General features: G+C 69.0%; 56 protein-coding genes and 1 rRNA gene (1 of these 57 running past the window's edge). 39 read left to right on the forward strand and 18 right to left on the reverse strand.

All coding sequences use genetic code 11. The annotated features are described in order from the left end of the window. From rrf to der, 20 genes are all read left to right on the forward strand, one after another. Positions 1-86, forward strand: a 5S ribosomal RNA gene (gene rrf / locus DEU36_RS11615); the annotation flags it as partial. A gap of 169 nt (positions 87-255) precedes the next feature. After that, entirely contained in the window at positions 256-765 is a 510-nt protein-coding gene (locus DEU36_RS16215) for a hypothetical protein (RefSeq protein ID WP_220700928.1), read from the forward strand. A 47-nt stretch (positions 766-812) separates the two neighbouring features. Further along, positions 813-1,427 carry a hypothetical protein gene (locus DEU36_RS16220; protein WP_259455362.1) on the forward strand — a complete coding sequence of 205 codons (615 nt, stop codon included), beginning with the start codon at positions 813-815 and terminating at the stop codon, positions 1,425-1,427. Further along, positions 1,427-2,467 carry an HAD-IIA family hydrolase gene (locus tag DEU36_RS11625; RefSeq protein ID WP_120264518.1) on the forward strand — a complete coding sequence of 347 codons (1,041 nt, stop codon included), beginning with the start codon at positions 1,427-1,429 and terminating at the stop codon, positions 2,465-2,467. Before DEU36_RS16220 ends, DEU36_RS11625 begins: the two co-directional genes overlap by 1 nt. A 20-nt stretch (positions 2,468-2,487) precedes the next feature. After that, positions 2,488-2,697 (forward strand): hypothetical protein, encoded by a 210-nt coding sequence (locus DEU36_RS11630; protein ID WP_120264519.1) that lies wholly within the window; start codon positions 2,488-2,490, stop codon positions 2,695-2,697. Further along, the gene (locus DEU36_RS11635) at positions 2,694-3,500 is read left to right on the forward strand and encodes a TlyA family RNA methyltransferase (protein ID WP_120264520.1); all 807 of its coding nucleotides are present in this window, start codon (positions 2,694-2,696) and stop codon (positions 3,498-3,500) included. Before DEU36_RS11630 ends, DEU36_RS11635 begins: the two co-directional genes overlap by 4 nt. Next, the gene (locus DEU36_RS11640) at positions 3,497-4,432 is read left to right on the forward strand and encodes an NAD kinase (protein WP_120264521.1); all 936 of its coding nucleotides are present in this window, start codon (positions 3,497-3,499) and stop codon (positions 4,430-4,432) included. The genes DEU36_RS11635 and DEU36_RS11640 overlap by 4 nt, the downstream gene beginning before the upstream one ends. Continuing rightward, positions 4,429-6,120: a DNA repair protein RecN gene (gene recN / locus DEU36_RS11645; RefSeq protein WP_120264522.1), complete on the forward strand. Its 1,692-nt coding sequence runs from the start codon at positions 4,429-4,431 to the stop codon at positions 6,118-6,120. The genes DEU36_RS11640 and recN overlap by 4 nt, the downstream gene beginning before the upstream one ends. Positions 6,121-6,138: 18 nt before the next feature. Continuing rightward, the gene (locus DEU36_RS11650; RefSeq protein ID WP_120264523.1) at positions 6,139-7,833 is read left to right on the forward strand and encodes a CTP synthase; all 1,695 of its coding nucleotides are present in this window, start codon (positions 6,139-6,141) and stop codon (positions 7,831-7,833) included. Further along, positions 7,826-8,392 carry an NUDIX hydrolase gene (locus DEU36_RS11655; protein ID WP_120264524.1) on the forward strand — a complete coding sequence of 189 codons (567 nt, stop codon included), beginning with the start codon at positions 7,826-7,828 and terminating at the stop codon, positions 8,390-8,392. The genes DEU36_RS11650 and DEU36_RS11655 overlap by 8 nt, the downstream gene beginning before the upstream one ends. Positions 8,393-8,397: 5 nt before the next feature. Beyond that, positions 8,398-9,321, forward strand: coding sequence for a site-specific tyrosine recombinase XerD (xerD, locus tag DEU36_RS11660; RefSeq protein ID WP_120264525.1), 924 nt, complete (start codon positions 8,398-8,400; stop codon positions 9,319-9,321). A 50-nt stretch (positions 9,322-9,371) separates the two neighbouring features. Beyond that, on the forward strand, positions 9,372-10,448 hold the full coding sequence (locus tag DEU36_RS11665; protein WP_120264526.1) for a hypothetical protein: 1,077 nt from the start codon (positions 9,372-9,374) through the stop codon (positions 10,446-10,448). Positions 10,449-10,540: 92 nt separating this feature from the next. After that, complete coding sequence (locus DEU36_RS11670) at positions 10,541-11,182, forward strand: vitamin K epoxide reductase family protein (protein ID WP_120264527.1); 642 nt, start codon at positions 10,541-10,543, stop codon at positions 11,180-11,182. Positions 11,183-11,342: 160 nt separating this feature from the next. Further along, the gene (locus DEU36_RS11675) at positions 11,343-12,227 is read left to right on the forward strand and encodes a ParA family protein (RefSeq protein WP_120264528.1); all 885 of its coding nucleotides are present in this window, start codon (positions 11,343-11,345) and stop codon (positions 12,225-12,227) included. Next, a complete protein-coding gene (locus DEU36_RS11680) occupies positions 12,211-13,059 on the forward strand; it encodes a ScpA family protein (protein ID WP_120264529.1) in 849 nt (282 codons plus the stop codon). The genes DEU36_RS11675 and DEU36_RS11680 overlap by 17 nt, the downstream gene beginning before the upstream one ends. Continuing rightward, complete coding sequence (gene scpB / locus DEU36_RS11685; protein WP_120264530.1) at positions 13,049-13,642, forward strand: SMC-Scp complex subunit ScpB; 594 nt, start codon at positions 13,049-13,051, stop codon at positions 13,640-13,642. Before DEU36_RS11680 ends, scpB begins: the two co-directional genes overlap by 11 nt. Further along, on the forward strand, positions 13,639-14,415 hold the full coding sequence (locus DEU36_RS11690) for a pseudouridine synthase (protein ID WP_120264531.1): 777 nt from the start codon (positions 13,639-13,641) through the stop codon (positions 14,413-14,415). Before scpB ends, DEU36_RS11690 begins: the two co-directional genes overlap by 4 nt. After that, on the forward strand, positions 14,412-15,539 hold the full coding sequence (locus tag DEU36_RS11695; RefSeq protein WP_120264532.1) for a prephenate dehydrogenase: 1,128 nt from the start codon (positions 14,412-14,414) through the stop codon (positions 15,537-15,539). The genes DEU36_RS11690 and DEU36_RS11695 overlap by 4 nt, the downstream gene beginning before the upstream one ends. After that, a complete protein-coding gene (cmk, locus tag DEU36_RS11700; RefSeq protein WP_120264533.1) occupies positions 15,532-16,230 on the forward strand; it encodes a (d)CMP kinase in 699 nt (232 codons plus the stop codon). Before DEU36_RS11695 ends, cmk begins: the two co-directional genes overlap by 8 nt. Next, positions 16,230-17,756: a ribosome biogenesis GTPase Der gene (der, locus tag DEU36_RS11705; RefSeq protein WP_120264534.1), complete on the forward strand. Its 1,527-nt coding sequence runs from the start codon at positions 16,230-16,232 to the stop codon at positions 17,754-17,756. Before cmk ends, der begins: the two co-directional genes overlap by 1 nt. Before the next feature lie 102 nt (positions 17,757-17,858). Here der and DEU36_RS11710 read toward each other — a convergent pair whose 3' ends face one another. Continuing rightward, positions 17,859-18,278 carry a GNAT family N-acetyltransferase gene (locus DEU36_RS11710; protein ID WP_120264535.1) on the reverse strand — a complete coding sequence of 140 codons (420 nt, stop codon included), beginning with the start codon at positions 18,276-18,278 and terminating at the stop codon, positions 17,859-17,861. A gap of 92 nt (positions 18,279-18,370) precedes the next feature. Between DEU36_RS11710 and DEU36_RS11715 the strand changes: the two genes are divergently transcribed. Both DEU36_RS11715 and DEU36_RS11720 read left to right on the forward strand, forming a co-directional pair. After that, positions 18,371-19,261: an NUDIX domain-containing protein gene (locus DEU36_RS11715; protein WP_120264536.1), complete on the forward strand. Its 891-nt coding sequence runs from the start codon at positions 18,371-18,373 to the stop codon at positions 19,259-19,261. Continuing rightward, positions 19,258-19,665, forward strand: a complete 408-nt coding sequence (locus tag DEU36_RS11720) for a DUF2809 domain-containing protein (protein ID WP_259455363.1) — start codon at positions 19,258-19,260, stop codon at positions 19,663-19,665. Before DEU36_RS11715 ends, DEU36_RS11720 begins: the two co-directional genes overlap by 4 nt. Here DEU36_RS11720 and DEU36_RS11725 read toward each other — a convergent pair. Next, positions 19,598-20,281, reverse strand: a complete 684-nt coding sequence (locus tag DEU36_RS11725; RefSeq protein ID WP_120264537.1) for a TetR family transcriptional regulator — start codon at positions 20,279-20,281, stop codon at positions 19,598-19,600. The genes DEU36_RS11720 and DEU36_RS11725 overlap by 68 nt on opposite strands. Positions 20,282-20,332: 51 nt before the next feature. Here DEU36_RS11725 and DEU36_RS11730 point away from each other — a divergent pair, with 51 nt between their 5' ends. From DEU36_RS11730 to DEU36_RS11740, 3 genes are read left to right on the forward strand one after another with little or no spacing between them, the layout of a single operon-like run. Continuing rightward, entirely contained in the window at positions 20,333-20,974 is a 642-nt protein-coding gene (locus DEU36_RS11730; RefSeq protein ID WP_120264538.1) for a biotin transporter BioY, read from the forward strand. Beyond that, positions 20,971-21,690, forward strand: a complete 720-nt coding sequence (locus DEU36_RS11735) for an energy-coupling factor ABC transporter ATP-binding protein (RefSeq protein ID WP_120264539.1) — start codon at positions 20,971-20,973, stop codon at positions 21,688-21,690. Before DEU36_RS11730 ends, DEU36_RS11735 begins: the two co-directional genes overlap by 4 nt. A 25-nt stretch (positions 21,691-21,715) precedes the next feature. Continuing rightward, positions 21,716-22,312 (forward strand): energy-coupling factor transporter transmembrane protein EcfT, encoded by a 597-nt coding sequence (locus DEU36_RS11740; protein WP_120265144.1) that lies wholly within the window; start codon positions 21,716-21,718, stop codon positions 22,310-22,312. A gap of 33 nt (positions 22,313-22,345) precedes the next feature. Here DEU36_RS11740 and DEU36_RS11745 read toward each other — a convergent pair whose 3' ends face one another. The 8 genes from DEU36_RS11745 to DEU36_RS11780 all read right to left on the reverse strand — a co-directional run bounded on the left by DEU36_RS11745 (position 22,346) and on the right by DEU36_RS11780 (position 33,632). Then, on the reverse strand, positions 22,346-23,071 hold the full coding sequence (locus tag DEU36_RS11745) for an anaerobic ribonucleoside-triphosphate reductase activating protein (RefSeq protein WP_120264540.1): 726 nt from the start codon (positions 23,069-23,071) through the stop codon (positions 22,346-22,348). A gap of 1 nt (position 23,072) precedes the next feature. Beyond that, the gene (locus DEU36_RS11750; protein ID WP_120264541.1) at positions 23,073-24,869 is read right to left on the reverse strand and encodes a ribonucleoside triphosphate reductase; all 1,797 of its coding nucleotides are present in this window, start codon (positions 24,867-24,869) and stop codon (positions 23,073-23,075) included. 217 nt (positions 24,870-25,086) lie between these two features. Further along, positions 25,087-28,116, reverse strand: a complete 3,030-nt coding sequence (locus DEU36_RS11755; protein WP_120264542.1) for a glycoside hydrolase family 38 C-terminal domain-containing protein — start codon at positions 28,114-28,116, stop codon at positions 25,087-25,089. 27 nt (positions 28,117-28,143) lie between these two features. Then, positions 28,144-28,995: a carbohydrate ABC transporter permease gene (locus DEU36_RS11760; protein WP_120264543.1), complete on the reverse strand. Its 852-nt coding sequence runs from the start codon at positions 28,993-28,995 to the stop codon at positions 28,144-28,146. Position 28,996: 1 nt separating this feature from the next. Beyond that, positions 28,997-29,941, reverse strand: coding sequence for a carbohydrate ABC transporter permease (locus tag DEU36_RS11765; protein WP_120264544.1), 945 nt, complete (start codon positions 29,939-29,941; stop codon positions 28,997-28,999). A gap of 7 nt (positions 29,942-29,948) precedes the next feature. Next, entirely contained in the window at positions 29,949-31,304 is a 1,356-nt protein-coding gene (locus DEU36_RS11770) for an extracellular solute-binding protein (protein ID WP_120264545.1), read from the reverse strand. A 107-nt stretch (positions 31,305-31,411) separates the two neighbouring features. After that, positions 31,412-32,641 (reverse strand): ROK family transcriptional regulator, encoded by a 1,230-nt coding sequence (locus DEU36_RS11775; protein WP_120264546.1) that lies wholly within the window; start codon positions 32,639-32,641, stop codon positions 31,412-31,414. Positions 32,642-32,729: 88 nt separating this feature from the next. Then, positions 32,730-33,632: a Bax inhibitor-1/YccA family protein gene (locus DEU36_RS11780; protein ID WP_183045430.1), complete on the reverse strand. Its 903-nt coding sequence runs from the start codon at positions 33,630-33,632 to the stop codon at positions 32,730-32,732. A gap of 156 nt (positions 33,633-33,788) precedes the next feature. On the opposite strand from DEU36_RS11780, the gene DEU36_RS11785 reads away from it, so the two are divergent. The 5 genes from DEU36_RS11785 to DEU36_RS11805 all read left to right on the forward strand — a co-directional run bounded on the left by DEU36_RS11785 (position 33,789) and on the right by DEU36_RS11805 (position 39,735). After that, complete coding sequence (locus tag DEU36_RS11785; protein WP_120264548.1) at positions 33,789-34,787, forward strand: glycerophosphodiester phosphodiesterase family protein; 999 nt, start codon at positions 33,789-33,791, stop codon at positions 34,785-34,787. Positions 34,788-34,877: 90 nt separating this feature from the next. Continuing rightward, positions 34,878-36,500 (forward strand): sensor histidine kinase KdpD, encoded by a 1,623-nt coding sequence (locus DEU36_RS11790; RefSeq protein WP_120264549.1) that lies wholly within the window; start codon positions 34,878-34,880, stop codon positions 36,498-36,500. A gap of 10 nt (positions 36,501-36,510) precedes the next feature. Then, the gene (locus tag DEU36_RS11795) at positions 36,511-37,452 is read left to right on the forward strand and encodes an ABC transporter ATP-binding protein (RefSeq protein ID WP_120265145.1); all 942 of its coding nucleotides are present in this window, start codon (positions 36,511-36,513) and stop codon (positions 37,450-37,452) included. After that, a complete protein-coding gene (locus tag DEU36_RS11800; protein ID WP_120264550.1) occupies positions 37,449-38,540 on the forward strand; it encodes an ABC transporter permease in 1,092 nt (363 codons plus the stop codon). The genes DEU36_RS11795 and DEU36_RS11800 overlap by 4 nt, the downstream gene beginning before the upstream one ends. Positions 38,541-38,547: 7 nt before the next feature. After that, complete coding sequence (locus tag DEU36_RS11805; protein ID WP_120264551.1) at positions 38,548-39,735, forward strand: ATP-binding protein; 1,188 nt, start codon at positions 38,548-38,550, stop codon at positions 39,733-39,735. A 10-nt stretch (positions 39,736-39,745) separates the two neighbouring features. Here DEU36_RS11805 and DEU36_RS11810 read toward each other — a convergent pair whose 3' ends face one another. The 3 genes from DEU36_RS11810 to DEU36_RS11820 form a co-directional block, all read right to left on the reverse strand. Further along, entirely contained in the window at positions 39,746-40,561 is an 816-nt protein-coding gene (locus tag DEU36_RS11810) for a helix-turn-helix transcriptional regulator (protein ID WP_147374400.1), read from the reverse strand. A gap of 121 nt (positions 40,562-40,682) precedes the next feature. Continuing rightward, positions 40,683-41,009 carry an ATP-dependent DNA ligase gene (locus DEU36_RS11815; protein ID WP_120264553.1) on the reverse strand — a complete coding sequence of 109 codons (327 nt, stop codon included), beginning with the start codon at positions 41,007-41,009 and terminating at the stop codon, positions 40,683-40,685. A 186-nt stretch (positions 41,010-41,195) separates the two neighbouring features. Continuing rightward, a complete protein-coding gene (locus DEU36_RS11820; RefSeq protein WP_120264554.1) occupies positions 41,196-41,405 on the reverse strand; it encodes a hypothetical protein in 210 nt (69 codons plus the stop codon). Positions 41,406-41,538: 133 nt separating this feature from the next. Here DEU36_RS11820 and DEU36_RS11825 point away from each other — a divergent pair, with 133 nt between their 5' ends. The 3 genes from DEU36_RS11825 (at position 41,539) to DEU36_RS11835 (ending at position 43,503) form a co-directional block, all read left to right on the forward strand. Beyond that, positions 41,539-41,874, forward strand: coding sequence for an ATP-dependent DNA ligase (locus DEU36_RS11825; protein WP_120264555.1), 336 nt, complete (start codon positions 41,539-41,541; stop codon positions 41,872-41,874). Positions 41,875-42,114: 240 nt separating this feature from the next. Beyond that, positions 42,115-43,146 carry an acyl-CoA desaturase gene (locus DEU36_RS11830; RefSeq protein WP_120264556.1) on the forward strand — a complete coding sequence of 344 codons (1,032 nt, stop codon included), beginning with the start codon at positions 42,115-42,117 and terminating at the stop codon, positions 43,144-43,146. 42 nt (positions 43,147-43,188) lie between these two features. Next, positions 43,189-43,503 carry a biopolymer transporter Tol gene (locus DEU36_RS11835; protein ID WP_120264557.1) on the forward strand — a complete coding sequence of 105 codons (315 nt, stop codon included), beginning with the start codon at positions 43,189-43,191 and terminating at the stop codon, positions 43,501-43,503. 474 nt (positions 43,504-43,977) lie between these two features. On the opposite strand, the gene DEU36_RS11840 is transcribed toward DEU36_RS11835, so the two are convergent. Further along, positions 43,978-45,021, reverse strand: coding sequence for a hypothetical protein (locus DEU36_RS11840; RefSeq protein WP_147374401.1), 1,044 nt, complete (start codon positions 45,019-45,021; stop codon positions 43,978-43,980). Continuing rightward, positions 45,018-47,438 carry an ATP-binding protein gene (locus tag DEU36_RS16020; protein ID WP_147374402.1) on the reverse strand — a complete coding sequence of 807 codons (2,421 nt, stop codon included), beginning with the start codon at positions 47,436-47,438 and terminating at the stop codon, positions 45,018-45,020. The genes DEU36_RS11840 and DEU36_RS16020 overlap by 4 nt, the downstream gene beginning before the upstream one ends. A 361-nt stretch (positions 47,439-47,799) precedes the next feature. Between DEU36_RS16020 and DEU36_RS11850 the strand changes: the two genes are divergently transcribed. Further along, a complete protein-coding gene (locus DEU36_RS11850; protein WP_147374403.1) occupies positions 47,800-48,438 on the forward strand; it encodes a hypothetical protein in 639 nt (212 codons plus the stop codon). A 93-nt stretch (positions 48,439-48,531) separates the two neighbouring features. Here DEU36_RS11850 and DEU36_RS11855 read toward each other — a convergent pair whose 3' ends face one another. Further along, positions 48,532-49,218 carry a hypothetical protein gene (locus tag DEU36_RS11855; protein WP_120264561.1) on the reverse strand — a complete coding sequence of 229 codons (687 nt, stop codon included), beginning with the start codon at positions 49,216-49,218 and terminating at the stop codon, positions 48,532-48,534. A 544-nt stretch (positions 49,219-49,762) separates the two neighbouring features. On the opposite strand from DEU36_RS11855, the gene DEU36_RS11860 reads away from it, so the two are divergent. From DEU36_RS11860 to DEU36_RS11870, 3 genes are read left to right on the forward strand one after another with little or no spacing between them, the layout of a single operon-like run. Then, entirely contained in the window at positions 49,763-52,294 is a 2,532-nt protein-coding gene (locus DEU36_RS11860) for an AAA family ATPase (protein WP_396652170.1), read from the forward strand. Positions 52,295-52,343: 49 nt separating this feature from the next. Then, complete coding sequence (locus DEU36_RS11865; protein ID WP_120264563.1) at positions 52,344-52,607, forward strand: ribbon-helix-helix protein, CopG family; 264 nt, start codon at positions 52,344-52,346, stop codon at positions 52,605-52,607. Then, complete coding sequence (locus DEU36_RS11870) at positions 52,604-52,843, forward strand: toxin (RefSeq protein WP_120264564.1); 240 nt, start codon at positions 52,604-52,606, stop codon at positions 52,841-52,843. Before DEU36_RS11865 ends, DEU36_RS11870 begins: the two co-directional genes overlap by 4 nt. A 1-nt stretch (position 52,844) precedes the next feature. On the opposite strand, the gene DEU36_RS11875 is transcribed toward DEU36_RS11870, so the two are convergent. Next, positions 52,845-53,057 carry a DNA-binding protein gene (locus DEU36_RS11875; protein ID WP_120264565.1) on the reverse strand — a complete coding sequence of 71 codons (213 nt, stop codon included), beginning with the start codon at positions 53,055-53,057 and terminating at the stop codon, positions 52,845-52,847. 99 nt (positions 53,058-53,156) lie between these two features. Here DEU36_RS11875 and DEU36_RS11880 point away from each other — a divergent pair, with 99 nt between their 5' ends. Both DEU36_RS11880 and DEU36_RS11885 read left to right on the forward strand, forming a co-directional pair. After that, positions 53,157-53,819 carry a hypothetical protein gene (locus tag DEU36_RS11880; protein ID WP_147374404.1) on the forward strand — a complete coding sequence of 221 codons (663 nt, stop codon included), beginning with the start codon at positions 53,157-53,159 and terminating at the stop codon, positions 53,817-53,819. Then, positions 53,806-54,954: a site-specific integrase gene (locus DEU36_RS11885; protein ID WP_120264567.1), complete on the forward strand. Its 1,149-nt coding sequence runs from the start codon at positions 53,806-53,808 to the stop codon at positions 54,952-54,954. Before DEU36_RS11880 ends, DEU36_RS11885 begins: the two co-directional genes overlap by 14 nt. A 56-nt stretch (positions 54,955-55,010) precedes the next feature. Here the strand turns inward: DEU36_RS11885 and DEU36_RS11890 are convergent, their stop codons facing one another. Then, a protein-coding gene (locus DEU36_RS11890; protein ID WP_120264568.1) for a P-loop NTPase fold protein crosses the window boundary here: on the reverse strand, positions 55,011-56,648 show its 3' portion. The gene runs 486 nt beyond the window's last position; the window shows 1,638 of its 2,124 coding nt (coding positions 487-2,124); its start codon lies beyond the right edge, outside the window; the stop codon is at positions 55,011-55,013.

A 56,648-nucleotide genomic window follows, 5' to 3' on the forward strand; every position in this document is an offset into this window, starting at 1 on the left:
GTTACATTCCGAACCCGGAAGCTAAGCCTCACAGCGCCGATGGTACTGCAGGGGGGACCCTGTGGGAGAGTAGGACACCGCCGGACTTCTTTCGTGAAAAGGCCACCCAATGTTGGGTGGCCTTTTCTCGTTTCCGGGACGAAAGGAACGTCGTGACTGAAGAAGACCGCCCGCGATCGGAGCGTAAGCCCCGCTACTCTGCTGCGGATTCCGGTGCGCGGCGTCCATCTCGCGACGGCGACTCCCGTCCGCCGCGTGCCAATGACGATCGCCCGCGTCGGGATGGCGCCGGAGACGGTCGTCCTCGTCGCGACGGTGATTCCCGTCCGCAGCGCGATGGTGATTCCCGTCCGCGTCGCGATGGTGATCGTCCGTCGTACCAGCGTCATGATGCTGATTCCCGTCCGCAGCGCGATGGTGATTCCCGTCCGCGTCGCGATGGTGATCGTCCGTCGTACCCGCGTCGTGATGGTGACCGCCCGTCGTACCAGCGTCGTGATGGTGATTCCCGTCCGCGTCGTGATGGTGATCGGCCGTCGTACCAGCGTCGTGATGGTGACCGTCCTTCTTACCCTCGTCGCGATGGTGACCGTCCGTCGTACCCGCGCCGCGACGGCGACGCGCGCCCGCGTCGGGATGACCGCGACGGGGCACGTGCGTCGCGTCCGCCGCAGGGTTCCGAGCGTCGCGACATCCCGCGCGGCCCGGAGATCCCCGAAACCGTCACGGCTCGTGACCTGCCGGGCGCCGCGCGCAACGAACTGAAGACCCTGAGCAAGGAGAACGCGGAGCAGGTCGCCCGTCACCTCGCCATGGTCGCGCAGCTGATCGACGACGACCCCGAGCTCGCGCACGAGCACGCTCTCGCGGCATCGCGCCGGGCCGGTCGCGTCGGAGTCGTGCGTGAGACGGTGGCGATCACCGCCTATGCGACGGGCGACTACGCCCTCGCGCTGCGTGAACTGCGCACCTACCGCCGCATCTCCGGAAGCGACGACCAGATCGCCATGATGGTCGACAGCGAGCGCGGAGTCGGCCGTCCCGACCGGGCGCTCGAGGTCGGCCGCGCCGTCGACCGGTCCACCCTTCCCATCGAGGTCCGCGTCGAGCTCGCGATCGCGATGTCGGGTGCCCGCCTCGACCTCGGCGAGACCGAGCGCGCGCTGCAGGAACTCGACATCCCCGAGCTCGACCCTGACCGCGCCTTCTCGTGGAGCCCCGCTCTGTTCGCGGCCCGGGCGGCTGTGCTCGAGGACCTGGGGCGTTCCGACGAAGCCGCACTCTGGCAGCGTCGGGCCGTCGTCGCCGAGGAGGCACTCGGCGCGACCGACGCCGACCGCGAGCTGATCGTGGTCGACGACATCGATGAGACCGCGGCGCTCGAAAGCGAGGCGCCGGCGGAAGCCAAGACGGAGGAGCGCGACTGATGGGGCTGTTCTCCCGCTCATCGACGACGGCGACGCCGCTCGACGGCGTGGATGCGGTCCTCGCCGACCTCGACGGCGTCGTCTATGCCGGGCCGGGTGCGCTCCCGCATGCCATCGAGAGCTTGAACCGCGCGGGTGCGTCGCGCCGGCTCGGATACATCACCAACAACGCATCCCGACGGGACTCGGTCGTCGCCGAACACCTGCGCGAGCTCGGGCTGACGTCCACCCGACCCGAAGACGTGATCACGAGCCCTCAGGCTGCCATGCGCCTGCTGCGTGAACGCGTTGCCGTCGGCGCGACGATTCTCGTCGTCGGCGGTGACGGGCTCGTCCACGAGCTCGAGAAAGCTGGCTATGTGCCCACCCGTTCGGCCGACGACAACCCCGCGGCCGTCGTTCAGGGGTTCGCACCCGACGTCGGCTGGGCGCAGCTCGCCGAGGCCGCCTACGCGTTGGCCACCCCGGAGGATGAAGGCGGGATCCCCTGGATCGCCACCAACACCGACTGGACCATTCCGCAGGCGCGGGGGATCGCGCCGGGAAACGGCACCCTCGTCTCGGCCGTGCACACGGCGGTCGGCCGACTCGCGACCGTCGCCGGCAAGCCCGAGCGTCCGATCTTCGACGAGGCCGTCGCCCGCTTCGGGGCCGCGCAGCCCCTGTTCATCGGCGACCGCCTCGACACGGACATCGCCGGTGCGCAGGCAGCCGGAATCCGCTCGGTGCTCGTGCTGACGGGTATCGATCGGCCCAAGCACGTGCTCGCGGCCCCCGCCAACGCCCGGCCGACCTACATCGTCGGCGACCTGCGTGAGCTGCACGAGCCCTACCCCGAGGTCAGGACGAAGGGCGACGTGACCACGGTCGGCGCCGCATCCGTGCGCATCGACGGCGCCGACATCGTCATCGAGTCTGAAGGCGACCGCCCGATCGACCTCGTGCGTGCGGGTGCCGCCGCGATCTGGGCGACCGGCCGTGCGATCTACGGATTCCGGGTGCCGGAGCGTCTCTACGCGGATCCGTTCCACCGTCCCTGACCCCGCGTATCGTGGGAACCATGTCGATGGATGGTGCCGACCCGGGTGAGCGCGACGCCGCCACCGCGGACAGCGCGACGCAGGGCCTCGCTGAGCAATGGCGTGACGACCTGCTGTCGTCGCTCGACGTCATCGAGGATCAGCCGTTGAGCGAGCGGGCCGCGTCGTATGCGGCCCTGCATGACGAGCTGGCGCGTCGCCTCGACTCCGGTCCCACCGGCGCCGCGTGAGCACGCGTCTCGATTCGGCGCTGGCGGCACGCGGACTCGCACGCTCGCGCAGCCACGCCGCGACCCTGATCGCCGAGGGGCTCGTGTCGGTGGACGGACTCACCGTCGTGAAGGCGTCCCACCCCGTGGCGGATGACGCCACCATCGCCGTCGCCGGGGCCGACCACTACGTCAGCCGCGCGGCGCACAAGCTGATCGCCGGGCTCGACGCGTTCGGCATCCACGTCGCGGATCGGAGCGCCCTCGACATGGGCGCCTCGACCGGGGGCTTCACGCAGGTGCTGCGCGAGCGCGGCGCCCGCCCCGTCGTCGCCGTCGACGTCGGACACGGGCAGCTCGCGCCGAGCATCGCCGCAGACCCCGACGTGCTCGTCGTCGAGGGCTTCAACGTGCGCGACCTCTCGCCCGAGGCGCTGGCCGGTATGGCGGGCGCCCCGTTCCAGCCGGAGATCATCACCGGCGACCTCTCGTTCATCTCGCTGGAGCATGTCCTTCCCGCCGTCGTCTCGGTGTGCGATCCGGCGACCGATGTCGTCCTGCTCGTCAAGCCGCAGTTCGAGGTCGGTCGGACCGCCGTCAAAGGCGGGCTGGTGACCGATCCGGCCCTCCGAGCGGATGCTGTGATGGGCGTGCTGTGGTCGGCGTGGGACGCGGGGCTCGCCACGCACGGTGTCATCGCATCGCCGCTCGTGGGAACGCACGGCAATCAGGAATACGTCGTGCACCTGTGCATCCGCGCTGGTGACGCGGGCAATCCGACACAATGGATACACACGGTGGACGAACTGGCGGGAGCCCGATGACCGACGCGATGCGCAACATCCTCGTCGTCGCTCACGCGCGCCGTCCCGACACCGTCGCCGCGGCGCAACGCGTCCTCAACGCGCTGTCCGGTGCCGGGGCGCGGCCCGTGCTCGCCGCAGACGACCGCGCCGAACTCGTCGAGGCGCTCGGTGAGCTGCCCGGCGTCGCCACACTGGATCAGGAGGTCACGGTCGCCGATCTCGAGCTCGCGATCGTCCTGGGCGGCGACGGCACGATCCTGCGCGCCGTCGACCTCGTCCGAGGCGGGACCGCGCCCGTCCTCGGCATCAACATGGGCCACGTCGGCTTCCTCGCCGAGATCGAGGCCGACGACATGGACGACGCCGTCCGGCGGGTCATCGACCGCGACTACGACGTCGAAGAGCGCATGGCGCTCTCGGTCCGGGTGAAAGACGGTTCCGGCGCTGTCGTGTACGAGACCTGGGCGCTGAACGAGGCGACGGTCGAGAAGGCCAGCCGCGAACGGATGCTCGAGGTCGTCCTCGAGGTCGACCGGCGTCCGCTCTCGGCCTTCGGCTGCGACGGCGTCGTCATCGCGACACCGACCGGATCGACCGCGTACAACTTCTCCGCCGGCGGCCCCGTGATCTGGCCGGACGTCGAAGCGGTGGCCGTCGTGCCGCTCTCGGCCCATGCGCTCTTCGCCCGTCCGCTGGTGATCAGCCCCGAGGCATCCGTGGCGATCGAGGTCGGCGCGGGCACGAACGGCACCGGCATCCTGTGGGCGGATGGCCGCCGCTCGCAGGAACTCCCGCCGGGCGCCCGGGTCGTGGTGCGCCGTTCGAAGACCCCTGTGCGCCTGGCCCGACTGCATCCGGCCGCCTTCACCGACCGGCTCGTCCGCAAGTTCCGGTTGCCGGTGGTGGGCTGGCGCGGTCCGAGTCTCGAGCAGCAGGAGAGTGCGACGTGATCGAGGAGATGCGTCTGCGCGGCCTCGGCGTGATCGCCGAGGCGACCTTGCCGATAGGCCCCGGGTTCACCGCGATCACGGGTGAGACGGGTGCGGGCAAGACCATGGTCGTCACCGGGCTCGGACTGCTGCTCGGGCAACGCGCCGACTCGGGAGCCGTGCGCGCCGGTGCGCCGCAGGCATCCGTCGACGGCGTCTGGATCGTCGACGAGAGCGGGCCCGTCGCCGAGCGGGTGCGCGAGGCCGGAGGAGACGTCGAACCGATCGGCGGGGGCCGCTCCGAGCTGTATCTGGGCCGTGTGCTGTCGAGCGAGGGGCGCTCGCGCGCGAGCGTCGGAGGCCGTCCGGCACCCGCGGCGGTGCTCGCCGAGCTCGCCGAGCAGCTCATCGTCGTGCACGGACAGTCCGACCAGCTGCGCCTCAAGTCCGCCGCCGCGCAGCGCGACGCGCTCGACCGCTTCGGCGGGCCGGAGATCACCGCGGTGCGCGATCGCTACCGCGCGGCGTTCGAGGCCTGGCGTGCCGTCGATGCCGAACTGACTCAGCTCGACGCCGATCGCGATGCGCGCCGACGAGAGGCGGACGATCTACGCGCCCGCATCGCCGACATCGAGGCCGTCGCGCCGCAGCCGGGCGAGGATGCGGCGCTCGCCGAACGCGCGGAGAAGCTGGCGAACGTCGAAGAGCTGCGTGCCGCCGCAGCCACGGCACACGATGCGCTCTCGAACGACGATGAGCTCCCCGACGCGGTGTCGCTCCTCGCCGAGGCCCGGCGCGCCATCGAGCGCTCCGCGGCGAGCGATGCGGCGCTCGCCGCGTTCGTCGAGCCCCTGGCCGACCTCGGTTACCGCGCCGCCGATCTCGTGACGGGACTGAGCGCGTACCTCGCCGATCTCGACGAGAGCGGGCCGCAGGAGCTCGCGGCCGTCGAGGAGCGGCGCGCGGCGCTGAACGGCCTGCTGCGCGCGCACGGCACTCTCGACGAGGCGCTCGCGCTGCTCGAGAGCGGGTCCGCGCGACTCATGGAGCTCGACGACGACGGCGACCGCATCGAGAGACTGCGGGCTGAACGCGACGAGCTCGGCGAAGCGCTGGATGCCGCAGCCGCGGAGCTCACCGCAGCCCGTACCGCCGCCGCGGAGCGCCTCGGCGAGGCGGTGACGGCGGAACTCCGCGAGCTCGCCCTGCCCGACGCGCGACTGCTCGTCACCGTCGAGCCCGGCACTGCGTCGGTGTCGGGTCGTGACGACGTGACGATCCTGCTGGCGCCGCACCCCGGCGCCGACCCCCGGCCGGTCGCGAAGGGAGCCTCGGGCGGTGAGCTCAGCCGTGTCATGCTCGCGATCGAGGTCGTGATCGCGGGAACCGACCCCGTGCCGACCTTCGTGTTCGACGAAGTGGATGCCGGCATCGGCGGTGCCGCCGCGATCGAGGTGGGTCGACGGCTCGCACGGCTCGCCGAGACCAGCCAGGTGATCGTCGTGACGCACCTCGCGCAGGTCGCGGCCTTCGCGACCAACCACCTGACCGTCGTGAAGTCGAACGACGGCTCGGTGACGGCCTCGAGTGTGCGGCGTCTGGACGGCGGCGACCGCGAGGCCGAGATGGCTCGTCTGCTGTCCGGGCTGCCGGATTCGGGGGCCGCGATCGAGCACGCCCGAGAACTGCTGAACCTGTCGCGTTCCTGACTGATAGAATAGAAGCCCGTGACGGACACTCATCGCGCGGCCTCTTCCCAGAACACCACCAAGCAGATCTTCGTGACCGGTGGTGTGGTCTCTTCTCTCGGTAAGGGACTGACCGCCGCGAGTCTCGGCAACCTCCTCACCGCACGCGGTCTCCGCGTCGTGATGCAGAAGCTCGACCCGTATCTGAACGTCGACCCGGGCACGATGAACCCCTTCCAGCACGGTGAGGTCTTCGTCACCGACGACGGCGCCGAGACCGACCTCGACATCGGGCACTACGAGCGCTTCCTCGACATCGAGCTCACGCAGGCGGCCAACGTCACGACCGGGCAGATCTACTCGCAGGTCATCGCCAAGGAGCGCCGCGGCGAGTACCTCGGCGACACCGTCCAGGTCATCCCGCACATCACCGACGAGATCAAGCGCCGGATGCGGCTGCAGGCGACCGAGGAACCCCGCCCGGACGTCATCATCACCGAGGTCGGCGGCACCGTCGGCGACATCGAGTCGCAGCCCTTCCTCGAAGCCGCCCGCCAGCTGCGTCACGAGCTCGGCCGCGACAACGTGTTCTTCGTGCACGTCTCGCTCGTGCCGTTCATGGGCGCCTCGGGCGAGCAGAAGACGAAGCCGACGCAGCACTCGGTCGCAGCCCTCCGCCAGGTCGGCATCCAGCCCGACGCCCTCGTGCTGCGCAGCGACCGCCCCGTCAGCGAGAGCAACCGCAACAAGATCGCGCTCATGTGCGACGTTGACGTCGAGGGCGTCGTGAACACCGTCGACCTGCCGAGCATCTACGACATCCCCTCGACCCTCAACGACCAGGGCCTCGACGCCTACATCACGCGCCGACTCGGGCTCGCCGAGAAGGCCGACGACGTCGACTGGACGCGGTGGAGCAAGGTCCTCGACGCCGTCCACAACCCCAAGCACGAGGTCACGATCGGCCTCGTCGGAAAGTACATCGACCTGCCCGACGCATATCTGTCGGTCACCGAAGCCCTCAAGGCCGGCGGCTTCGCGCAGGAGACCAAGGTCAACGTCACCTGGATCCCTTCCGACCTGTGCGAGACGCCGGAGGGGGCCGAGAAGGCTCTCGCGAGCATCGACGGCATCGTCGTGCCCGGCGGCTTCGGCATCCGCGGCATCGAGGGCAAGCTCGGCGCACTGAAGTTCGCGCGCGAACAGGGCATCCCCACGCTGGGCATCTGCCTGGGCCTGCAGTGCATGGTCATCGAGTACGCGCGCAACATGGCGGGCCTGTCGGGTGCGTCCTCGAGCGAGTTCGACCCGGAGACCGAGTTCCCGGTCATCGCGACGATGGCCGAGCAGGTCGACATCATCGCCGGCGGCGACCTCGGCGGCACGATGCGCCTGGGCCTGTACGAGGCCGACCTCGCCGAGGGCTCGCTCGCGGCCGAGGTGTACGGAGCCACGAAGGCCTCCGAGCGCCACCGCCACCGCTACGAGGTGAACAACCGGTACCGCGACCAGATCGCCGAGGCCGGACTGGTCTTCTCGGGCCTGTCACCCGACCGCAACCTCGTCGAGTACGTCGAGCTGCCGCGTGACGTGCACCCGTACTACATCGCGACGCAGGCCCACCCCGAGCTGCGGTCGCGCCCGACCGAGGCGAACCCGCTCTTCCGCGGGCTGGTCGCCGCCGCCCTCGACCGGCACCGCGCGAGCGAGCTGTTCGAGGTCGAGGATGCCTGAGCTGCGCGACGAACCCGTCGAGCCCGAGGTCGTCTCGAGCGAGCTCGTCTACTCCGGACACGTCTGGGACGTGCGGAGTGAGACGGTGCGTTTCGGCGACGGCGAGATCACCCGCCAGTTCGTCGACCACCCCGGGGCTGCGGCCGTCGTCGCGATCGACGACGAGGAGCGCGTGGTGCTGATCCAGCAGTACCGGCATCCGATCCGTCACCGCGACTGGGAGATCCCCGCCGGGCTGCTCGACGTCGCCGGCGAACCGCCGATCGAGACCGCCCGGCGCGAACTCGCCGAAGAGGTCGACCTGGTGGCCGAGTCGCTCGAGCCGCTCGTCAGCATCTTCACGACGCCCGGGGGCAACGACGAGATCATCCACGTCTTCCTCGCCCGCGGACTCCGTCCGGCACCGAGCGCTTACGAGCGCGAGGACGAGGAGGCCGACATGCGCGTCGAACGCGTGCCGTTGACGGAGGTCGTCGACGGCGTGCTCGCGGGACGGTTCCGCAACGGCATCCTGGCGACGGGCGTGCTCGCGGCGGCCGAACGGCTGCGTCGGGGCTGACGGACGTGCGGCTCGACCGCGCCGTCGCGGCGTACCTGCGACACATCTCGGTCGAACGCGGACTGTCGGCGCACACCGTCGCGGCCTATCGCCGCGACCTCGACGCGTACACCGTGTGGCTCGACGGGCAGGGCATCGACGAGACGTCGGAGATCACGGCGGAGGTCGTGACGCGGTTCGCGGAAGAAGCGGCGTCCGCCGACCCGCCGCCGGCGGCGACGTCGCTGGCGCGGCTGCAGTCGTCGCTGCGGGGACTGCACCGCTTCCTGGCCCGCGAAGGCATCGTCGACGCGGACCCGACGCAGCGGCTGCGCCCGCCCAAGACGCCGCGGCGCCTCCCGAAGGCGCTGACGATCGATCAGGTCGAACGGCTGCTCGACGCCGCAGGCCCCACGCCGGGCGATGTCGCGGCGACCGACCTCGCCGCGTTGAGGGATCGAGCGCTGCTCGAGCTGCTGTACGCGACCGGCGCTCGGGTGTCGGAGATCGTGCAGCTGGATGTCGACGACCTCGCCCTCGGCGACGTGCTGCGCGTTCGAGGCAAGGGTGCGAAGGAGCGGATCGTGCCGGTCGGCTCGTACGCTCGTGCCGCGGTCGAGGCCTACCTCGCGCGGGCGCGGCCGGAGCTCTCCCGGCGCGGACGGGCGACGCCCCGGCTGTTCCTCGGGGTGCGCGGTGCTCCGCTGTCGCGGCAGAGCGCGTGGCTGATCATCCAGCAGGCGGCCGAGCGCGCTGAGCTGGCGGCCCATGTGTCACCGCACACCCTCCGGCATTCGTTCGCGACGCACCTGCTGCAAGGCGGAGCCGACGTGCGTGTCGTACAGGAACTGCTCGGGCACGCCTCGGTGGCGACGACCCAGATCTACACGCACGTCACGGTCGACGCGCTGCGAGAGATCTACGCGACCTCTCATCCCCGCGCGCGCTGAGACGCGCGCGGGCGAACGGCCCCGCAGCCCCGGCACGGCAGGATGGGAACATGAGCAGCGGCGCATCCCGGGACGACGCCGGAGCCACGCCGTTCGGCGCCGAGGCGCTCACGGCGCCGCTCCCCGAGCCCGGGGAAGCGGGGCTCCGTGGCGAAGCGGGGCGGGGCGCCTCACGGATGGTCGCCGCGCGGGCGATGTTCGTCTCGGCGGTGCTGGTGCTCGGGGCGGGCGTGCTCGCGTTGCTCTTCGTCCTCTCCGTCCAATCGATCGCGGGCGGCTCGGGCCTGTCGTGGGCGACCATCGTGATCGCGGCGGTGATGGTGCTGCCACTCGCGGTGAGTCGCTTCGACGGGATGCGTCGCGCCCGGCAGGAGGCGGACGCCGCGTTGTACCGTCTGGAACGGTTCGCGACAGCGAACCGGCTCGACCTGCGCCACCGCGAGGACGACCCGCCGGAGAGCGCGACCGTCTTCGGCCTCGGCAAGCGCCGGATGGCGACCGCGGTCGTGACGGGGAGCGAGCCGCGCCCGTTCCGCTCGGCGGACTACGCGTTCGACACGTGGATCGGCCGCTACCGGATGCCGCGCTCACTGACGTACCTCCGCGTCGGCATCGCGACCGAGCTGCCGCGGGCGAGCCTGGTGGCGGTGCACGCGCCGGGCGCGCCGTCCTGGCGGCCGCCCGAAGGCCAGGAGCGGATCGAGATCGGTGGCGGGTTCGACGAGCACTTCGGCGTCTGGTGTGCGCCCGCGGATGGCGACGGTGTCCGACGGATGCTCACGCCGTCCGTGCGCGCCGGCCTGGCGGCGGTGGCGCCCGATGTGGACGTCGAGACCGCCGGACGCCACGTGTACTTCCTCTCGCGCGGCGCGCTGCCGCGGTGGACCGCCCCGTTCTGGCGCTGGACCGAGGACCTGCTCGCGGTTGCCGCGCGTATCGAGGAAGCCGCGGACCCTCATCCGGAGCCGTCGCCGGGCGGGGCGCTGCGCAGCACCGACGCGGAACGGGCCGAGACGCGAGCACACCTGTTCACCCGGCCCGCGGTCGGTCGCCCCGCGGCCATCGGCTGCCTGCTGCCCCTCGTCTTCGGGGTCGTCGCCGGTCTGCTCACGGCGACCTGGCGCTGAGGCTGAGACCGGTCTTCGCGGCATCCAATCGCGTCGGTTTTTCCTGGCACGGGGCAGCCCCGACCACGGGGCGAACACCGCAGGCTGACCTCATGCCCACCACAGCATCCGTCGACGCCGCAGCATCCGACGACGCCGCAGCATCGGCACGCGACATCCGGCCCGGTCCCGCGCTCGCCGTCGTCTGGATCGTCGTCGGCATCGCGGGGTGGGTCGTGTCGTTCCTGCTCTACCACGAGTACATCGGGCAGCTGACGGGCGGCGAGGCCATGATCTCGTGCGACATCAGCCCCGTCGTCACCTGCGGGCCCAACCTGTTGAGCCCCGGCGGGAACCTGCTCGGATTCAGCAACTCCATCATCGGGATCGTGCTCTTCCCGGGGGCGGTCTTCGCGGGGGTCTCGGCCCTTGCCGCGCCGGCCGGGCTTCGTCCCTGGTACTGGCGGGTGTACGCCGGCTTCGTCGCGGCGGCGTTCGTGCTCGTCCACGTCTTCGCCTACCGCAGCGTGTTCGAGTACGGCTCGCTGTGCCCGTGGTGCATGGTCGTGTGGCTCGTGACGATCCCGCTCTTCTGGGCGACCATCGGCTGGACGCTGCGCGAGGGAGTCTGGGGGAGCGCGCCGCAGCGCGTCGGGGCGCTGCTGCTGTCGTGGACCCCGCTCGTCGTCGTGACCGACTACCTCGTCATCGCGGTGGCCGCGCAGGTGCGGCTCGACGTCCTCGGCAGCCTCTGAGTCCTCGGCCCGGGGCGATACATTCGTCGGAACCTCGGTGCTGGTGTCGCTTCCGGCGCCCGTCGAGGGAACTTCCGCCCCGCGCGTCCGACGAACGTATCGGCTCGCGCCGGGTGCCTGTGCGAGAATCGATCGCACGCTACGGAAAGCAGGAGTCTCGGTGACGGACAAGTCGCGGAAGGCCGGGAAGGCCCCCACGGAGGACACCCCGATCGGACCCACCGGTCGGCCATACCGAGGTTTCCCGACCCCGCCGAAGCTCGACGGTCACGGCCCCGCGCGCATCATCGCCCTGTGCAACCAGAAGGGCGGCGTCGGCAAGACCACGACGACGATCAACCTCGCCGCATCCCTCGCCGAGTACGGACGCAAGGTTCTCGCCGTCGACTTCGACCCGCAGGGCGCGCTGTCGGCGGGCCTGGGCATCGCCACGCACGACGTCCCGACGATCTACGACCTGCTGCTCGACACCAAGCGCGACGCCCACGAGGTCATCGTGCCGACCTCGGTACCGGGTCTCGACGTCATCCCCGCGAACATCGATCTCTCGGCGGCCGAGGTGCACCTCGTCAACGAGGTCGCCCGCGAGACGATCCTGGCGCGCGTGCTGCGCGGCGTCTCGGCCGAGTACGACGTCATCCTCATCGACTGCCAGCCCTCGCTCGGGCTGCTCACGGTCAATGCGCTGACGGCGAGCCACGGCGTCCTCATCCCGCTCGAGTGCGAGTTCTTCGCGTTGCGCGGTGTCGCACTGCTGATCGAGACGATCGAGAAGGTGCGCGACCGGCTCAACCCGTCCATCGAGCTCGACGGCGTCCTCGCGACGATGTACGACCCGCGCACGCTGCATTCGCGCGAGGTGCTCGAGCGCGTCGTGGAGGCCTTCGGCGACGACGTGCTCGAGACCGTCATCGGGCGCACCGTGAAGTTCCCCGACGCGTCGGTCGCGGGAGTGCCGATCATCACGTTCGCGCCGGAGCATCAGGCCGCGCAGGCCTACCTGCGTCTCGCGCGGGAGCTCGTCGCCCGTGGCGCCGTCGCCTGACGGGCTCGCCGATGCCGCCGAGCCGGCCGAGCCCGACGCGGGCGATCCGAGCGGTCCCGGCTTCCGGGTCTCGCTGACGAACTTCGACGGGCCGTTCGACCTGCTCCTCAACCTCATCGGCAAGCACGAGCTCGACATCACCGAAGTCTCGCTGAGCAAGGTCACCGACGAGTTCATCGGCTACCTGCGCGGGCTGGAGCCCGAGGAGCTCGACGCCGCCTCGGAGTTCCTGGTGGTCGCCGCGACGCTGCTCGACATGAAGGTCGCCGGCCTCCTGCCGCAGGGCGAGCTCATCGACGCCGAGTCGGTCGCGCTGCTCGAGGCGCGCGACCTGCTGTTCGCCCGGCTGCTGCAGTACCGCGCGTTCAAACAGGTCGCCGGCTGGTTCGCCGAGCGCATCGTCGCCGAGGACCGGCGTCACACCCGCTCGGCGCGCCTCGACGAGAAGTATCGCGCAGCCGCCCCGGAGCTCGTGTGGACGCTGAGCCCCGACGACTTCGCGGCGCTCGCTACGCTCGCCTTCGCGCCGAAGGAGATCCCCGTCGTGGGTCTGGACCACCTGCACGCACCGCTCGTGTCGATCCGTGAACAGGCGGCGGTCGTCGTGACGTTGCTCCGCGGCGCGGGTACCCTGAACTTCCGCGAGCTCATCGCGGGCGTCACGCAGCCCGGCGTCGTCGTGGCCCGCTTCATCGCCGTGCTCGAGCTCTACCGCCACGCGGCGCTGTCGTTCGAGCAGCTCGAGCCGCTCGGCGAGCTGACGCTGCGGTGGACCGCCGACCGTTGGTCCGAGGAGAACCTCGCCACGCTGGGAGCCGATTATGACCGATGACCCGACACCGACCGTGGCCACGCCGATCACAGACGTCGCGCGTCGGCTGGAGGCGATCCTGCTGATCGTCGACGAGCCGCAGAGCCTCGTCGCGCTCGCCGCCGCCGTCGGCGCGCCCGTCGCTGCCGTCCGTCAGGCGGTCGCCGGTCTCGTCGCCGATTACGACGGCGAGGCGGGTGGCCCGCGTCGCGGCTTCGAGCTGCGCGAGGTGGGCGGCGGCTGGCGCATGTACGTGCGCGCCGAACACGACGCTCTCGTGAGCGAGTTCGTCAACACGCAGGCGCCCTCGCGCCTGTCGCAGGCGGCGCTCGAGACGCTCGCGGTCATCGCGTACAAGCAGCCCGTGTCACGCAGCCAGGTGGCTTCGATCCGTGCCGTCAACGTCGACTCGGTCGTGCGCACCCTGCTCTCGCGCGGGCTGGTGACGGAGGTCGGGCACGATCCCGAGACGGGGGCGATCCTGTACGGCACCACCGACGCGCTGCTGGTCAATCTCGGCATCAACTCGCTCGACGAGCTGCCGCCCATCTCGCCGTTGCTCGACGACGGCGCCGACGGTTTCGAAGGAGAGGCGACGCGATGACGGATGCCGAAGGAGTACGCCTGCAGAAGGTCCTCGCCAACGCGGGGGTGGCGTCGCGCCGCGTGTGCGAGCAGCTGATCGTCGAGGGTCGTGTTCGTGTCAACGGCACGACCGTGACCGAGCTCGGCAGCCGGATCGACCCGACCGTCGACATCGTCGACGTCGACGGCACCGCCGTGCAGCTCGACACGACGAAGCGCTACGTGATGCTGAACAAGCCGACCGGTGTCGTCAGCTCGATGAAGGACGAGAAGGGCCGTGCCGACCTGCGCCGGTTCACGAAGGACTGGGACGAGCGCCTCTACAACGTGGGCCGCCTGGATGCCGAGACGAGTGGTCTGCTCGTGCTCACCAACGACGGCGAGCTCGCCCATGTCCTCGCCCACCCCTCCTTCGGGGTGACGAAGGTCTATATCGCGAAGGTGCGCGGGCGCGTGACGCCGCAGACGATCGCGCGCTTGACGAAGGGCGTCGACCTCGACGACGGTCCCATCGCCGCGGACAAGGCGCGACTGCTCGACACCTCCGGCGAGACGAGTCTGGTGGAGCTCACGCTGCACTCGGGGCGCAACCGCATCGTCCGACGCATGATGGCCGAGGTCGGGCATCCGGTTCTCGAGCTGGTGCGGCGCCAGTTCGGGCCGCTCCACCTGGGAACCCTCCCGGCGGGACGCGCCCGAGAGTTGACTACAGTGGAACGCGGTGCGCTGCTGACGCTCTCGCGCAGCGCCGACGGTGCCCCCGAGCACCCGACTTCTCCGGAGAACCCGTGACCGATTCCTCGCTCGATCCCGTGCGCCCCGGCCGTGCTGCGCGCACGGCCGGTACCGTGCGTATCGTCGGCGCGGGCCTGCTCGGCTCGAGCATCGGTCACGCGCTTCGCCTGCTCGGCGTCGACGTCGCCCTCGACGACGCCTCGCCGGCTCAGCTGCGGCTCGCCGTCGACTACGGCGCCGGGCGCCTCGCGGCACCGGATGACCGCCCCGTGCTCGTCGTGGTCGCCGTGCCCCCGGATGTCACGGCGGATGTCGTCGAGCGCGAGCTGCGCTCCCACCCCGGCGTCGTCGTGACGGATGTCGCGAGCGTCAAGCTCGAGCCCTACCTCGAGCTGCGCAAGCGCGGCGTCGACCTCACGCATTACATCGGTTCGCACCCGCTCGCCGGCCGTGAGCGGGGCGGGGCGATCTCGGCTCGCGCCGACATCTTCGTCGGACGGCCCTGGGTCGTGTGCCGCGACGACGAGACGCGCGCTTCCGACCTCGCCGTCGTCGAGGGGCTCGCCCTGGATCTGGGTGCGATGCCGCTCGAGATGACCCCGCACGAGCACGACGAGGCCGTCGCGCTGACCTCGCACGTTCCGCAGCTGGTCGCGAGTCTGCTCGCCGGACGCTTCGTCGCGGCTCCCGAGGGATCGCTGCGCCTGACGGGCCAGGGCGTGCGCGACACGACGCGCATCGCCGCATCCGCCCCCGAACTGTGGGTGCAGATCCTCGGCGCCAACGCCGCGCCCGTCGTGGCCGTGCTCGACGACCTGGCCGGTGACCTGCGGGCGGTGGCCGACGCACTGCGCGACCCGGCGGCGCCCGGTGCTCGTCGTGCGCTCGCCGACACGATCCGCCGCGGCAATGAGGGCGTCGAGCGCCTGCCCGGCAAACACGGGCAGAACCGCCGGTTCGAGCAGATCGTCGTGCGCGTCGACGACACGGCGGGCCAGCTCGGTCGGCTGTTCGGCGATCTCGGCGAGCTCGGAGTGAACATCGAGGACCTCCGCCTCGAGCATTCCCCGGGCGCGCAGTTCGGGCTCGCGGAGCTGAGCGTCGTCCCCAGTGCCGTCCACGAAGCCGTCGCCGGGCTCGAGAAGCGCGGCTGGAAGATCGCGAGCGTCCCCCATGCCTGAGTCGCATCCCGCCCCTGAGTCGTTCCCCGTGACCGTCGCGATCGACGGGCCTGCCGGCAGCGGCAAGTCGAGCGTGTCGAAGCAGGTCGCCCGCGTGCTCGGCTACGGCTTCCTCGACACCGGCGCCGCCTATCGTGCGCTCGCCTGGCACGTGCTCGCGCACGGTGGCGACACGGCCGACGCGGATGCCGTCGTGCGCGCCCTCGACGACTTCGACTACGCGATCTCCCTCGATCCCGACGACCACTGGGTCCGCGTCGGCGATGTCTTCGTGACCGACGACATCCGTGAGCCGCGCGTCTCGGCGGCCGTCAGCGGCGTCGCGCGCGTGCCCGAGGTGCGCGAGCGCGTGAACGTGCTGTTCCGTGCGCTCGTCTCGGCATCCGGCGCGAGCGGCGTCATCGTCGAGGGGCGCGACATCACCACCGTGGTCTTCCCCGATGCGCCCGTGCGCATCCTGCTGACCGCCAGCCCCGAGGTGCGCGCCGCGCGCCGCAGCGCCGAGCTCACGGGAGAGGATGCCGCGGCTGTCGCCGAGGCGCTCCACCGCCGTGACGCGTCGGACTCGCAGGTCGTCGACTTCCTCACCGCCGCACCCGGCGTCGTGGTTGTCGACTCGACCGATTTGGACTTCGATCGGACCGTGGACGCCGTCATCGACGTCGTGCGCACCGCGACAGGAGAGAACTGATGGCTACCACCGACGACGAGTACGAGGGCGGTCCCGACCAGCTCGAGGAGAAGCTCGCGAACCTCGACGAGCATCTCGCCGACCAGCGGGCGGCGGCGCTGCGCGCATCGCTCGCCGACTACGAGCTCGATGACGACGACACCGAGCTGCTGGCCGGCTTCACGGCGGGCGGTGAGGTCGTGGAGGTGCTCCCCGCGCTGCCGGTCGTCGCGATCGTGGGCCGACCGAACGTCGGCAAGTCCGCGCTCGTGAACCGCATCCTGGGCCGCCGCGAAGCGGTCGTGGAAGACACCCCCGGCGTCACGCGCGACCGGGTCAGCTACAAGGCCGAGTGGCTCGACCGCCGCTTCACGCTCGTCGACACCGGCGGATGGGAGCCCGACGCGCGGGGCATCGACCGTTCGGTCGCCGCGCAGGCCGAGGTCGCCATCGACCTCGCGGACGTCGTGCTGTTCGTCGTCGACGCGATGGTGGGCGCCACCGCGACCGACGAGGCGGTCGTCCGACTGCTGCGCAAGTCCGACAAGCCCGTCTTCCTCATCGCGAACAAGATCGACGACGCTCGCCAAGAGCCCGAGGCCGCGGCGCTGTGGAACCTGGGCCTCGGCGAGCCGCACCCCGTCTCGGCCATCCACGGCCGCGGAGTCGCGGATCTTCTCGACGAACTCATGAAGGTGCTTCCCGAGGTCTCGGCCGTCGCCAAGAACGAGCTCGGCGGCCCGCGTCGCGTGGCGATCCTCGGCCGGCCGAACGTCGGCAAGTCGTCGCTGCTGAACAAGGCCGCGGGCGAGGAACGCGTCGTCGTGAACGACCTCGCAGGCACGACCCGCGACCCCGTCGACGAGGTCGTCGAGCTCGGCGGCAAGCTCTGGCGACTCGTCGACACCGCCGGCATCCGTCGGCGGGTGCACCTGCAGCAGGGTGCCGACTTCTACGCATCGCTGCGCACGTCGGCGGCGCTCGAGAAGGCCGAGGTCGCCGTCGTCGTGCTCGATGTGACCGAGTCGATCAGCGTGCAGGACCTCAACATCATCGACCTCGTGCTCGAGTCGGGGCGCGCGCTCGTGCTCGCGTTCAACAAGTGGGACCGTCTCAACGACACCGACATGGACAACGCCGATCGCCGCCGCTACCTGGAGCGCGAGATCGAGCAGGATCTCGCGCACGTCACCTGGGCGCCGCGCGTCAACCTGTCGGCGCGCACCGGCCGTCACCTCGACAAGCTGGTGCCTGCTCTGGAGACGGCCCTGAAGTCGTGGGATCAGCGCATCCCCACGGGCAAGTTCAACGCGTTCCTCGCCGAGCTCGTCGCCGAGCACCCGCACCCGCTGCGCGGCGGCAAGCAGCCCCGCATCCTGTTCGGCACGCAGGCGTCGACCCGTCCGCCGACATTCGTGCTGTTCACGACGGGGTTCCTCGACCCGGGCTACCGCCGCTTCATCCAGCGCCGGCTGCGCGAGCTCTTCGGCTTCGAGGGCACGCCGATCGTCACCAACATGCGGGTGCGCGAGAAGCGTCAGCGCTGACCGTCTGAGCGGCCTTCACCTGGCAGTCCGCGCCCCCACGCATCGGTTTTGCGGGCGGGGACTGCCAGGTGAAGCGCCCGACGCGGGCCGAGGGCCGAGGATTCAGCGCTTGGCGGGCGATGCCCGGCGCACCATCGCCGTCTCGTCCGGCGTCTCGAAGCCGAACTCGGCGTAGAGGCTGTGCGCGTCGCGCGTGAACAGGGTCCAGCGGAAGTCGTGCCCCGGCCCGTCGTCGATCATGCGTCGCAGGATGCGGCGCGCGATGCCTGCGCCCTGGTGCTCGGCGACGACGAAGACATCGGCGAGGTAGGCGAAGCTCGCTCCGTCCGAGACCGCGCGGGCGAAGCCGACCTGCTCGCCGGTGTCGGCACGGTATGCCCCCACGAGCCGCCAGGCCGAGTCGAGCTGCGACTCGAGCACGGGGCGTTCGCGCCACCGGTCCCAGTAGGCCTGGGACGAGAGCCAGCGCCACACGAGGTCGCGCTGGATGCGGGCGGGTGCGTCATCGATCTCGTACTCCACGTCCCCATTGTGCGGCGACCTCCCGTCGCGCCCAGCCGGTAACACGATGCCAATCACGAGCCCGTGGACCGCGGCTGTGTCAGGCTGTGTGGATGACCGACGATCACGCCGCCGCCCCGCGCCCGCCGCACGGCCCGCGCGATCCCGGCGATGCGTGGGTCGTCGCCCCGTCGGGCGAGCGGTACTGGGGACGCTTCGGTGCCGCCGGTCTGCTGGCCGTCGATCCGGAGCGCGGCGTGCTGCTGCAGCACCGGGTGTCGTGGAGCCACTTCGGCGACACCTGGGGGCTGCCCGGTGGTGCTCGTCACGCGGGGGAGTCCGCGCGGGACGGCGCGCTGCGCGAATCCGCCGAAGAGGCGGGTGTGCCCGCGGATGCCGTCGCGCCGCGGTTCCTGTCGGTGCTCGATGTCGGCGTCTGGACCTACGGCACTCTCGTGGCCGATGTCACGACGCCGTTCCGCCCGGTGATCAGCGACCCCGAGAGCCGCGAGCTGGCGTGGGTCCCCATCGATGAGGTCGAGTCGTTCCCGCTTCATCCCGGCTTCGGCGCGTCGTGGCCTCGGCTGCGCGGCCTGCTCGCGGTGCGGCCGACCATCATCGTCGACGTCGCGAACGTGGTCGGCTCGGTTCCCGACGGCTGGTGGCGCGATCGCGCCGGCGCCGCCGACCGGCTGCTCGCCCAGGTGGCTGCTCTGGCCGAACGGGGGACGGATGCCGCCGGCCTCGATCTGCCGGAGGACACGTGGTTCCCGCGCATCGTGGCCGTCGTCGAGGGGCAGGCTCGCGACGTCGCGGCGCCCGTCGGCATCGACGTCCACCGGGCGCCGGCTGCAGGCGACGACGCGATCGTCGAGGCGGCGACGGCAGCGGTGGCCGCGGGCGACCGGGTCAGCGTCGTGACATCGGATCGCGGGCTGCGCGCGCGTGTGGAGGCCGCCGGGGCACGGGCCGTGTCGACATCGTGGCTTCGCGACCGCCTGTGACGACCATCCGGGCGCGGCGGTTGCTCGCGGCGCTGGCAGCGGTCGCGATCGTCACCGCCGGGCTCGTCGTCCACGGGCTTCTGCCCGACTCCGCCGCGACCGACATCGCGGGTGACGCCCTGTACGCCGTGCTGATCTACGTGCTCGTCGTCGTGCTCGTGCCGCGCGTGTCGGCGACGGTCGTCGCGGTGATCGCCGGGGGCTGGTGCATCGCCGTCGAGCTGCTGCAGCTGAGCGATCTGCCCGCCCGTGCTGCCGAGGCCTTCCCGCCCGCGGTCCTCGTGCTGGGCACGGTGTTCGACGCGCGCGACCTGCTCGTCTACGTCGTGTCGGTCGTCATCGCCGGGGCGCTGGATGCCGCGTGGCGCCGCCGTTCGCGGCATCCGGAGCATCCGCGCGGCTGAGGACGGTCGTCGTCGCCCCCGCGATGATGAGGTCGAGCGCCGCGGTGAACCCGTCGTCGTCGCCGTCGGCGACGCGCTCGGCCGACGCGGCCACGGTGCCCGCTGCAGCACCCCACGCGTCGGCGCTGCGCCGCTGCTGCTGGTGGAAGGTGAACCCGACGACGAAGTGGGTGATGGCGTCGGCGATGGTGTCGGCGAGCGACGCGGGTGCGCCGTGCTCGACCGCCACGGCGCGCAGCTGCGCATGCACGGGCGGTTCGACGAGCCCGAGCGCGAGCGAGCTGGAGACGACCTCCGCGCCGTCGCGGTACGCGAGCAGGCTGTCGTGCAGACGCAGGGCGAGGTCTCGCGCGGCGCCGTCGAGCGTCGTCGACGACGGCGCATCGGCCGCGGCGAGCGGTCGCAGGATGCGCCCGCTGACCGCGGCGAGCAGCTGCTGCTTGTTCTCGACGTGCCAGTACAGCGCGCTCGGCTGCACGCCGAGGTGCTCGGCGAGACGCCGCATCGACAGGTCGGGCAGCCCGACGCGGTCGAGCAGCTCGAGGGCGGCGTCGACGACGTCGTCGCGCGAGCGGCGTGGTGCTCGACTCGCGCGGTTTGAATCGTCGGCGATCATGGCGCTACTCTACCTGAACGTCGTTCACGTGAACGGTGTTCAGGAGGAATCATGCCCCGATCGACCCACGCGGCCCGTCCCGCATTCGACGCGACCGACCTCGCACGCGCAGCGGTCTTCGCCGCCCTCATCGCGGTGCTCGGTCTGCCGGGATCGTTCACGCTGTTCGGTGGTGTCCCCATCACGGCGCAGACGCTCGGTGTGATGCTGGCGGGCGCCGTGCTCGGGCCGGTGGTCGGCGCAGCATCGGTCGGCGCCCTCCTCGCCCTCGTCGCTGTCGGCCTCCCGCTCCTCGCGGGCGGCCGCGGAGGACTGGCGGTCTTCGTGGGCCCGACGGCGGGCTACCTGGTCGGATGGCTCGTCGGTGCCGTGGTCGTCGGGCTCATCGTCCACCTCGGGGGACGGCGCCCGGTATGGTGGCGAACCGTTGCGGGGCTCCTCGTCGGAGGCGTGCTGGTCGTCTACGCATTCGGCATCCCGGTCCAGAGCGCTGTGCTCCGACTTCCCATCGAGCAGGCTGCGCTCGCGAACCTGGCGTTCGTGCCGGGCGACATCGTCAAGGTCGTCGTCGCGACGCTGGTGGTGGGCGCGCTCGTGCGCGGCTACCCGCGGGCTTTCCGGCGCACGTGGGCGCCGCGCGCGGGCACTCGGGTGACCGGCGATGCGCCGACGATGACCCCCACGTCGGCATGACGGCCGGGCGACCCCGCGCGACGGCCACGACGATCGGCGGCATCCGACTCGATGCCGCGACCGTGCGTCTCGGCGACGCTCAGGTGCTGGCACCCCTCACCCTCGATCTCGATGCCCGGACGATCGCGGTGGTCGGCGACAACGGGTCGGGCAAGTCGACGCTCGCCCGGCTCATCGGCGGGCTGGTGCGTCCGACGGGGGGAACGGTCCGGGTGCTCGGCTGCGACCCGGTGCGCGATGCGGCGGAGCTGCGACGTCGCGTCGCGATCGTCTTCAGCAACCCGGACGCGCAGATCGTCATGCCCACGGTCGCCGAGGACGTCGCCTTCTCGCTCCGCGGCGACGGTGCCTCCCGTGCCGGGCGCGCGGCGCGCGTCGGCCGAGCGCTCGAACGGTTCGGTCTGACCGACCTGCGCGATCACCCCGCCCACGAGCTGTCGGGCGGGCAGAAGCAGCTGCTCGCGCTCTGCGGCGCGTTCGTGCGCGAGCCCGAGCTCGTCGTCGCCGACGAGCCCACCGCATTCCTCGACGGGCGGAACGCCGCACGCATCGCGGGACATCTCTTCAGCGACACCGGCCACCGGCTGCTCCTCGTGACCCACGACCTCGAGCTCGCGCGGCGATGCGAGCTCGCCGTGCACGTGGCCGGGGGACGCGTCGTCGCGGCGGGTGGCGCGTCCGAGGTCGTCGACGCGTACGCGAGGACATGGCGATGACGTCGGCCCCGGCGTGCGGGGCGAGATGCTGACGCTCTACCGTCCGGGAGAACGCGGTTGGCACCGGATGCCGGCGGCGCCCAAGACCGTGCTGATCCTCGGCATGGTGATGATCGTCTCGCTCCTGCCGGCATCGCCCCCGACGGCAGCGGTAGCGGCGAGCCTCTGCCTGGCCTGCTACGGCATCCCGGGAACAGGCTGGCGCGAGCTCGCCCGCCAGGTGTGGGCGCTGCGGTGGCTCCTGGTCATCGCGCTCGCCGGTCAGCTGGTCTTCCTCGGTGTCGAGCCCGCGATCGTCGGGACCGTGCGCATCCTGGTCGCGATCCTCCTGGCCTCGCTGCTGGCGCTCACGACGCCGGTCGCGGCGCTCCTCGACCTCTTCGAACGAGTCCTCCGTCCCACTCGGGCGGTCGGTGCCGACCCCGAGCGCATGTCGCTCCTCCTCGTGGTGGCGCTCGGTTCCGTGCCGACGCTCGCCCGCATCGCCCGTGACGTGCGGGATGCGCACCGGGCGCGGGGAGCGCGGGGCGGCATCCGTTCGTCGGCGCTCGCGTTCATCGTCCTCGCGCTCAAGCACGCGGACGATCTGGGCGACGCCCTCACCGCGCGCGGAGTGCGCTGATCAGAGCCGGGGCGCGTCCCGACGCGCCCCGGCTCACCGCACGTCGACGTGCTCGAACCGCTCGCGCGGCACGCGGTCGAGACGCACCGGCTCGCCGTCGGAGATGCCGCATCGGCTGCCCGTCGCGCGGAATCGCTGGATCGCCCATCGACGCACCCCGCGGTCGGCGAGCGTCTCGCCGAGCTCACCGAGCCGCTCGTCGTCGATGAGATCGGGGTGCACGGTGGTGCGGACCTCGACGTCGAGTGGATCGGGGGTCGCGGTGCGCTCCCGCTGAGCCGCGAGCACGAGGTCGAGCGAGCGCAGCGCAGCGCGTCCGCTCGGACCGCGGCCCGTCACGCCGGCGTAGTCGCCGGCCGAGGCCTTCACATCGAGCCCGATCCACGACAGCGCCGGCAGCGCCCTCTCGAGCAGCGCCGGATACGCGCCGCCCGTGTGCAGCCCGACGTCGAACCCGAGCGCGCGGGTCCGTGCGATCGCGTCGGGAAGGGCGCGTTGCATCGTCGGCTCACCGCCCGAGAAGACCACCCCGTCGAGCAGGCCGCGGCGCTCGCCGAGGAAGGCGGCGACCGCCTCCCATGGCATGGTGCCGCGCCCGCGCGGATCGATCAGATCGGGATTGTGGCAGTAACGGCAGTCCCAGGGGCAGCCCTGGAGGAAGACTGTCGCCACCAGGCGGCCGGGCCAATCGACCGTCGAGAACCGTGAGAGTCCCGCGATGCGCAGACGGGATGCCGCGTGGTCGTGCGCCGGAGGCATGTCACACGACCGCCGCGGCGCGCTCGTACGAGAACGCCCGGCGCTCGGCCGCCTCGCCCTTCTTGCCGATGTTGAACGACGCGACCGGGCGGAAGTAGCCCATCACCCGCGTCCACACCTCGCACTCGGCGCGGCACTGCGGGCACGTCGCGTGGTCGCCCGAGAGGTAGCCGTGCTGCGGGCAGATCGAGAACGTCGGCGTGATGGTGATGTACGGGATGCGGAACCGCTCGAGCGAACGGCGGACGAGGGCCTTGCACGCCTCGCCCGTCGGTGCAGCCTCGCCCATGTAGAGGTGCAGGACGGTGCCGCCGGTGTACTTCTGCTGCAGACCCTCCTGGAGTTCCATCGCGAGGAACGGGTCGTCGGTGAAGGCCACCGGCAGCTGCGACGAGTTCGTGTAGTACGGGTTCGTCGCCGTCCCGGCATGACGAATGCCGTCGAAGCGTGCGATGTCGGCGCGGGCGAAGCGGTAGGTCGCCGACTCGGCCGGGGTGGCCTCGAGGTTGTAGAGGTGCCCGGTCTGCTCCTGGAACTCGACCATGCGTGCGCGCACGTGATCGAGCAGGTCTGCGGCGAACCGCATCCCCTCGTCCGTCGTGATGTCGTGCGTGTCGCCGAAGAAGTTGCGCACCGCCTCGTTGAGCCCGTTCACGCCGATCGTCGAGAAGTGGTTGTCGAGGGTGCCGAGGTAGCGTCTGCTGTAGGGGAAGAGGCCGGCGTCGAGGTGGCGTCCGATGACGGCCCGTTTCGCCTCGAGACTGTCGCGGGCGATCTCGAGCAGCCGGTCGAGCTGCGCGTACAGGCCCGGGCGATCGCCGGCGTGCACGAACCCGAGCCGTGCGCAGTTGACGGTGACCACTCCGACGGAGCCGGTCTGCTCCGCTGATCCGAACAACCCGTTCCCGCGCTTGAGCAGCTCGGTGAGGTCGAGCTGCAGCCGGCAGCACATCGACCGGATCATCCCGGGGTCGAGGTCGGAGTTCACGAAGTTCTGGAAGTAGGGCAGGCCGTACTTCGCCGTCATCCCGAACAATGCGTCGACCTCGGGGGCGTCCCAGTCGAAGTCTTTCGTGATGTTGTAGGTCGGAATCGGGAAGGTGAAGGCTCTCCCGTCCGCGTCGCCCTCCGTCATCACCGACAGGAAAGCGCGATTGATCATCGCCATCTCGGGCGCGAGGTCGCCGTAGGTGAAGTCGGCGAGGCGACCGCCCACGAGCGGGCGCTGTTCGGCGAGATCGTCGGGGCAGGTCCAGTCGAAGGTCAGGTTCGTGAAGGGCGTCTGGGTTCCCCACCGTGACGGGACGTTGAGGTTGAACACGAGCTCCTGGATGCCCTGGCGCACCGCGCGGTCATCGAGTGCGTCGAGCCGCACGAACGGGGCGAGGTACGTGTCGAACGAGCTGAACGCCTGCGCTCCCGCCCATTCGTTCTGAAGAGTCCCGAGGAAGTTGACGATCTGCCCGAGGGCGCTCGAGAAGTGCTTCGGCGGGGTCGACGAGATCGCGCCCGGAACCCCGTTGAACCCCTGCTCGAGCAGTTGGCGCAGCGACCAGCCGGCACAGTAGCCGGCGAACACGTCGAGATCGTGGATGTGGATGTCGCCGTCGCGGTGCGCTGCCCCGGCCTCGGGCGCGTAGACCTCGTCGAGCCAGTAGTTGGCGATCAGCTTGCCGGACGCGTTGAGGATGAGGCCGCCCAGGCTGTAGCCCTGGTTGGCGTTCGCGTTGACGCGCCAGTCGCGTCTCTCGAGATACTCCTCGACGGTTGTTCGGACGGGGATTGAGCGCATGGTCATGTGAGTCCCTTCACGAGGCGCCCCAGATGTGGGGGTCGGTTCTCGATTCAGCCACTACATGATGTGTTGCCCTCGCGTGGCGCGCCGGAACAAATCCCCGCACGCCACGCGCGCCAGCGGCGGAGAATGTCGCGGACTTCGGACGTATCGTGCCTAAGGGCCCGAAGTTCGCGACATCCTCCGAGTTCCGTGTCGTGTCGCGTCGCGGATGCGGGGCTCAGCGGGCGAAGCGGAGCGTCACGATCTCGAACGGGCGGAGAGACAGGGGCGCGGCGTCGCCGGAGAGAGCGGATGCCGCGACCTCGCGCTCGAGCAGATCGGTCTGGGTCACCGCGCGGGCGTCGAAACCGGCGCGCACGACCGTGTCGACACGGCGGCCCCATGCCTCGTACAGCCGCACGACGACATCCCCCGAGCCGTCCTCGGCCAGCTTGACCGCCTCGACGACGACCCCCGGGTCCGCCACCGCCACGATCGGTTCGATTTCGGCTGCGGTTCCCGTGACGATCCGCTCGGGCAGGTTCAGCCGGTAGCCCTCGATGACGGCATCCGCCACGTCCGCGCCGACGACCAGGCCGACTCGCAGCGCGTACGTGCCCTGGTCCTGCGTGGGGTCAGGGAACAGTGCCGACCGGATCAGCGACAGGCGGACGACCGAGATCGTACCGCCGCCGGCCGATCGCTCGGCGCGCGTGATGTCGTGACCGTACGTCGAGTCGTTGACCACCGCGACACCGAAGCCGGGCTCGCCCACGCGTACCCAGCGCTGCGCGACGGTCTCGAAGCGGGCGGCATCCCACGACGTGTTGGTGTGGGTCTTCCGCTCGATGTGGCCGAACTGCACCTCCGAGGTCGCGCTGTCGGTGTGCACGTCGACGGGGAACGCGAGCTTCAGCAGCTTCTGCGATTCGTGCCAGTCGAGCTCGAACCCGAGCGACACGGTGCGAGAGTCCGCTGCCAGCCCGATGCGCTCGGTCACCCGCGACGAGCCGAACGACCGGGTGACGACGATCTCGTCGCCGTCGAGCTCGAGACCATCGAGGCCGTCGAGGTCGGTCACGGTGTTCCGGTAGTGCACGTCGACGTCCCAGGCATCCCACTGGGTCGGGGTGTCGCGGTGCAGCTGCAGCAGAGCGGATGCCGTACCCGGCGGCACGCTCTCGCGACCGCTCGCCACGTCGACGGCCGAGACGATCACGCCGCGATCGTCGACCACCACGCGCACGATACCGTTGTCGAGCACCCAGCCCTCGGGCGAGCGTTCGGGGCGCACGCGGGCGGCCTCGGGGGCGGCTGCTGCACCGAGAGCCGCGACCCCGCCGCGAGCGTGGGGCGCTGCATTGACCCGCAGCTCGTGCGTCGCCTCGCCCGGCTCGGGCGACCCGGCCAACGCCGTCAACGCTTCGCCGATGATCTCTTCGAGCTCACGGGCGACGGCGGCGTAGTTGCGCTCGGCGTCCTGGTACACCCACGCGATCGACGATCCCGGCAGGATGTCGTGGAACTGCTGCAGCAGCACCGTCTCCCATGCGCGGGCGAGTCTCTCGGCGGGGTAGGGGGCGCCCGTGCGCACAGCCGCGGTCGTCGCCCACAGCTCGGCTTCGCGCAGCAGGTGCTCGCTGCGTCGGTTGCCCTGCTTCGTAGCGAGCTGGCTCGTGTAGGTGCCGCGGTGGAACTCCAGGTACAGCTCGCCGACCCACACCTCCGGGTCGGGGTACTCCGCCTCGGCGGTCTCGAAGAATCGCCGGGGCGTCGAGTGCACGACTCGCGGCGATCCCTCGAGCGAGGTGGTGCGCGCGATCGCCGCTGTCATCTCGCGGGTGGGCCCGCCGCCGCCGTCGCCGAAGCCGTAGGGGAGCAGCGAGACGGTGCCGCGTCCCTTGTCGGCGTAGTTGCGTTCGGCGTGCGCCAGCTCGGCTGCCGAGACGACCGAGTTGTACGAATCGACCGGCGGGAAGTGGGTGAACAGGCGTGTTCCGTCGATGCCCTCCCACCGGAAGGTGTGGTGCGGCATCCGGTTCGTCTCGTTCCACGAGATCTTCTGGGTGAGGAACCACCGCGCCCCCGCGGCTTTCGCGATCTGGGGGAGGGCGCCGCTGTATCCGAACGAGTCGGGAAGCCACACCTCGGGGGTGTCGATGCCGAACTCGCGCTGGAAGAACCCCTTGCCCGCGACGAACTGCCGAGCCAGGGCCTCGGCGCCGGGCAGGTTGGTGTCGGATTCGACCCACATGCTGCCGACCGGCACGAACCGCCCCTCGGCCACGCGTGCCCGGATGCGCTCGAACAGGTCGGGGTAGTACTCCTTGACCCACGCGTACTGCTGCGCTGAAGACGCGGCGAAGACGAAGTCGGGATCCTCGTCCATCAGCGAGAGGACGTTCGAGAACGTGCGGGCGACCTTTCGCACCGTCTCACGCACCGGCCACAGCCACGCCGAGTCGATGTGGGCATGTCCCACGGCGTGCAGCGTGTGCGCGCTCGCCGAGGCCGGAGCCGCGATCACGGGCGCGAGCACGGCGCGACCCGCTGCTGCGGTTGCCGCCACATCCTGCGGGTCGACGACGTCGATCATCCGTTCCAACGCGAGCAGGATGTCGGCGCGCCGCGGCGAGGTCGCGTCGAGCTGCGCCGCGAGTCCTCGAAGCGCGGAGGTGTCGGCCAGCAGCGCCGAGACCTCGAGGTCGCGCAGGCGCACATCGACCGTGCGCAGCACGTACACGGGGTCGGCGCCTGCCGTCGCCCGGTCGCCGACCGGTGTGGGCGCGAAGGTGAAGATGCTCCCGACGTCGGGGTTCGACGCACCCTCGACGAAGACGTCGACCGCGCCGCCCGGCGACACCGCCTCGGCGGCGACGTTGTTGAACGGTGCGATCCCGCGCAGCGGCCGGCCGTCGACCGACCACACCATCGCCTCGCACTGGAAGCCCGCCTGCCCCGACGTGAAGCCGAGGTCGACGACGAGTTCGGCGCGCGTCCCCGGGATCGGCCGGCCGCCCTCGAACCAGTCGGCCGGCGCATCGCCCGTGACGCGGAACCAGGTCGTCCCCCACGGGCGCCCCCAGGGCTGACCGACCTCGATCGGGCGGTAGTCGCCGGCGCGGGCTTCGTCGAAGGCCACCGGTTCGCCCGGTGCGTCCCAGGCGGTGACCGAGAGCGGGTGCGAGGCGCGGTGGATCGCGGGAGCGAGACGCTCGCGCATGAATCGGTCGATGCGCAGCAGCGCGAGGGCGGAGCGGTCGTGCATGGAGAAGCCTTTCGAAGAAGAGGTGCGTCAGCCCTTGACGGAGCCGGCGAGCGCGAACGCTCCGCCGGAGAAGCGCTGGACGAGGACGTACAGCACCACCATGGGCGCGGCGTAGAGCACCGAGTAAGCGGCGAGCTGGCCGTAGGCGATCGAGCCGTACTGACCGAAGAAGTTGAAGATCGACACCGCTGCCGGAAACTTCGACGAGGTGAACAGCAGCACGAAGGGGACGAAGAAATTCCCCCACGCGGTCGTGAAGACGAAGATGAACACGACGCCGATGCCCGATCTCATGAGCGGGATGACGATGCGCGCGAGGGCCTGCATCGACCCGGCGCCGTCGACCCACGCGGCCTCCTCGAGCGAGATCGGCACGGAGTCCATGAAGTTCTTCAGCATCCAGATCGCCATCGGCAGGGATGTCGCCGCCATGAAGACGATGACGCCCCACACCGAGTCGAGCAGTCCGAATGAGACGAACAGCGCGTAGACCGGAACCATCATCGCGGTGATCGGCAGTCCCGTGCCGAAGAGGATGGCGTACATGAACGTCTTCTGGAACCGCATCGCGTAGCGCGAGAGCGGGTAGGCGGCGAGCACGCCGACGACGACGGTGATGACGGCGGTGCCGAGCGACACGAGGATCGAGTTCAGGAGCGGCTGGAACGTCAGCTCCCACGTCATCACCTGCGTGTAGTTCTCGAGCGTCCAGGTGTCGGGCACCTTCATGGTGACCTTCGCGTCGCCGTCGAACGACGCGAACACGATCCACAGCAGCGGGACGAGGAAGAGCACCCCGATCGCAGCGAGGATGACCGAGGACAGCACGGTCTGGGCGCGCTTGCGCGGCGCCGAGACCGAGGTGGCGATGGCGGCCATGTCAGTCGACCTCCGGCTTGAGGATGCGGATGTACACGGCGGAGAACACGGCGCCGATCAGGAGGGTGACGACGGCGATCGCCGTGCCGTAGCCGACCTGGGCGAACTTGAACGCCTCCTGGAACGCCAGCACGGGCAGCGTGGACGACTGCGTTCCCGGCCCGCCTCCCGTCATGACCCAGATGAGGGTGAAGACCCCGAGCGTCTGCAGCGTCGTCAGCAGCAGGTTCGTGGAAATCGAGCGACGGATGACGGGCAGGGTGACGCGGATGAACCGCTGCCAGGCTCCGGCGCCGTCGATCGTCGCGGCCTCGATCAGCTCGGGCGGCACCTCCGAGAGCGCGGCGTTGTAGACCATCATCGAGAAGGCGGTGCCGCGCCAGATGTTCGCGAGGATGACCGCGAGCATCGGGAAGTAGTACAGCCAGCTCGTGCCCTCGAGGCCGAACCAGCCGAGGAAGGTGTTGAGCGTGCCGTCGGTCTGGAAGAAGGCGTAGAGGGCGAACGCGGCGACGATCTCGGGAAGGACCCAGGCGAGCACCACGAGGCCGCCGACGATCGAGCGCAGTGGCTTCACCGAGCTGCGGATGAGGACGGCCAGCAGCATCCCGAGGACGTTCTGGCCGAGCACGGCGGAGGCCAGCACGAAGACGACCGTGAGCGCGAGTGAGAGCCAGAACTCCGCGGAGCCGAAGAGCGCGGTGTAGTTGTCGAGTCCGATGAACTGCGGGTTCGCGGCGCGGGGGCCGGTCATCGCGCGATCGGTGAGCGAGCCGTAGAGGGCGTAGACGATCGGCCCGAGCATGAACGCCAGCAGCAGCAGGACCGCGGGCAGGAGCGGGAGCAGACGTGCGGCGGCACGGCCGGCCGACCGTCCGGACCGGGAGGTGATCTCCCGGCCCGGACGGTGCCGACCGCCGGTGGTGACGGTGGCGGTGGCGGTCATCGCTGGCTCAACCCGCCTGCGTGTTCTCCTCGCCGACGATGCCGACGAGAGCGGAGTCGTACGCGGCCTGCGCGTCTTGCGGGGTCGCCTGGCCGGTGAAGATCGACTCCGTCGCCCGTGGGATGTTGGCCGAGATCTGCGAGTAGTCGGGCGTCGCCGGGCGGAAGTGGGTGTACGGGACGAGCGAGGAGAAGAACTCGAACGACGGGTTGTAGTCGAGGTACTCCTGGCTCGCGGCGACATCCTTGCGCACCGCGATCTGCCCGGCCTCCTGGTGGTACATCAGCGCGTTCTCGAAGGTCAGCGCCTGCGCGATGAAGTCGAACGCGGCCTGCGGGTTCTTCGCGTTGGATCCCATCGCGAGCGTCCATCCGCCCGACATCGAGGTGAAGCCGTCGCCGCCGCCGTCCTGCGTCGGCATCGCGGCGAAGCCCATCGTCTGCTCCCACTCCGGCCAGGCGTTTTCGCCGTCGATCCAGTTGCTCGGCAGCCAGGAGCCGTCGAGCGCGATCGCGATGCCGCCCTGGGGGAGCAGCTCCGTGCTGACCTTGGTGCCCCAGCCGGCGTCGAGCGCCTGCGCGGGGTCGGGGCCGAGCTTCTCGTCGGCGACGGTCTTGTAGAACTCGAGCGCGTCGCGGAAACCGGCCGACCCGGTGACCCACTTGTTGGTGTCGGTGTCGAGCAGTTCGTCTCCCGTGCCGTAGAGCAGCATCTCGAAGCCCTGCATCGAGGTCGCCTCGCCCAGCGCCTGCGAGGCGTAGATGTTGAACGGGATGACGTCGGGGTTGCTCTCCTTGATGGTGCGCGCGGCCTCGAGCACGTCGTCCCAGCTCTCCGGCGCCCAGTCCTCGGGCAGGCCCGCCGCCGCGAACAGCTGCTTGTTGAAGTAGAGGCCGCGGGTATCGGTGCCGAGTGAGACGCCGTACGTCTTGCCGTCGTCGCCGAGGCCCGCCTGCTTGGCGCCCTCGTCGTACTGTTCCCACTGGTCCCAGTCGGCGAGGTAGTCGTCGATCGGCTGCAGGTATCCGGCGGCGGCATCTGATCGGATCTGGAAGGTGTCCTCGTAGATGACATCGGGGGCGGTCCCCGCCGACCCGTTCATCAGGGCGAGCTTGGTGAAGTACTGGTCCTGCTCGGCCTCGATCGGGACGAGCTCGACCGTCATCCCCTCGTTCGCGGCCTCGTACTCCTCTTTGGTCTTCTTCATGAGCTCGTCCATCGCGGTGAACGACGTGGTCTTCTGGTAGGCGACGCGGATGGTGTCCGACGACGCCGCGTCGCCTCCGCCGCTGCCGCAACTCGTGAGAACGAGCGAGAACGCGGCGATTCCGACGACCGCTGCGGTCGTGGTGGATCTCTTCATGGTCGAAGCTCCTTTGCTTGGACAAGAGCGCTGGTGCGCGCGCACGTCTTTTCTAAACCAAATGGAATAAAAGGACAAGGTTTCGCCCGCACCTTTTCTTCGCGGGGTCAACCCGCCGTGCCCGCGATCATCAGGTCGGTCGGGCGCGGCGTCATCGCGGCGTCGAGCACGAGGCATGCGGCCCCGGCGGCTGCCGCGTCGGTGGCGAGCGCGCTCTCGAGCACCCGGATGCCGCGGACCGTGGCTGTCTCGGTGCTCGCCGCGACGGCGTCGGACAGGGCGCTGCTCGCGCTCGCCGACAGCAGCGTCCACAGGGGGCCGCCGACGACGACGACATCCGCGTCGAGGAGGTTGTTGATCTGAACGACCGCACGCGCGAGGCTCGACCCGGCCCGCCTGACCGCGGCCGCAGCGCGCTCGTCACCGCCGCCGGCCCGGGATGCCAGCTCGCGCAGGCGCTCCCGGAGCGCGGGCGCGGCGACGGGCTCAGCACCGTCGATCACGCCGCCGTCGACGAGCAGCCGTTCGGGCGCGATCGCCGCGCCGAGGCACCCGCGCTGACCGCATCCGCACATCGGCCCGTTCGGTTCGACGACGAGATGCGCGACGTCGCCGGCGTTGCCCGTCCGGCCGCGGATCGGAGTGCCGTCGACCGCGAGGCCCACACCCACGCCGGCGCCGTAGTAGACGAAGATCGAGTCCTGCAGCTCTTGCGCTGCATCGCGCCAGAGCTCGCCGACCATCGCGGCCACGACGTCCTTCTCCACCGTCGTCGGCAGTCCCGTCGCCTCGTGCAGCAGCGGGCCGAGGGCGAGGTCGTGCCAGATCGGGGGCAGGAGCGGGGGCTCGAACAGGATGCCCGCCTCCGCGTCGAGGGGGCCGGGGGCCGCGACGCCGATGCCGAGCACGGATGCCCGCGATCGCCCACCCTCCACGAGAAGCGACTCGACGGTGCCGACGAGGTCGGCGACGATCTGATCCCGAGTCGCGTCGGGGCGCGGCGTCCGTTCGGTCTGCGCGACCACGTGACCGAGGAGATCGACGACGACGACGGTCTCGACCGCAGGATCGAGGTGGATGCCGACGGCGCATCGCGCGGCGGGATCGAGCTGGAGCGGGGTGCGGGGCTTGCCGGGGCCCGAGACGACCGGCGTGCCCTCGCGCACCCAGCCCTCGGCGACGAGACGGCGGGCGACGTTGCTGAGCGTCTGGGCGGAGAGGCCGGTGCGGGCGGCCAGCTCGATGCGGCTGATGCCCTCGGGGGAGCGCCGGATCAGGTCGAGCACGAGCGTCTGGTTGTACGTGCCGACGGCCGGCAGATTCGAGCCGCGTCTCATGGTTCCTCCCGTCGAACCATACTGTGCGGGTGCATGGCGAAGGCCCGCCCGGCGAACCGGACGGGCCTTCGAGGATCGCGGGGTCGCGTCAGTTGTTTCCGCGCAGGATCGCGATGATCCGCAGGATCTCGACGTACAGCCAGACGACCGTGACCATGATGCCGAACGCGCCGACCCATCCGAATTTGCGCGGTGCGCCGTTGCGGACGCCCTGCTGGATGTTGTCGAAGTCGAGCACGAGCGAGTACGCCGCCATGATGACGACGAGCACGCCGATGATCAGCCCGAGCGGGATGCCGGCGATCTTCATGCTGTGCAGACCGAACATCATGCCGCCCGGGATGACGCCGAAGAGCATCAGGCCGACGTTCAGCAGCGAGAAGACGAGGTAGCCGAGCATCGCGATCATGAAGATCTTGGTCGCCTTGGCCGAGGCCCGGACCTTGCCGCTCGCGAACAGCGCGAGGGTGACGCCGACGACGGCCAGCGTCGCGAGAGTCGCCTGCATCACGATGCCCGGGAAGATGAACTCGAGGTAGGCGGAGATGCCGCCGACGAAAAGCCCCTCGAAGGCCGCGTACGCGAAGATCAGGCCGGGGCGGACCTTCTTACGCGACGTGAAGGTGATGACCATCGCCAGGACGAAGCCGCCGAGCGCGCCGATGATCCACGGGAGGAGCGTCGGGCTGGGGTTCAGGCTCGTGCGGTCGACGGTGGACAGCGTCCACACCCAGCCGACGGCTGCCGTCACGAGGAGGATGGCGAAGAGCCCGAGCGTCTTGACGACGGTGTCTTCGACCGTCATGCGGTCGGTCTCGCGGGCACCGGCGGCCGGCGAGGCGTACATGCCTTCGAGCTGCGCCTGTGCGGCGACGTCCACACCGGCGTGCTGCGCCGAGGCGGTCTGCATGCCGGGAGCGGCGGGCGGCGTCAGACCCGGCCGCTGCTCCTTGAACGCGGGATTGTCGAATGCGGGGTTATTGAGGGCCACTGCTCTCACACTCCAAGTCGAGGGTCGACACAGCTGGATGCCGTGTCCACCCAGCCTAGGGGAACCGGTTCCCGCGGTGCGCGTTCCCCGCTGTGAGCAGGCCATGAAGCCGATCGCCCTCAGCGAAACACCGCGGGCCGGCCCTAGCCTGAGACGGTGCCTCGCCCCCTCGTGATCGGACACCGCGGTGCGCCCGGGTACCTCCCCGAGCACACCCGCTCGTCGTATCTGCTGGCGCTCGAGAACGGCGTCGACGCCGTCGAGCCCGACGTCGTCTTCAGCCGGGACGGCGTCGCGATCATCCGCCACGAGAACGAGATCGGCACGACCACCGACGTCGCCGACCACGCCGAGTTCGCGGCGCGGCGTACGACGAAGACCGTCGACGGCGCCGCGGTCACCGGTTGGTTCACCGAGGACTTCACGTGGGACGAGCTGTCGCGGCTGCGGTGTCGCGAGCGACTCCCGCAGCTGCGGCCCGACAGCGCCCGGCGTGACGGCGCGGAGCCGATGCTGCGGCTGCGAGACCTCTTCGAACTGGTCGCGGACTTCGCGGAGCAGTCCGGGCGCCGACCGGGCATCGTGGTCGAGATCAAGCACGCGACCTTCTTCGAGAGCGCGGGCTTCGACGTCGCCGGCCTCGTCGGCGCCGAGATCGAGGCGGTCCGCGCCGATCTCGCAGGTCTGCCGCTGTGGATCGAGTCGTTCGAACTGACGATCCTCGACCGGCTCGCCGACGCCGGAGTCGCCGGAACGCGGATCTTCCTCCTCGAGGCCGACGGCGCCCCGTACGACCTCGTCGCCGCCGAGGGCGAGCATGCCCGCTGCTATCGAGCGTGGGCATCGCCCGCGGGGCTCGATGCGCTGCGCGGCCGCGTCGCCGGCGTGAGCCTCGACAAGCGGATGATCCTCGACCCCGCTCAGGGTGCGGACGGCGGGCGTGTGCTCGTGGACGCAGCGCACGAGCGCGATCTGGTCGTCTTCACCTGGACCGCGCGGCCTGAGAATGCCTTCCTCGTCCGTCGGCATCGACGCCGCGGCGGGCGATCCGCGTGGGGTGACTACCGCGCCGAGTGGGCCGAACTCGCGGCATCCGGCGTCGACGGTGTCTTCGTCGACCACCCCGATCTCGGTGTCGACGCCTTCAGGAACTGACGCCGGCGCTTGTCACGGACTTGACATCGGACGCGCCGGGTCGGGAGGGTGATCGTCGTCGGGCGAGCGGATGCCCGCGGATGAGGCCCGATGCTCAGCAGACCCCGGATCCAGCCGTACGCCCAGTACCTGATGGCGGTGTCGACCGCGATGATCTCCACGACCGTCGCGATCGTCGAACCCACGCGCATCACCGTCGCCTATGTCATCGGCGCGGGCGTCATCCTCGCCGCCTGCATCGCCATGGGGTTCGTCTGGCATTACAAACCGACCCGCGGAACCGTCTGGGTCTGCATCGTGCCGCTCGCCTCGATCCTCGCCTGCGCCCCCATACGCAGCAGCGCGATCGATCTGCTGCCGGTCGCCGGGATGCTCGTGATCTTCGCCATCGCCTGGCTCGCGTTCGCGTTCCCGCCGGTCGTCGCGGCGCTCGGCGTGGTGGTCGCGGGGCTCCTGCCTCTCGCAGCGGACCCCGCCGTCCCCGCGGGGCTCGGCGAATGGCTGTCGCTCGTGACGCTGCCGGCGCTGCTCGGCCTGTTCGCGATCGGTACCCGTTTCGTCGCCATCGACCTCCGCCGTCAGCGCACGACCGTCCACAGCACCACGCATCGACTGGCCGAGGCGCTCGAGTCGTCGGGTCGAGCCGACGCGACCCTGCGTCAGCTGCTCGACACGAGCCCGGACGCCATCGTCCTCTTCGGCGACGACGGCGCGGTGCTGGTGGCGAACGCCCCCGCACGCGCGCTGGCGCGCCGCGCCGGGATCGAGATCTCGCTCGACCAGGACGGGCGCGGCGCCGTCTACGAGGAGGACCGGGTCACACCGATCGCGTGGGGACCGTACCTGCGCGACATCATCGTCTCGGGCGAACTCGCCGACGCGCGTCGGGTGTGGGTCGGCGAGCCCGGCGCCCAGGTGGCCCTGCGTTTCGTCGCCCGCCCCATCGCTCTCGACGGCGAGACCATCGGGGTCCTCGTGGTCGCTCAGGATGTGACCGAGCTGATCGAGGCTGTCGCCGTACGCGACCGCTTCCTCGACACGGTCGGCCACGAGCTGCGCACTCCGCTCACGGTCATCCTCGGCAACGCCGAACTCGCCGTCGCCGGGGCCATGCCCGAGCATCGCGACCGGTGGGAGACCGTCCACCGCGCCGCCGAGAGGCTGGAGCGGACGGTCGAGCTCATGCTCGCGACGGGCCGCGCGGATGTGTCGCCCGGGGTGCCGTCGAGCGACGTGCGCGTGGTCGTCGACCGGGCCGTGTCCGAAACTGCCGACGGTGTTCCCGAGGTCCGGGTCACCGTGACGGGAACCGAGGCCCGGGCGCGCATCGCGGACCGCGACCTCCAATCGATCGTCGCGGAGCTGCTGCACAACGCCCGGCAGGTGTCGCCCCGCGGTGGCGAGGTGACGGTGGCGATCACGAACCGTCCCGACGACATCGTGATCGCCGTATCCGATGCAGGCCCGGGGATGACTCCCGCCGAGCGACGGCAGGCGTTCGAGCGCTTCTACCGCACCGCGCGTTCTCGTCGAAGCGCGGACCAGGGGCTCGGCCTCGGGCTCTCGCTCGCGAGGGGTCTGGCGCGGGCCTACGGCGGTGATGTCCGACTGCTTCCCGGAACCGTGCGCGGAACCACCGCGGTCGTCCGCCTGCCCCGAGACGACGCGCCCGCCGCCGGATCATCGCTCGATCCGGGCACCGCCGTCCCCTAGGGTGTCGGACATGCTCACCGCCGGGATCACCGTCCGCGACGTTCGTCGATCGTTCGGGCGGGTCGACGCCGTGCGTGGCGTGGATCTCGATGCCCGAGCCGGTGCCGTGACCGGACTGGTCGGCCCCAACGGCGCCGGCAAGACGACGCTGCTGCTGGTGCTTGCGTCGCTGCTGCAGCCCGATGCCGGCAGCATCCGCATCGCAGGCATCGACCCGGTCGCCGATCCGGCGCAGGCGCGCGCACGGTTGGGCTGGATGCCCGACGCACTCGGCGCATGGGGGTCGCTCACGGTGCGGGAGACCCTGGAGATGACCGCTCGGCTGTACGACCTCGACAAGCCCGCGGCGGCCCGCCGTGCGGGTGAACTGCTCGATCAGGTCGGGTTGACCGGTCTTGCCGGATCGCAGGCCCGTGTGCTCTCACGGGGGCAGAAGCAACGGCTGGGACTCGCGCGCGCTCTCGTGCACGACCCTTCCGTGCTCCTCCTCGACGAACCGGCTTCCGGGCTCGATCCGCAGGCGCGCGTCGACCTGCGCGGACTCCTGCGCGGCTTCGCGGCGGCGGGGAAGACCGTGCTCATCTCCAGCCACATCCTGTCCGAGCTCGAGGAGGTCGTCGATGACGCGGTGTTCCTCCTCGACGGCGCGACCGTCAGCCCCGACCGCGTCGCGGCGGCCGCGGGTCGCACCCGGACGTGGCGGGTGCGCGTCGCCGACCTCGAGGCGCAGGCCGCTGTGCTCCCGATAGCGACGGCACTCGGGCTCGATGTCGCGCGGGTGCCGATCGATCGCCGCGATGTGCTCATCCCGTTCGCGTCGGAGGCGGAGGCGGCGGCCGGCCTGCGCGTGCTGATCGACGCCGGCGTCGCCGTCGCGGAGTTCTCGGCCGCCACCGGGATGCTCGAGCACACCTTCCTCGATCTCGGCTCCGAGCGGAAGGAGGCGTCATGAGCATCGCGCGGCTGTGGACCGTCGCCCGCCTCGAGCTGCTCCAGCGCGTGCGCACCGTCTCGTGGTACGTGCTGCTCGGTATCTTCGCCGTCCTGCTCATCGGTGTGACGGCGCTCGCGTTCCTCGCGTTCGGCGGCATCGTCTCTCAGGCCGACCAACGCGGCGCGGGGATCTACTCGACGATCGTCATCATCACGCTGTTGCTCGTCGTGCTGGTCTCACCGACGCTGAGCGGCAACTCCATCAACGGCGACCGGGATGCCGCGACCCTCGCACCCGTTCAGGTGACCCTCGCGCGCACGTCCGAGATCCTGCTGGGCAAGGTGCTCGCCGCCTGGATCACCGGGCTCGCCTTCGCCGCCGTCGCGGCACCCTTCCTCGTCGTCGCGACGCTGGCCGGGGGAGTGGACCCCGTCGTGGTCGTGGTGTCGCTGGCGGTCCTCATCGTCGAGATCGGCATCATCGCCGCGATCGGGGTCGGGCTCAGCGGCCTGATCGCCCGCCCCCTCTTCTCGGTGGCGGCGACCTACCTCGTCGTCTCCGCCCTCGTCTTCGGGACGCTCATCGCCTTCGGCCTGGGCGCGACCGCGTTCTCGAGTGAGGCGACCACGACCTACCGCCCGGCGATGTACAACGCCGACGGCTCGCCGCAGTGCGTCGACGGCGCGGACGACTGCTGGAACGATCCGGCCCGCATGGTGTGCGGCGCCCCGCAGGACTCGACGTACACCGTGCCGCGGTTCGACCGCGTCTGGTGGGTGCTCGCGGCCAATCCCTTCGTCATCCTCGCTGACGCGACGCCCGCCGAGTACAACGGATACGGCCAGCCCGTCGACCTGTTCGGACAGATCGCGTCGGGAGTCCGCCAGGCGCAGATCCCGCCCGACCTCGCGACGGTGTACGACGAATGCCGACCGACCATGCGCGATGACGTGGCGACACCCGCCGAGATCCGCGATCGGACCGTGCCGAGCTGGTTCGTCGGACTCGGCGGCCAGATCGTCGTGGCCGGCCTGCTGGTGGCGGGAGCCTGGTCGCGGACGAGGACGCCGGCCCGAGCCCTCCCGCCGGGAACGCGGATAGCGTAAGAGAGCCATGGTCACCGAACTCGACATCAGCCGCCGCGAGGCGATCGACGCCTACCACGTCATCGGCGAGGCCCCCGCGCCCGACCTGCAGGGGATCGTCCGCCTCGCCGCCACGGTGTGCGGCGTCGACACGGCCGTCATCAACATCATCGACGACCGGTCGCAGCACCAGATCGCCGCCGTCGGCTTCGAACCGGCCGTCTGCTCGCGCGAAGACTCGATGTGCGCCGCGGTCATCGCACGCCCCGGACGGGTCGTCGTTCCCGACGCCCGCCTCGACGACCGCTTCTCCGCGAACCCGTTCGTCACCGGCGAGGTCGCCCACGTGCGGTTCTACGCGTCGAGCCCCCTCATCACCCCGGCGGGTGTCGCGATCGGCACGCTGTGCGTCTTCAACGACTCCGTCGGCGATCTCGACGAGTCCTCGCGTGATGCGCTCGACCTGCTCGCGCACCAGGTGGTGGACCTGCTCGAACTGCGCCGGATCAGTCGTGAGCTCAGCGAGTCCAACGATCAGCTCTCACGCTTCGCGGGGCAGATCAGTCACGACCTCCGCAATCCGCTCACGGCGCTCACCGGCTTCCTCGAGCTCGCGATCGACAGCCCCGACATGGACAACGCTCCCGAAGCGGCGCGGGTGCTCGCCCGTGCGGAGTCGGCGGCCGACCGCATGAACGCCATGATCTCGGACATCCTCTCCTACGCCCGCGTCGGCGGCGCGAGCCCGCAGCGGAAGCGGGTCGATCTGGATGCCGTGATGCACGCCGTCGTCGAGGACCTCGATGCGCAGATCTCCGCCTCGGGCGCCGATGTCAGCCAGGACATCGACGTGCAGCCGGTCGGGGATCCCACCCTCCTGCGTGCGGTGCTTCAGAACGTCGTCGCCAACGCCCTGAAGTTCACCGCCGCGGCCGAGCTCGCGCCCCGGGTGCGGGTTGAGGCGCACGCCGTGCCCGGCGGGTGGCGCATCACCGTCGACGACAACGGCCCCGGCGTGCCGCCGGAGGACCGAGAGCGCGTGTTCGCGCTGATGGAGCGGGGCGACTCCGACGTCGACGGACTCGGGATCGGCCTGTCGACCTGCCGACGCGTGATCCAGGCGCACGGCGGGCGAATCGGTCTCGACGACTCGCCGCTGGGCGGCGCCCGCGTATGGATCCTGCTCCCCGACGCCGCGGCCGCATCGGCCGCCTGAGGGAGGCGGCTCAGCGGCGCAGCGTGTGCGACGGGTGCTCGCCGTACATCGCGGCGTAGAGCTGGGCGAAACGACCCGTGTGAGCGAAGCCCCAGCGCAGCGCGACATCCCGGACCGTCGTCGAGCCGGGAGGCGCAGCGCGCAGCTCGCGATGAGCTCCCTCGATGCGCAGGCGGCGCAGATAGGTGCTCGGCGGGATCTCGAAGGCCTTGTGGAACGCGCTCTGGAGCGCTCGGACCGATGTTCCCGAAGCGACCGCGATGTCGCTGATGCTGATGGGGTTGCCGACGTTCTCCTCCATGAAGGCCACGGCCCGGCGGACGGCGCGCGCCGTCGGGCGGCGACGTTCCCCCTCGTCCGGGTCGATGAGCGGGAATGCCGTCACGAGCGACGCGACCGCCTGGTGGATGAGTTGAGTCCGCATGAGCGGCGACGCCGCGACCTTCTCGTCGGCCAGGATGGTCGCCTCGAGGAAGCGGAGCGTCTCGGCGACGAGCCGCGGGTTCTCGGCCCGGCGGTTCAGCCCGGCGAACTGCAGGTTGCGCGGGTCGTCCCCGATCAGTGCGCGCAGCACATGGTCGAGAGTCTCGACGGTGATGCTGAAGGTGCGCAGGTGCAGCTGCCGGAATTCGGCCGTGAACTCCGTCTCGGGCGGCACGACGAAGGGCGTGCGTCCGTCGCCGGACTCTCCGCCCACATGCCAGCGATGGCTGCCCTGGGCCGCGTGCGCGACGATGATGCGGGGAAACGCGTGCGTGGCCGAACGCATGGTGCCGGTGAAACGGATCGCGGCGGCCGCCGCTTCGGGGTGAGCGAGAGCTGCCATCTCGTATCGGAACGGCGTGGAACCGTCGACCGCGAGAGAGACCGAGGACTCGTAGAGCGAGCTGATCGATTCCTGTGCCCGACCGGGGTCGTCGGTCTGCAACCCCCGTCGAACGGGCTGACTACTCAACACCGAGCTTGTCGGTCGCGGACTCCGCCGGCTCGGGAACGACGTAGAGCCCGGTGGGCGAGTTGGCCGTGTACATCAGCGCCTCGAGCCAGGCGCGGTTGATCGCCGGGGTGCGACTGCCGTGGAAGGTGAAGACGAGGGATGCCGCAGAGTGCATCCAGACGGTCGTTCGGCCCTTGCCGACGCTGACATCGTCCTTCCAAGTGAAGAAGAACGCCTCGCCTCGTCGGAGCTTGGCCCCGATGGTCATCTGAAGGTGTGCGAGCGTGCGGTCCTCGATGTCGAGGCGATTGTTGCCGTCGTAAACAAACCTGCCCAATATTCCTCCTCGCGCGCCGATGGCGCGATCAACAGCTTCCGCGATCGAGTCGGTGGGGATCGCGGAAGAATCCGATCCGCGCGCGCTCGATCCGCGACGCGCACAGCCGCGCTGTGCTTCCGCAGGTTTGAGGCAGTTCTCAGGAAGGGGGAGGGGGTTGACTTTCGCGGCCGGATGCGCAAAGCCTCAGTCGCCGGGGATGTCGGCGAGGGTGACGTCGACACCGGGAGTGATGAGCAGATCCGTCGTCTGCGCGACGCCTTCACCGTCGTTGACGGTGAGCCATCCGTGGCCGATCGCGAGCGCGGCGGCGATCTCGGCGCGGATGTCGTCGATGTCGCGTCCGCCGATGCTGTAGGGGCGACCGCCGTAGAACACATCGACTCTCTTGGACACGGCATCCGCCTCTCGCTCCACCGGCGCTGAGCGCGCCGCGTCAGGCGAGACTACCGACCCCTTCGTCGGGCGCAAGGGGATGCCGGTCGTGCGTTGCGGGCGTTAGGGTCGGGCCGGACCGGAAGGACAGGTGATGGGCCGTTTCATCTACGAGAATCAGATCCGAGCCGATTTCGAGGACCGGACGCTCGCGCACCTCCAGACGGTGATCACCACGAAGCTCCGTCGTGGCGAAGCCTTCACCCTCACCTGGAAGGACGACGTGAGCATCGGAGACGGCCGTACCACCGTGTGGCTCCATCCGGGATGCGGGCTCGTCTTCAAGTACTACGGCTCGCGCACGCCGGCGCTGAACCGCACCTGGCTCGAGGCGCTGACCTACACCGCCAACTCGCCGACCGGCCTGTACGTCGTGCCGGAGCCGCCCGACTCGTCCCGCGGGCATGCATTCCCGGACGGGTCCGAATAACCGGGCGGGCACTTCGCGCCTGAACGGCTGCCGTGCATCGTCCGTGAGAGCCGGGCATATACCGCTGCGGCGATCCAGCGCTCCGTAGTGTGGGCCTGAAGCCGTCGGCATCCGCCTTCCGCTCCCCGACCTTCCCCGGTCACGAACGAGTCAGCAGGTGCTCTCATCGCTTCAACCGTCGTCGAGTCGCGTCTCGGCCCCATCCGCACCACCTACGCCGGAACCGCCGACTTCCCGCCGATGGCCAAGGCCTTCACCGATGTCTCCCGCGTCGTCCGCGAATCGGGCCTTCTCCGCCGCACCCCGTGGTTCTACGGGATGGTGGGCCTCGCCCTCGTCCTCGCCATCGGCGGCTGCGTGACCGGCTTCGTCCTGCTCGGCGACAGCTGGTTCCAGCTGCTCATCGCCGCAGCGCTCGGCATCGTCTTCACACAGGTGGCCTTCCTGGCGCACGAGGCCGATCACCGTCAGGTGCTCGCCTCCGGGCCTGCGAATGACCGTCTGGCCCGCATCCTCGCTGTCGGCGTGGTCGGCATGAGCCTGTCGTGGTGGACGTCGAAGCACGCTCGGCATCACTCGAATCCCAACAAGGTGGGCAAGGACCCCGATATCGAGATCGACACGATCTCGTTCATCGAGGAGGATGCCGCCACGGCTCGCGGCGTCCGCCGGTTCATCACCCAGCGCCAGGGCTGGTTCTTCTTCCCGCTGCTGCTTCTCGAAGGCCTGAATCTGCACGCCCTGTCGGTACGCCACCTGTTCAGCCGCGGCCCGGTGAAGAAGCGTGCGCTCGAGATCACGTTGATCCTCGCGCGCTTCGCGATCTTCGTCGCCCCGATCTTCATCTTCCTGCCGGTCGGCATGGCATTCGCCTTCTTCGGCGTCCAGGTTGCGGTCTTCGGGTTGTACATGGGTGCCTCGTTCGCCCCGAACCACAAGGGCATGGCGATCATCGCGCCCGACGCGAAGCTCGACTTCTTCAGCAAGCAGGTGCGCACCTCGCGCAACATCGGCGGCGGCTGGTGGGCGACGTGGCTGATGGGCGGCCTCAACTACCAGATCGAGCACCACCTCTTCCCGAACATGCCGCGTCCCGCCCTCGCCCGTGCCCGCGAGATCGTCAAGGACCAGTGCGACGCCCTGAACGTGCCGTACACCGAGACGACCCTGTGGCGGTCGTACGCGATCGTCATCGATTACCTCAACCGCGTCGGGCTCGCGGCACGCGACCCGTTCGACTGCCCCATGCGCGCCGAGCTCCGCCGCGCCTGACGCGCAGCATCCTCGACATCGGCCACGGCTCATACTGAGTCCGTGGCCGATGTCGATTCCGAACGCTGGCTCGTCATCGACGGGCGACGCTGGCGGCGCACCGACCCGTCGTTGCCCGACGACATCGTCGCGGCGCTGAAATCGCACCTCGGACGGGGCAGGTCGGCGGTCGGAGCGGCCAAGCGTCGCGGAGACGACGACGCCGTGGCGGCGGCACGCGAACGCGTCGGGCTCGCCAAGCACGGCCTGGGGGAGCGCGGTCCCTACTGGTGGGACGAGCCCGAGGACGAGCGTCTCGGCCGAGCGCGAGACGCCCTCCGGCGGCTCAACGCGCTCGACGGTCTTGCCGGGGAGTGAACTCGAATGGACGCGACGGCGGGAGTCGAACTCAGGCGGGCGATTTCGGCCTTGTCGCGGAACTCGGGAAAAACCGCGTAATTACGCGGTAATTTTGCTTTCCTCGGGAAGGCTCAATCCGGCTCGTTCGGGGTGAATCTCTACCAAGTGTGGGCAAAATGTGGGCAAACCGTCAGCGATGTCCTAAGACATCAGAGTCCCGAGACATCACAGTCCTGATGGGTCACAGGGCTGACACGGAACGGTCCTGACTCATAGCAATGGGAACAGTCCATGTGTGGCCCGGTTCAGGTGCACAGTCGGTCACATTTCTTCAGCGAGCTCGCGCTCTCGGCCAACCAGGAAGTGAGGCGGCACGCCACTGGTTTCTATACGCTCAGGCTGGCCCGTCCCAATGGCGTCGAGTATCGGTAAGGGGTGCAGAGACTAGCGACTTGCGAGCGCCGACGAGGGGCGGCAGTCTGTCGCTGGCTCTCACAGTCCCCAGCTGGCAGCCGCGCCCGGCAGCAGCCGAAGGGTGGCGCGGTTGCTCTCGATGCCGCCGCCGAAGTTGAAGCTGGCTCCGATAACTTGTCCGACTTCCTCGACGAGCGGATCGGATACGAACACCAACATGCCGGTCCAGAAGATCGGGACGGCCGGCTGGAACGCGATTCGATCCTCACCGAGGAAGTCGAGGTCTGCTGCGGCTCCAACGTCCTTGGGGTGTCCGTATGTCACGAGCTGTGGCAGCACGTCGTCAACGGCGAAATCGACCATGTCCGCCGCGTCGGTGAATGCCTGCGCGTAAGCCGCTGCGCCGTCCGTTAGTCGTGCGACCGCGTCCTTCATGTGCTCCTCACGGAACTGATGGCGTTTCAGCGCGAAATGCGGCTCGAACTCATCGACGCGTTCAGATGACAGTTCGGCGCGAAGCTCCTTGCATTCGGTGCGAAGCTGTTCGTGGTCGGGCGCGGTCAATGCGGCACGGGCGACGGCGAGCCGTTGCCAGGACTCTGACGCGCGAAGAGCTGAGGCCAACTCCTGTAGTTCGTGGCTCGCGTCGATGCGTTCGGCCCCAATGACAAGGTCCGGTGGACGTGAGAGCTGGAAGCCGCGGGCCATGTCCGCGCGTGCCCAGACCGCCTTCCAGGTGAACTCGTGTGTGGTGAACGGGGTGTTGGCGACGAGCTGGGGTACTCCAAGCAGGGGATATCCGGGGAGCTGAGCGCGAAGCCACGCCAGTTGAAGGCGGAAGGCGACCTCGACTTCGTAGGCAGCGAGGAACCATGCATCGAAACTGTTTGGCCTCGTCACGTGCTCCCACATCGGCTGGGTCATCAGGTACCTCAGCTCCGAATTGAGGCGTAAGGCGTGCGCATGCATACCCCCCGCACGAAACTCGGCGAGCATCTCCGTGAGGCGGTCCTTCGACGGGACGCCATCTCGCGGCATGACTGAAATCACACGCCGCACGGTCTGGGAGTGCCGCCACTTATCGGCGAGGTCGCTCACCGCAGTCCAAATATCTTTCGTCATGCGAGCCATCCCGATGTGTCTGTGAGCTGGTGAACGGCTTCTCGGATGTCCGTTGCCGCGGCATGTGCCGGACCACCGTCGAGGAAATGTGATGCGGTCGTCTGACCGAGCCGCTCGACGGGCGCTTCCGGGAGCAGGCGAGTCTCGACTGTCTCGACGTAGGACATCGGCCAATCTTCAACTCCCCAGATCTCATCGCTATCGCCGATGTAGAACGTGAGGCCTAGCGGTCGCAGCCGATCTAGCAGTTGGGAACGTTGCTCGTCGGGGAAAGTGTCGAGGAGAGCATCCAGATTGAGTTGACGCTGTCGAACGAACTCTTTGACCTGGGTTCGAGCGTCTGCGATAGATCGCGGGCGGCGCGATAGAGCGGGCGGCACTGAGTCCAATCGACTGCGTAGAGCCAGTCGCCAGAGTCGTACGGCCGCGTACAGAGGCCCGCGTTCGCGTTCAACGACCGTTTCTCCGATGGTCATACCGGAGTCATCGGTCGCACGCAGGACCCACCGACCGTCTAGCGCTTCTTTCGCGTGGACATTGCAACCGGTTAGCCCGAGAAGTACGTCCAGCAGCGTAGCGATCTCGTGTGCGTAGCTGCCGCTGCCGGGGAAGCGGTGATCCGTGCGTGCGATGCGCACGGACAGGAACGGAAGGTCTCGTGAGACGAGGTCAGAGACATCGACGCCGAGCTCGCTTGCGAAGACCACCCATTCTGACTGGGTCGTGCGCAGAGCGGAGGGCAGAGGGGAGAGACCGGCAGCCACTGCAGTCCCCGCAAGGTAGTCAGCGAGCGAGTCGTGAAACGGTGCAACCACACCCATGCCTACTTCGGTAACTAGTCCAATGCGGAGGGCCGCAGCGCGTGCGCTGGCGCCGTCGGTCGCAGACGGGAGAGTTTCTGCTACCTCGTCTGTGCGGGCCACCCATTCGTATCGGTCGGAGTATCGACGTTGAGCAGTGAGAAGCTGAGCGAACACGACACTCAGGACCGGCAAGTAGGTTCGGGCGTCTACGGATGGAGCCCGTTCGCTCAGGTGCGACAGGAACTTCTCGTAGACGGCGCTTCGAGATAGCTCGTCCGTACCTCCCGCGCCCGCTTGAAGGTAGATCTTAAGGAGCATTGGGTTTCGTACGCCATCTCCCAGGACACGTTCTGCGCGAGAGCGGATCTGTGCAAATCCGGGCGCGGCCGGGTCAGCAACCGACTTGATGAGTCGCTCCTGATCCGACTGTGTGAGTGGCGTGACTGTGAAGGCTTCGTGTGCAGGGGCTGGCTCCAGCAGACGGCGCAGCGCCGCGGGGTCGCGCCCGACCAGCACGACCGACGCGAGGCCCGGCCGGTTGAGAAGCGGTTTCAAATCCTCTGCGAGACGCTCAAGTGTGGCATCGGGAATCTCGGAGACGCCGTCGATGACGACAACAGAGTCCGGATCAGCGAGTACTTTCCGGCCAGCGTAGGTGGGAATCGCCGTTCCCGTGCTGAAGCCGAGCGCATCGGCGACGAGAGCTCCGAGGTGTCCGGGTACGTAGGTCTCGGCACGGCAGACCACAACTGCACGCCCAGTGGCTGCGGCTGATGACTGGAGCATCTGTATCGCGCTGGACTTGCCGGTGCCGGTCGGTCCCGACAACGATGCCGTCTTCGACAGGAGGAGTACGTTCGGGTCGACAGCGGGCTCGCCTTCGCGCGTGGCTAGCGTGAGAGGAACGAGGTTCGGCGGGGTGCTTGCCACCGTCGCCAGGTACGACTCTTTCAGTGCGCTCGCCCACTGGTACTCGGCTCGTTCGCCACTCTCGCCGCCCACCAGCGTCTGGAGCTCACTTGCGGTGAACAACCGCTCCGCGGGGTTGTTCTGCGCCGCTCGCTCCATGAGCACCCTGACTAGGGTGTCGACACGCTGTACGGCTGTTTCCTCCCTGTCGCGTAAGAGTGGGTCGAGCCGTGCAGCGATGCGTCGCTCGGCAGCTTCGAGCAGAGCGCCGACGGAGGACAGATCGACGCGAACGCGCGCGAACGTCAGGCGTTCCGCGAGATCCTCGGAGATGTCCAGTTCTTTCGCCAGTCGCGTGGTTCGATCGGTGTCGGTGCTCGCCAGGATGTTGCTGAGGGTTTGCGCGCCGGGGCCGAGCGCTCCGTTGGTGATGAAGGTGAATGTGGCGGTTGGCTCGTTGAGGCCGGCCCAGCGGCGCATGACATCGGCAATCGGCTTCGGCGTCCATGGAAGGCCCGAGCGGCTCTTCATCTGGTGGGCACTGATGAGATGGCCAACCGCATCAAGCACTTCGACGTCCACGACATCGTCCGTGCCCTCCACGCGAAGCTGATGCTCGGGATGCTGCTCGACGATTTCGATGGCGAGGTGGATCGCGTGGGCCTGCTGATACGCGATTCCGCGAATCGTATCTGTGCCTGCCACGGGTCCTCCCGGGTGTGACGATAGCGGACGCCTCCGACAGTGAACGGTTGGTGGGCAGCGTCGGTTCTTGGCGAGCCCAGCCGTGATCGGGCCGAGTCGGCCCATTGACGTCGCCTCGCTGCGGCGACCGCACGGACCATAAGGCATGTGAACTGGCGGAGCACGTGCAGTCCGGAAGGATCTCGGTCTCGACCGCCGCACGGGTTCGTGCCAAATAGAGTCGGGTACCGTCGATGGCGGCCTCACCTGTGTGCATCTCGCGGGGCTGTTCCCCTCAGCGGGCGATGAAGTCGGCGGGTTGATCCGTATGCGCATCGCGCAGGGAGTGACCCTCAGTGCTCCTTGGTGTACCGTCACCGCTGTGACCGCGGACGAGATCGTTGCCAACCTTGATCGAGTTCTCCCCGAACAAGAGCGCGTTCTGGCCCAGGCGGCACGCAATGCGGAGATTGGGATTAAAGGAAACTCTGCGGTCTACAGAGCTTTCACCGACCTGGACTTCTTCGCGCTTACCGTCGATTTTGACCTTCGGGTGCTGTTGCGAAATCTTCTTGCCCATCCTCAAAGTCGGCTCACCGCCGAGAAGTTCCTGGTTCTAGCCCTCGAAGAGGCCGACGAATCGGTGGACAACATGATCAATCGGTTGCTGGGTGCTATCCGGCGCGCGGGATCGGACGACCCCGCCCATGATGCGTTCGACTTCGAGATCGTTCGAGTGGCCAAGGTCGAGTTCGACGACGCGATGGCGCCGATGAGGGCGGACACAGACTTCACCCAGACGCTGCGCCTTATCCGCAACACCGTCTCTGCCCACGTCGTTGGCGACGACGTCGGCATCCAGAATGGAGTCATATGGGTGCTCACGCGAGAGAACGTTCCGCGGAATGCGGAGGGGGTCATGCGTAGCCAAGTGGTCTACTACGCGACGAGCACGCTCTCGGCTCTAAACGGGCTGTCGCGGGCACTACGGAGGGCTGTGAAGGCTGCCGGCGACGACTGACCGCCTCGGCGACGACGTCGGTCGCCCGATCGGACGCGCGCGGTCATCGGTTGATTGGCGGTCAGGTTGCAGCTGGGCAACTTGCAGCAGAGGTCACAGCCACAGATCCCAGATCTCGTGCCGACCGTCGCCGCTGACGGCATCCACCATCCCGCGCGCGTCGGGATCAGTTCGCGACGGGCGCCATGCCCCTCCGCCCGGTGCGGGCAATCTCCGTATGTCGGTGCGGGAACTCTGGAAGAGCGGCGCGTAGCCGGCTATTTCGGCGTCCGCTCTGAACACCATGACGATCGAGCCGTCGTGCAAGGCGATCAACCGGAGCGGGGTCAAGTCGCTGGGCAGCGGTACTTGGGTCCCGGGCGCGATGACACATATCAAGATGACGGTCATCATCCCCGCTGGGGCAGGATCGATCCACTCGACTTTCGAAAGCCTTGTGAGCTCCTTGGCCCCTGGAACGATGTCGCTCGTGGGCAGGAGAATTCGGATCATCTCGGTGTAGCCGAGAGAGTCCGCAGCGGGACGGTTCCACTGACTCAGCACCCGAGACACTCCGAGCTCTTCCGCCTTTGCCTGGCTGTACTGCATACGCCAGTCGCCGCTTTGATGGAACGACCATTTGCTGTCGCCGCCGCCGTGTTCGCGCGTCGACAGGTACACGTCGTTCGTATGACGCGCGCAGGTGAGCGCCCACGTCGCGCCGTGCGCTTCCGGCGAACCTACTGAGAACCGCCACAGGTCGCCGGGTGGTTGCACATCGAATTCCATCGCGTCGTCCATCGCATCCCTCCCACTGCTGGCTGTCGGACAGACCTCACACGAGCCACCATAGATCCCGGAGTGAGGAGGTCCCGCTAAACACCGTGAGCGGCACCCCGCCGTTCGTACCCTGGTAGACCCCGCCGACGGATGCGCAGAGGCTTCCAATTCGGACGTTCGCGGACGCTCCATGGCGCCGCGACGGCCACCGAGCGCGAGCCGACGCTTGATCGAATAGACCACGAACGAGCGAGATCGATGAAGAGTGAGACAAGAACTGAAAGCAATGCACGTAGGCACCATGCCTGGTGGTGACACGGCTGCGCATGTATCCTGCTGTCATGCGAGGGGGATTGCGGAATTGGAAGCGCGGGGCTGAATCCCGCGGCATCCGCAATGCGATCTCGTACGCGTTCGATGGCACATGTGATGCACACCGTGCTCCAGTGGGAGTGGCGTCTGCTGAGCAATACGGCGAAGTCGACGGAGCCGCAGTGACGCGGTTCGTGGCGGTCGCGGGGAGCTGGCTCGCGACAAGCTGGACGCCCCGGCGCTGCGGCGGTGGATCCAGGGGGAGGATCCCGAGACCGGTGAGCCGCGCGGGCTGATGCACCGGTCGGAGAACACCGACCTGCTTCTGGACGGGACAATCAACTTCCCGAAGTCTTACAGCGTCGCCGCTCTCCTTGACCCGGAGCTCGCGCGGGAGTTCGAGTTGCTACAGGACCGCATGCGCGACCGCACCATCCCGCTCTGGCAGCGCCAGCTGAACGCGCGGCGCGGCCGGGGCGGACAAATCCGCGAAGACATCGCTCGGCTCGAAGTCGTCGAGTTGCAGCATCGGCGGTCGCGGGCGCTTGACCCCCATATCCATCGACACCTATGGCTGAACATGAAGGTGCAAGGAGTCGACGGCAAATGGTCGAGCCTGGACTCGCGGGTAGCGCTCAGGCTCCACAACGTTGTTAACGCGGAGGGTGAGTTGGCGGCTCGCAGCGACCCACGATGGGTAGCCGCACTCGCCGCCCACGGCTACACGCTCGATGCGAACGGCGAGATCGCGCAGCTTGCCCACGTCGTGCGCCCGCTCTCGCGACGGTCGAACCAGATCGAAGCCAACCGTATACGGCTGATTGCGGAGTGGCGCGAGGAGCACCCCGGACGGCAACCTGGCGTCGACGATCTCCACCACATCGACGAGCTGGCGTGGGCGCAACGACGACCGGGCAAGCCTGCCCACCTCGACGAAGCCGAGTGGGAGGAGCGGGTCCGCAGTGAACTCGCCAATATCGATCCCATCCTGCTTTGGCAGCGGAACCCAGCTCGACGCGAACCCACCCCGATCGCCGACCTCGATCGCGAACTGCTCGCGCGGATGGCGCTCGTCGAGGCCGATGCCCGTTCGGTCTCGAGCAGCGGGCGGTTCTCGTCATGGGATCTGCGGGCCAGCGCCATCCGGGCCATCTCCCGAAGCGGAGTCGTTGCCGAGAGAGACGCACTCGATGAGCTGATCGACGACGTCGCGTCGCGGGCGACTGAGCACACCATCGACCTGGTGCCGGACGATCCCGCCAAGCCTGCGCACATCAAGACGCTCATGGCCGAAGCGACCGTGCTGCTCAAGCTGCGCGTCGCCAATAGGTTCGCGGCGCTTGCCGCACCCGGGCAGCTGCCCGACGAACGACAGATGCGCACCGTCGCACGGCGTTTGGTGGAGGAGCGCACCGAGCTCGTTGATGCGCAACTCACCGCAGCCTCCGCCATCGCCGGGACCGAAGGCCTCGTATCGATGACCGGGCCTGCCGGCTCGGGCAAGACGACGCTGTTGCGCGTCGCACTCCACGCCCTCCGACTGCAGCGGCGACGCATGATCGTGGTCGCGCCAACCAAGAAGGCGGCGGCCGTCGCCGAGCGCGAAATCGGGGCCACGGCATCCAGCCTGCACGCATTGCTCGCCGACCACGGTTGGCGTTGGGGAATCGACGAAGCGGGCGCGACTGTGTGGACCCGCCTGCAGATCGGTCAGACGGATGCGGCGACCGGCCGCATCTACCGGGGCCCGCGCGACTTCCAGCTCAGTCGAGGCGATCGCATCGTGGTGGACGAGGCTGGGATGGTGGACCTCCACACTGCGGACGCGCTCGCGATCGTCGCGGGGGAGGCCGGCGCCGGCATCGCCATGATCGGCGACCCGCGCCAGGCTGCGCCCGTTGGCCACGCGGGCGCGATGGCCGCGATGACCCAGGTGGCTGACAACGTCGTGGAGCTGAGTGAAGTTCACCGGTTCACCGACCGCGCCTATGGGGATCTCACGCTGAGGTTGCGGGAGGTCGCGACGGCGGAGGACGCGGTCGGAGTCGCCGCGGCTCTCGATGACGGAGGGCACGTCGCGCGGGTGGCAAGCGCGGATGCGGCGCGCGACCTCATGGTTGACGCGTGGTTCGACTGGGCGGAACGCGGCAAGCGCGTCGCGCTCGTCACTGCCACCAACGACGATGCCACCGCGGTCAGCGAAGCAATCCAGCAGCGTCGCGTCGCGACCGGAGCACTTCGCCAGGATGTCATGGCCCACGGTCGTGACGGTCAGCAATTGCTCGTCGGCTATGTCGTGCAAACTCGGCGGAATGACCGGGGCACCGGAGTGCAGAATCGCGCGACCTGGGTCATCACAGCGATCCGGCCGGAGCGCATCGAACTCCGGAATCTCACTGACACCACCGAGCGCCGATACGTCTCGGCCGAATACGCCTTCGACCACGTGCACCTCGCCTACGCGTCGACGGTGCACGGCATTCAAGGCGACACCGCGGATGCGTCTGTCGTGGGCCCGGGCGTCGATGCGGCGGGACTCTACGTCGGGCTGACCCGCGGGCGAGCCTGGAATCAGGCCGTAGTTGTCGCGGGCTCTCAGGATGCGGCGCTGGGCGAACTCGCCGAAGCAATGCGCCGCGGCAGCCCAGAGCTGACGCTCGAGGACTCGCGACGTGCAGCGCGGCTGGATCTGTCCCGAGCGGCCCGGGAAGCGACTCGGTCGCCTGCCGGGGAGACGCCCTCGTGGTTGCGAGAGGCGCCGCCCGGCACGGGTTTGAGTTGGTAGGCGTCACTGGCACCTTGGCTTCGCCGGAGTTTCGTATTACATTAAAGACATGGGTGCGGACGAGACGATCAACGGCACGCCGGTCACCGAAGCGCAGATCGCTGAGTGGGCCGCCGAGGCCGAGGTCGGCTATGACGTCGACGCGTTGAAGAAGCGCGGTCGAGGACGGCCTGGGCGGGGTGCGGAGCCGTCGCAGGTCGTTGCGCTGCGGCTCACGGCCGAAGAACTCGCCGCCCTCGACGCAGCTGCTGACCGTGAGCACAAGTCTCGTTCGGAACTGATCCGCGAGGCCCTCGCGATGTACGCGGCGTGAGGGTTCACGACAGCGCCCTCAAGCACGGAGTTTCGGCGGAAGACGCCGTTCAGGCTGCGTCCTGGCCGATCTGGGTTGAGGAACTCGACGACGACTCACCGGCCCGGCAACTCAGGCTGGGCTTTGACGCGCAGGGTCGCTTGCTGGAGACCGTCGTGCTCGTGTTCGACAGCGGCAACGAACTCGTCATTCATGCCATGAAAGCGAGACCGCAGATGCTTGACCTCCTGCCCTGACTCAGCGACCCGTGAGCACGTCGTCGGTTCGGGTGCACGCCCGGCTCTCCATCCAGTCGAGGATGCCGGAGCGCTTGTACAGGATCGTCTTCGCAGAAATGCGGTAGAAGGTCGGGCCGCCACCGCGGTATCGCAGCTGCGCAAGAGCCGCGCGCGTCATGTGCATCGTCTGAGCGGCGTCATCGAGATCGAGCCATTCATCCTCCGTGTCCATCCTCTGACCCTCTCTGCGTAACCATGTCATCAATACGCACAAGCTAGAACCAGTTGCGTAGCTATGTCAATAGCGCGCACCGTGTGGCATCATGTCGATGTGAGCAAGCTGATCAGACTCTCGGGCCGCAGCATCCTGGTGCCACCAGGACTCTCATTGAAGCCGGTCATCGAAGCCGACATGCTCGTCGGAAGAGATGACATCGTCGGGCTCGAAGAAGACGAGCGGGCCCGCGTCCGCCTGCGACTCGAATACTCCTCGGATGCGGGCAGGTACGAGATCGCCGAGTTCGCACTCGATCGGGGACAGTTGCCGCTCGAGATCGGTGGGGCGCTGCTCCGCACAGTTCGCGTCCACACCATCGCGCGACGCGCCATCGCCTACTCGCTGCCGCTGTGGACCATCGGCATCATTATGCTCCGCGACAGACAGCGCCTCGGGATGCTCGAGGACTTGGCATCGTTCGAGCCCGCGCACCCGGAGACCCTTCACCTCACGGCGCTGGTCTATCGCATCGCCGAGATCTCGAACGAGAATCCGGCGCTCGCCGTGGCCGAAACGTTGGGGCTGAAGCAGCGGACGGCGACGAACTGGATCGCTCGGGCGCGGTCTGCGGGCTACATGACGACAGTCGTCGATCAGCCCGGGGCGCGACGCATCGCGATGGGTCTGATGGACAAGATGGGGATCGAGCCCGACCTATCCGACAAGGAGCACCAGGCATTTCTCGACTCGCTGATCGGTCGCCATGGGAACGATTGAGGCTTACGAGACCGGGGCGGGCAAGCGGTATCGCGTCCGCTACCGGACGCCGGATCATCGCCAGACCGACAAGCGTGGCTTCCGCACCAAGCGCGACGCCGATCTCTTCCTCGCCACCGTCGAAGTCTCGAAGGCAACGGGGGAGTACATCGAACCAGCTCGGGCGCGCACCACGATCGCCGAACTCGGAGTCGGATGGCTCGAGGCCAAGCGTTCGCGACTGAAGCCGTCGAGCTACAAGGCGCTCGAAGACGCATGGCGCGTCTACGTCATGCCGCGGTGGGGAACCACTCAGGTGTCGGCAATCGCGCACAGCGACGTGCGGACATGGGTCTCGCAGCTGTCCGCGGGCACCGCGAAGACGAACCGGCGCGATCACCCGCGCACTCGTGCGCAAGGCGCGAGACCCAAGAGCGCAACGGTTGTGATCCGCGCACACGGGGTACTCGCATCCGTCCTCGACATTGCTGTCAAGGACCGCCGCATCCCGCACAACCCGGCGCGCGGCGTCGACAACTTGCCTCGGAAGGGCAGAAAGGCGCATCGATACCTCAGCCACCAGGAGATCGAGCGGCTCGCCGTGGCGTCTGGCGATCACTCGACTGTGGTCTATCTCGCGGCGTACACCGGGCTTCGTTGGGGTGAGCTGACCGCGCTACGTGTTCGCGATGTCGATTCCCTGCGCCGACGGCTCGCCGTGAACGAGAACGCCGTGCGTGTGGGCGCGCAGATCCACGTAGGGACGCCGAAGACCCACGAACTGCGGTCGGTGCCATACCCCGAGTTTCTCGAGCTGCCGATCGCGCGGTTGTGCGAGGGGAAGTCGCGCGATGCGATCCTGTTCGGCGACGGCCTCGACTATCTGCCGCGCCCGCGCGCCTCGGGGAAGTCGCGTTCCTGGTTCACGACCGCATTGGACGTGGCCGGCCTTGAGCGGATGACGGTGCACGACCTGCGGCACACGGCCGCATCGCTCGCGATCAGTTCGGGCGCGAACGTGAAGGCGGTGCAACGGATGCTTGGGCACGCGTCCGCGGCGATGACCCTGGATGTCTACGCCGACCTGTTCGACGACGACCTCGACTCAGTTTCGGCGTCGCTAAACGCTGCCCGAAACGTCGCGATGACGCGTTGAGCAACGTGCCCTGCGCGGGCAGGAGCAAGTTCGAACTTGCGCAGAAGCGCTGGAAATCAATCCAGATCAACACGCCCAAGTTCGGCGAGGGCCACGCGTCGGCGCTCGGCCGGCGTGTCCAGGGGGCCATCGAAAGCGTCGGCGACGACCTGGCCGACCGCGGCGATTTCTTCGGCGAACTGAATCCGTAGCGCTGCGAGATCCAGATGGTTCTTCGCCTCCTCAGTTTCAAGCCCCCTGAGGCGAGAGATTTGAGGGGTTCCCATCGAAACGGACACGTTGACGAAGAACGCGAGAGTATCCAGATCGCCGTAAGTCTCTCGCTTGGAAGTCACCCATTCGCTGAAGCCGCTGTGATCGATCCGACTCCATGACCAACATGCGCTCCGCGCGCTAATTGTCAGGGATAGGGGATCAGAGGACCGAAAGTGATCCGCGAGCACTTCTCGTACGACCGCGATCTCGGCGTCCCCCAACTTCAGACTCGATGTCGTTTCATTCCTAAAATCGCGACCGGCGCGATCAACGACTGTTGCCATGAGCTCCGGGCTGAGGCTGCCGACAGCTTGGATGAGAGTTGGCACGGTGGGACCGGGCGCGCGCCGCAGTTGAAGTGCTATCGCTGCCTCAAGTTGCCGCGACGGCGAGATGAAGTCGTGCTCTGCGGGCAGCGCGGCGTGCAACCTCGCGAGCCATTCGATTAGTCGCGGAGTGGGCTCGCGCTGGGCTTGCAGCTCGTGCGCCAGCTTCCCTACGATCAGCGCGGGATTGGTCACTGCGGCTTGCGTAAGGTGTGCCAACGTGGCGTGGTCCGAAGTTCCGTCAGACGACAACCCGTCGATAGTGTCCCGGATCGACGCGTCCGCAACGTCGTCGTCTGCTAGCCCGAAACCAAAATAGCGATCGAAGTATGATTCGTCAGCGATGCGTGGTCTAATGGCTTCGCCTGCGTAGCTTCCCGCGCGTGCCCAGATTTGGCCGAAGCGAGGAAAGAGGAACGCCATCGCTGATGACACACCCTCGAGATCCTGCTCGCGCGTGCCCGACGAGAGTAGCGCCGACTTCCACGACTGGAACGCATCATCCCGCGTCGCCTGGTCATCTCGGCGGCCGAGGCTCACCCGGCTTCCGCTCCCTGTGAGGTCCTCGCGGCGACTCTGCAGAAGTGCGTAAACACCCGGTTCGAGTGTTCGAAGCCATGTGAGGACAAGGAAATCTACGTAGTCAACTTCGCCCGCCATAGTCGGCGACAGCAAGCGAATTTGAGCGAGATAACGCTTGATGGAGCGCGGCGTATTGAGGCGGGCCGCCATAAATCCGAAGTACGCGGCCGAGAATCTTGCTGAAACAGTCTCATCTAGCTGAAGCCAACCGCTTGCGCTTAACGCTTCGAGACCAGCGTTCATCATCCTTGTTGCGTCCGCGGGGCGAAGTGCTGGGATGTCGAATCTCACCTGCACGACCTTTTCCATGTAGTCGCGCGCACGTGATGGAGTCTGCTCACCTATCAGAGACGTACGCGTGAGCACGTCAAGGATTGTGGTCTCGTCGTAGGAGAGGAGGTAGTGCACATGCGGAAGACGCCCGAGCTGTCGAACGAGCTTCAGCGTCAACAGCAACTCCTCTGCCGAAACTCGGTCGATGTCGTCGACAACTACTAGCACGGGAGTTCCCGCTTGCCGCAGCGCCGCCTC

Origin of the sequence: Microbacterium sp. AG238 (assembly GCF_003610405.1) — a bacterium.
GTDB lineage: Bacteria > Actinomycetota > Actinomycetes > Actinomycetales > Microbacteriaceae > Microbacterium.

What these genes read in the sequence shown, in the direction of transcription:
- DEU36_RS11855 (WP_120264561.1), bottom strand. Translation starts at nt 49,218, where the DNA reads ATGGACGACGCGATGGAATTCGATGTGCAACCACCCGGCGACCTGTGG.
- DEU36_RS11760 (WP_120264543.1), bottom strand. Translation starts at nt 28,995, where the DNA reads ATGGCCGCCATCGCCACCTCGGTCTCGGCGCCGCGCAAGCGCGCCCAG.
- DEU36_RS11755 (WP_120264542.1), bottom strand. Translation starts at nt 28,116, where the DNA reads ATGCACGACCGCTCCGCCCTCGCGCTGCTGCGCATCGACCGATTCATG.
- DEU36_RS11775 (WP_120264546.1), bottom strand. Translation starts at nt 32,641, where the DNA reads ATGAGACGCGGCTCGAATCTGCCGGCCGTCGGCACGTACAACCAGACG.
- DEU36_RS11750 (WP_120264541.1), bottom strand. Translation starts at nt 24,869, where the DNA reads ATGACCATGCGCTCAATCCCCGTCCGAACAACCGTCGAGGAGTATCTC.
- DEU36_RS11795 (WP_120265145.1), top strand. Translation starts at nt 36,511, where the DNA reads ATGCTCACCGCCGGGATCACCGTCCGCGACGTTCGTCGATCGTTCGGG.
- DEU36_RS11790 (WP_120264549.1), top strand. Translation starts at nt 34,878, where the DNA reads ATGCTCAGCAGACCCCGGATCCAGCCGTACGCCCAGTACCTGATGGCG.
- DEU36_RS11875 (WP_120264565.1), bottom strand. Translation starts at nt 53,057, where the DNA reads ATGGACACGGAGGATGAATGGCTCGATCTCGATGACGCCGCTCAGACG.
- DEU36_RS11830 (WP_120264556.1), top strand. Translation starts at nt 42,115, where the DNA reads ATGGCCAAGGCCTTCACCGATGTCTCCCGCGTCGTCCGCGAATCGGGC.
- DEU36_RS11640 (WP_120264521.1), top strand. Translation starts at nt 3,497, where the DNA reads ATGACCGACGCGATGCGCAACATCCTCGTCGTCGCTCACGCGCGCCGT.
- DEU36_RS11770 (WP_120264545.1), bottom strand. Translation starts at nt 31,304, where the DNA reads ATGAAGAGATCCACCACGACCGCAGCGGTCGTCGGAATCGCCGCGTTC.
- DEU36_RS11625 (WP_120264518.1), top strand. Translation starts at nt 1,427, where the DNA reads ATGGGGCTGTTCTCCCGCTCATCGACGACGGCGACGCCGCTCGACGGC.
- DEU36_RS11800 (WP_120264550.1), top strand. Translation starts at nt 37,449, where the DNA reads ATGAGCATCGCGCGGCTGTGGACCGTCGCCCGCCTCGAGCTGCTCCAG.
- cmk (WP_120264533.1), top strand. Translation starts at nt 15,532, where the DNA reads ATGCCTGAGTCGCATCCCGCCCCTGAGTCGTTCCCCGTGACCGTCGCG.
- scpB (WP_120264530.1), top strand. Translation starts at nt 13,049, where the DNA reads ATGACCGATGACCCGACACCGACCGTGGCCACGCCGATCACAGACGTC.
- DEU36_RS11670 (WP_120264527.1), top strand. Translation starts at nt 10,541, where the DNA reads ATGCCCACCACAGCATCCGTCGACGCCGCAGCATCCGACGACGCCGCA.
- DEU36_RS11810 (WP_147374400.1), bottom strand. Translation starts at nt 40,561, where the DNA reads ATGGCAGCTCTCGCTCACCCCGAAGCGGCGGCCGCCGCGATCCGTTTC.
- DEU36_RS11865 (WP_120264563.1), top strand. Translation starts at nt 52,344, where the DNA reads ATGGGTGCGGACGAGACGATCAACGGCACGCCGGTCACCGAAGCGCAG.
- DEU36_RS11805 (WP_120264551.1), top strand. Translation starts at nt 38,548, where the DNA reads ATGGTCACCGAACTCGACATCAGCCGCCGCGAGGCGATCGACGCCTAC.
- DEU36_RS11730 (WP_120264538.1), top strand. Translation starts at nt 20,333, where the DNA reads ATGCCCCGATCGACCCACGCGGCCCGTCCCGCATTCGACGCGACCGAC.
- DEU36_RS11765 (WP_120264544.1), bottom strand. Translation starts at nt 29,941, where the DNA reads ATGACCGCCACCGCCACCGTCACCACCGGCGGTCGGCACCGTCCGGGC.
- DEU36_RS11665 (WP_120264526.1), top strand. Translation starts at nt 9,372, where the DNA reads ATGAGCAGCGGCGCATCCCGGGACGACGCCGGAGCCACGCCGTTCGGC.
- DEU36_RS11725 (WP_120264537.1), bottom strand. Translation starts at nt 20,281, where the DNA reads ATGATCGCCGACGATTCAAACCGCGCGAGTCGAGCACCACGCCGCTCG.
- DEU36_RS16220 (WP_259455362.1), top strand. Translation starts at nt 813, where the DNA reads ATGGTCGCGCAGCTGATCGACGACGACCCCGAGCTCGCGCACGAGCAC.
- DEU36_RS11690 (WP_120264531.1), top strand. Translation starts at nt 13,639, where the DNA reads ATGACGGATGCCGAAGGAGTACGCCTGCAGAAGGTCCTCGCCAACGCG.
- DEU36_RS11740 (WP_120265144.1), top strand. Translation starts at nt 21,716, where the DNA reads ATGCTGACGCTCTACCGTCCGGGAGAACGCGGTTGGCACCGGATGCCG.
- DEU36_RS11715 (WP_120264536.1), top strand. Translation starts at nt 18,371, where the DNA reads ATGACCGACGATCACGCCGCCGCCCCGCGCCCGCCGCACGGCCCGCGC.
- DEU36_RS11825 (WP_120264555.1), top strand. Translation starts at nt 41,539, where the DNA reads ATGGGCCGTTTCATCTACGAGAATCAGATCCGAGCCGATTTCGAGGAC.
- DEU36_RS11655 (WP_120264524.1), top strand. Translation starts at nt 7,826, where the DNA reads ATGCCTGAGCTGCGCGACGAACCCGTCGAGCCCGAGGTCGTCTCGAGC.
- DEU36_RS11840 (WP_147374401.1), bottom strand. Translation starts at nt 45,021, where the DNA reads ATGACGAAAGATATTTGGACTGCGGTGAGCGACCTCGCCGATAAGTGG.
- DEU36_RS11885 (WP_120264567.1), top strand. Translation starts at nt 53,806, where the DNA reads ATGGGAACGATTGAGGCTTACGAGACCGGGGCGGGCAAGCGGTATCGC.
- DEU36_RS11745 (WP_120264540.1), bottom strand. Translation starts at nt 23,071, where the DNA reads ATGCCTCCGGCGCACGACCACGCGGCATCCCGTCTGCGCATCGCGGGA.
- DEU36_RS11630 (WP_120264519.1), top strand. Translation starts at nt 2,488, where the DNA reads ATGTCGATGGATGGTGCCGACCCGGGTGAGCGCGACGCCGCCACCGCG.
- DEU36_RS11735 (WP_120264539.1), top strand. Translation starts at nt 20,971, where the DNA reads ATGACGGCCGGGCGACCCCGCGCGACGGCCACGACGATCGGCGGCATC.
- der (WP_120264534.1), top strand. Translation starts at nt 16,230, where the DNA reads ATGGCTACCACCGACGACGAGTACGAGGGCGGTCCCGACCAGCTCGAG.